The sequence below is a fragment of the Streptomyces sp. NPDC058796 genome, assembly GCF_042745235.1.
In the GTDB taxonomy this organism is placed as follows: Bacteria; Actinomycetota; Actinomycetes; order Streptomycetales; family Streptomycetaceae; genus Streptomyces.
Map to the genome: position 1 here is coordinate 670288 of NZ_JBHYOP010000002.1, position 57671 is coordinate 727958.

The following is a 57671-nucleotide window of genomic DNA, read 5'->3' on the forward strand; positions in this document are numbered from 1 at the left end:
TGCCCGGTCGAGGCGATCTTCTACGAGGACGACACTCCGGAGGAGTGGAAGGACTACTACAAGGCGAACGTCGAGTTCTTCGACGAGCTGGGCTCGCCCGGCGGTGCCAGCAAGCTGGGGCTGATCGAGCGGGACCACCCCTTCGTCGCCGCGCTGCCGCCGCAGGCGTAAGCACCCGCGCCGCCTCGGTCCCGTACGGCCCGGTCACCCGATCGGCGCCGTACGGGGCCGAGGCGTTCGCCGTACCAGGAAAGTGAGCCAGTAACCGTGTCCGCAGTCTCCGACCGCCTTCCCGCCTTCCCGTGGGACAAGCTGGAGCCGTACAAGAAGACGGCCGCAGCGCACCCGGACGGCATCGTCGACCTCTCTGTCGGCACGCCGGTCGACCCCGTCCCCGACCTGATCCAGAAGGCCCTGGTCGACGCGGCGGACTCCCCGGGCTATCCCACCGTCTGGGGCACCCCGGCACTGCGCCACGCGATCACCGGCTGGGTCGAGCGCCGCCTCGGCGCCCGCGACGTCACCCACCGCCACGTCCTGCCCATCGTCGGCTCCAAGGAACTCGTCGCCTGGCTCCCGACCCAGCTGGGCCTCGGCCCGGGCGACAAGGTGGCCTTCCCGCGCCTGGCCTACCCGACGTACGAGGTCGGCGCGCGCCTGGCCCGCGCCGAGTACGAGGCGTACGACGACCCCACGGACCTGGACCCGGCCGGCCTGAAGCTCCTCTGGCTCAACTCCCCGTCGAACCCGACCGGCAAGGTCCTGTCCAAGGCCGACCTGACCCGGATCGTGGCCTGGGCCCGCGAGCACGGCGTCCTGGTCGTCTCCGACGAGTGCTACCTGGAGCTGGGCTGGGAGGCCGAACCGGTCTCCGTCCTGCACCCGGACGTCAACGGCGGCTCGTACGACGGCCTGGTCGCCGTCCACTCGCTCTCCAAGCGCTCCAACCTGGCCGGCTACCGCGCGGCCTTCCTGGCGGGCGACCCGGGCGTCCTGGGGCCCCTCCTGGAGATCCGCAAGCACGGCGGCATGATGACGTCCGCGCCGACGCAGGCGGCGGTCGTGGCGGCCCTCGGCGACGACGAGCACGTCCGCGTCCAGCGCGAGCGCTACGCCGCCCGCCGCACGGCCCTGCGCGAGGCGCTCCTCGGCCACGGCTTCCGCATCGAACACAGCGAGGCCAGCCTCTACCTCTGGGCCACTCGCGACGAGTCCTGCTGGGACACGGTGGCCCACCTGGCCGACCGCGGCATCCTGGTCGCCCCCGGCGACTTCTACGGCCCCGCGGGCGCGAACCACGTCCGTGTGGCCTTCACGGCCACGGACGAACGCGTGCAGGCGGCGGTGTCCCGCCTGACGGCCTGACGGCCTGGCCGGGCTGTGCCCACCCGTTCCGCGGGGCGGAACGGGTGGGCACAGCCACCAACGCCGGGCACCCCGCCAGGAAGCGCCCACCGCACCGGCGTGGGCACACACGACGACGGGGCCTGGGAAACCCCAGACCCCGTAGCCGTACAAGCCCGGTGCTAGCCGATCGGCAGACCCTGCACCGGCAGTCCGCCCTTGCCCAGCGCGTCCGTCGGCAGCCCGCTCTCCGTGGCCGACTTCGCCGTGTCACCCACGACGTCCCCGGCGGAGCCCGCCGCGTCACCGGCGGCCTTCTGCGCCACCGGCGTGGTCTTCTTGACGAGCGAGCCGCCGGTCTTGCCCGCGGCCGGCACCGTCTTCTTGACGGCCTTGGTGCCGGTGTCGCCCGCGGTCTCGGTGACGTTCTGGGCCGCGGCGTCGACGGTGTTGCCGACGTTCGCCCCGTCCAGCGCGGTCAGTCCCCCGAGGTTCGGGGTGGCGGGCAGTTCGGGAGCCGCGCTGGCGGAGCCGGCCGCACCGACCCCGGCGGCCGCTCCCGCAGCGACGAGCAGCGCGGCACGGGCGATCCGGCGGGTCAGGGGGAGGGACATGATGCTCCTTCGACGGAAGTCAACGATGAGTAATCCGACCGTGCCCGGCGAGTGATCGACGGGCTCGGACGCAGTGACTACCGCTCGAAGGCGGCGAAGGTTGCGGACGCACAACGTAAAGAGTTGGTAATGCGTCGCATTATCGGGTGCCCATAAAAACGGGCAAAAGGGAGCTGGTCGGAAAGTGTGCTGAATCCTTACAGCCCTTGATTTTCCTGGCCTCCGACGGATCGGACGGTGAGGCTCCGAAAACGCGGGCGCCGCGTCGACACGGCGCCACCACGAGTAACCCCCAGGGGTGACGGATCGTACGGGTGGGCGCTAGCGCGCGGTGGTGATCCGGACCGAGCCCGCACCCCGCTCGGCGCCCTGCGCGCCGCCCTCGCCCGTCGGGTTCCACTTGCTGTCGGTGTTCCCCGCCGTCCACTGCCGGCCCGCGTAGGAGACCCGCTCGATGTGCAGCGAGGAGGCGTTCGCCACCGCCCAGTGCGCCAGCTGCCACCCGCGCCTCTCCGGGTTCGCCTCCGTGCCCGAACCGGCCGCGTCGACCGGCAGCGTCACCGTCCGGCCGGCGTCGGCGGAGCCGCCGGCGGCGGACGGGGACGCGGCCCCCGGGGTGGCCGCGTCGCTGCCGCCCGCCTCCGCCCCGGCCGGCTGGAGCACATCGTGACCGAAGTCCCGCACGAGCGCCGCGCGGACCGCGTCGGGGCCCTTGTCCCGGGTGGCGCCCGGACGGCCCTGGCAGGTCAGCGTCGCCGCGGACCGTCCGGTCAGTGCGGCGGCCAGGAGCGCGGCGTCCGGTTCGTGCTTGGCGTACGCGTCCGGGAAGCCGCTGCGCTGCACGCGCTGGGCGGCGACGGTCAGCGGGAGACGGGTGTAGTTGGGCACCTCGACCAGATGGTCGTAGAACATGCCCGCCGAGTACGCCGGGTCCATGATCTCCTGCGGCGTGCCCCAGCCCTGTGAGGGGCGCTGCTGGAACAGGCCGAGCGAGTCGCGGTCGCCGTGGTCGATGTTGCGCAGCGTCGACTCCTGGAGCGCGGTCGCCAGCGCGATCGTCACCGCCCGCTCGGGCAGGTCGCGCGCGGTGCCCACCGCGGTGATCGTCGCCGCGTTCACCGCCTGCTCCGGCGTGAACTCGTAGCTTTGGCCGTCCTCGGAGGAGACCACCTTGCAGCCCGGAGCGCCCGCGCCTCCGGTGACGTACTGCACCGCCACGTAACCGGCGACCGAGAGCAGGACCACGAAGGCCGCTCCCGAACGGAGAAGGCGGCCACGGCGTTTGCGGGCGGGTGACGGCTGAAGCACGCGTACAAGGTACTGGAGGGTAGCCAGTGGTGTCCGCCGGGTACGGGCAATGCCCGAAAGGGCGGTGGCGTTAGGGTCGGAGCCATGGCCGATACCCCGCTTGACCTCACGCTGGACGCCGCGGAGCTTACCGCGCGGCTCGTCGATTTCCCCTCCGAGAGCGGCACCGAGGAGCCGCTGGCGGACGCGATCGAGAGCGCTCTGCGCGCCCTGCCGCACCTGTCGGTCGAGCGGTACGGCAACAACGTGGTGGCCCGCACGGACCTGGGGCGGGCGGAACGCGTGATCCTGGCGGGCCACATCGACACCGTCCCGATCGCCGGCAACGTGCCGTCCCGGCTGGACGAGGACGGCGTGCTGTGGGGCTGCGGCACCTGCGACATGAAGGCGGGCGTCGCCGTGCAGCTGCGCATCGCCGCCACCGTCCCGGCCCCCAACCGCGACCTGACCTTCGTCTTCTACGACAACGAGGAGGTCGCCGCCGAGCTGAACGGGCTGAAGCACGTCGCCGAGGCGCACCCGGAGTGGCTGGAGGGCGACTTCGCGGTGCTCCTCGAGCCGTCCGACGGCCAGGTGGAGGGCGGCTGCCAGGGCACGCTGCGGGTGCTGCTGAAGACGACGGGTGAGCGGGCGCACTCGGCGCGCTCCTGGATGGGCTCCAACGCCGTCCACGCCGCCGCCCCGATCCTCGCCCGCCTTGCGGCCTACGAGCCGCGCTACCCGGTGATCGACGGCCTGGAGTACCGCGAGGGCCTGAACGCGGTCGGCATCACGGGCGGGGTCGCGGGCAACGTCATCCCCGACGAGTGCGTGGTCACGGTCAATTTCCGTTACGCCCCCGACCGCAGCCCCGAGGACGCCCTCGCCCACGTGCGGGAGGTCTTCGCGGACTGCGGGGTGTCGGAGTTCGTCGTCGACGACCACAGCGGCGCGGCCCTGCCCGGCCTGTCCCACCCGGCCGCGGCGGCCTTCATCGAGGCGGTGGGCGGCTCCCCGCAGCCCAAGTACGGCTGGACGGACGTCTCCCGCTTCTCGGCGCTCGGCGTCCCGGCCGTCAACTACGGCCCCGGCAATCCGCACTTGGCGCACAAGCGGGACGAACGGGTGGAGACGGCGAAGATCCTCGCGGGGGAGGAGCGCCTGCGGTCCTGGCTGACGGCCTGATCCGAGCCGGGTTTACGCCGCCGCGTGGCGGACATGCTCAGGTCCCTCGTACGTAACCCGCGTAGATCTACGCTGAGGTGGAAGAACCTGCAACTGGAGGGAGCGCGTATGGCTACCGGCAACCCCGAGGGCAAGAGGCGGCCACCGGAGGAGCGGCGCCTGGGCCCGGTCCTCCGGCGGCGGGGTCAGGTCCAGCAGAGCACCACGGACCAGCGCCTGCTGGACGAGCGCGCTCCCACGGACTGGGTGCACACCGACCCGTGGCGCGTCCTGCGTATCCAGTCCGAGTTCATCGAGGGCTTCGGTACGCTCGCCGAACTCCCGCCCGCGATCAGCGTCTTCGGCTCCGCCCGCACACCGGTGGACTCACCGGAGTACGAAGCCGGCGTCCGGCTGGGCCGGGGCCTGGTCGAGGCGGGCTTCGCGGTCATCACCGGCGGCGGACCCGGTGCCATGGAGGCGGCGAACAAGGGCGCGCTGGAGGCGAAGGGCACGTCGGTCGGTCTCGGCATCGAGCTGCCTTTCGAGCAGGGACTCAACCCGTACGTCGACATCGGCCTGAACTTCCGCTACTTCTTCGTCCGCAAGATGATGTTCGTCAAGTACGCCCAGGGCTTCGTGGTCCTGCCCGGCGGCCTCGGGACCCTCGACGAACTCTTCGAGGCCCTCACCCTGGTCCAGACCCAGAAGGTCACCCGCTTCCCCATCGTCCTCTTCGGCTCCGAGTACTGGGGCGGCCTGGTCGACTGGCTGCGCGGCACCCTGGTGGCCCAGGGCAAGGCCGCGGAGAAGGACCTCATGCTCTTCCACGTCACGGACGACGTGGACGAGGCGGTGGCCCTGGTCTCCAAGGAGGCGGGGCGCTAGACACGGGCGGGCTCGAGGCGGGGCCGAAGGGGCGAAGTCCCTGGGGAGGGGAACGGGCAAGGGCGGCGGGGGGCGAGTTACCCCTCTCGGCCGCCCGCCCTCCCGCCCAGCCCCGCCACCCCGGCGCTACGCCAGCCCCCTCCGAGCCACCGCCGGCTCCCGGTGCCCCGCGATCGTCGCCACCATGTCCAGGACCTGCCGCGTCTCCGCCACCTCGTGCACCCGGTACACCCGCGCGCCCAGCCACGCCGACACCGCCGTCGTCGCCAGCGTCCCCAGCACCCGCTCCTTCACGGGCCGGTCCAGCGTCTCCCCGACGAAGTCCTTGTTCGACAGGGACACCAGCACCGGCCACCCCGTCTCCACCATCTCCCCGAGCCGCCGCGTCGCCTCCAGGCTGTGCCGCGTGTTCTTCCCGAAGTCGTGCCCGGGATCGATCATCACCGACTCCCGCGGCACCCCGAGCGCCACCGCCCGCTCGGCCAGCCCCACCGTCACCTTCAGGATGTCGGCCATGACGTCGTCGTACGTCACCCGGTGCGGCCGGGTCCGCGGCTGAGCGCCGCCGGCGTGCGTGCACACCAGCCCCACCCCGTACCGCGCGGCGACCTCCGCGAGCTTGGGGTCGACCCCGCCCCACGCGTCGTTCAGCAGGTCCGCCCCGGCCTCGCACACGGCCTCGCCGACCTCGTGCCGCCAGGTGTCCACACTGATCACGACGTCCGGGAACCGCCGCCGGACCTCCGCGACGAACCCCACCGTCCGCCGCGCCTCCTCCTCGGCCGACACCTCGTCGCCCGGCCCGGCCTTCACCCCGCCGATGTCGATGATCGCGGCGCCCTCGGCCACCGCCTGCTCCACGCGCGCGAGGGCGGGCTCGTCGCGGAAGGTCGCCCCCTGGTCGTAGAAGGAATCCGGGGTCCGGTTCACGATCGCCATGATCACCGGCTCGTGCGCCGCGAATTCACGCCTGCCCAGTCTGAGCATCCCCTGTGACATCTCCTCGTCCACATCCCTCTCACGTCCACTGAACCGAGCGCGGCGAATCGAGCCGGACACCCGGCCTCGGACCGCCTGCGGCCCCGACTGTCAGACTCGCATGGCACGATCGGACCCGGCACAACCGACTCCGGCTTCGAGTCCACTCGGACCCGCACCGGACCGGGACCCGATCCGACTACCCGACCGTGGGGGCCCAGCGATGGTCATGTTCCTGTTCCTCGTCCTCGCGCTGGCCGTCGTGGTCGCCGCGGTGACGCTCGCCGTGGTGAGCGGCGGCGACAGCGGGCCGCTGCCCGACGCCGCGCCCGAGCGGCTGCGGGACTCCCTGCCCCCGGACCGCCCGGTCGGCCGCGCGGACGTGGAGCGGCTCCGCTTCCCGCTCGTCGCCCGCGGCTACCGCATGGCGGACGTCGACGACGCCCTCGGCCGCCTCGGCGCGGAACTGGCCGAGCGCGACGCCCGCATCGCCGACCTGGAGTCCGCACTGGCCGGTGCCCGGGCCGCCGTCGCGCACCAGCACGTCTCCATGGAGAAGCCGGGCCCCGAGGAGCAGCGGTGAGCGCCGGGGAGGCGATCGCCGGACCCGACGGGGCGCTCCGCTGCCCCTGGGCCCTGTCCACCACGGACTACGTGGCGTACCACGACGAGGAGTGGGGCCGCCCGGTCCACGGCGACGACGCCCTCTTCGAACGCCTCAGCCTGGAGGCCTTCCAGTCCGGCCTGTCCTGGATCACGATCCTGCGCCGCCGCCCCGGCTTCCGCGCCGCCTTCGCCGGCTTCGAGATCGCCGAGGTTGCGGCCTTCACCGACGAGGACCGCGACCGCCTGCTCGCCGACGCCGGCATCATCCGCAACCGAGCCAAGATCGACGCGACCCTCGCCAACGCGCGCGTGCTGGCCGAATGGGCCCCCGGCGAGCTGGACGAGCTGATCTGGTCCCACGCCCCGGACCCCGCCGACCGCCCGGTCCCGAAGACCCTTGCCGACGTGCCGGCCGTCACCCCTCGGTCCACGGCGCTGTCCAAGGCCCTGAAGAAGCGGGGCCTGCGCTTCGTCGGCCCGACGACGGCGTACGCGCTGATGCAGGCGTGCGGGTTGGTGGACGACCACCTGGAGACGTGCGTGGCGCGCGGCAAGCCGTCCGGGGGCGTGCGGTAGCCCTCCGGGGGCTACCGCACGCCCCCGGCTGTCACCGGGTCACTTGCCCAGGTAGCGCGGCGTCTCCTTGTTCACGAAGGCCCGCACGGCGATCGCGTGGTCCTCGGAGGACCCGGCCCGGGACTGCAGCTCCTCTTCCTTGTCCAGGGCCTCGTCCAGCGAGTGCGTCAGGCCGAACGCCACCGACTCCTTCAGCGCCGCGTAGGCGACGGTCGGCCCCTCGGCCAGCGTCCGTGCCACCTTCTCCGCCTCGGCGCGCAGGTCGGCCGCGGGGACGACCCGGTTGGCGATCCCCAGCTCGTACGCCTCCTGCGCCTTGATGCTGCGCGGGAAGAGCAGCAGGTCGGCGGCGCGCCCGGGGCCGACGACGCGAGGCAGCGTCCAGGAGATCCCCGAGTCGGCGGTGAGCGCGACGCCGGCGAAGGACGTGTTGAACGCCGCCGTGTCCGCGACGATCCGGTAGTCCGCCGCGAGCGCGAAGCCGAAGCCGGCCCCGGCCGCCACGCCGTTCACGGCGGCGACCACCGGCTTCCGCGCGCCCGCCAGCGCCCGCACGATCGGGTTGTAGTGCTCGCGCACCGTGCTCATGGTCTGGCCCGAGCCCGTGTCCCGGTCGGCGGCCAGCAGCCCGATGTGCTCCTTGAGGTCCTGCCCGACGCAGAACGCCCGCTCCCCGGCCGCCGTCAGCAGCACCGCCCGTACGGCCTCGTCGGCCGCCGCGGTACGCGCCGCGTCCCGGAGCGCGACCTTGGTCTCGATGTTCAGCGCGTTCATCGCCTCGGGGCGGTTCAGCGTGATCGTCGCGAGCCCGTCGCTCACCTCGTAGAGCACGGTGTCGGCCATGGGTTCCCCTCCGCGTCGTAGACGGTCGCACGTGTGTGTCCGCAACTCAGCATGACGGAGATCACCGGAAGTGGATCGCTCCGCGGATGTGACCTGCGTCAAAGGATTCCGGTCCGTATCCATTCGGCGGAAGTGGGCGGGGGCGCGGAGTATCGCAGTCACATCGCCGAATTGAGTGGTTTTGCTCGCGTGCGTTGCCCAAGCGATGCCGACCGATGTTGGTCATCGGGTCGTGGGATGCGGGATAATGGCTGGGAAGCAATGTGTTCGATGCCGGTGTCGCGCGTCCGGGCCGGATTGCGCGTGCCCTCACGGGCCGTCGGCGGTGACGGTGAGCTGGTATCAGGAAGGGGAACGAGCATGGCGGCCATGAAGCCGCGGACGGGCGATGGCCCGCTCGAGGTGACCAAGGAGGGGCGGGGCATCGTCATGCGCGTTCCGCTCGAAGGCGGCGGGCGGCTCGTCGTCGAGCTGACCCCCGATGAGGCCGACGCGCTCGGCGACGCCCTCAAGCAGGTCGTCGGCTGACGCGCGAGCGACCATACCCGTTCAGTCGCCCCGGTGCCGCACGCGGTGCCGGGGCGACTGCTTTCCGCTTTCCCCGGGCCGTTCCCATGGGCCGTACGGGCGGTGATTCACCTTTTGACGGCGCACAGCAGACCGTCGCCCACCGGCAGCAGTGACGGCACCAGTTCCTGACTCTCCCGGACCGCGCGCAGGAGTTCCCGCAGCCGCAGCACCTCGGTGGGCTGCGGTCCGGAGTCGATCGTCCGACCGGTGCCGAAGACGCCCTCGAAGGCGACGAGGCCTCCGGGGCGCAGCAGGCGCAACGATTCAGCGAGGTAGTCGAGGTACTCCAGACGGTCGCCGTCGCAGAAGACGAGGTCGTAGCCGGCGTCCGCGAGCCGGGGCAGGACGTCCAGGGCGCGGCCCGGGATGAACCGGGCCCGGTTGCTGGCGAAGCCCGCGGCGCGGAAGGCCTGACGGGCGAACTGCTGGTGTTCCGGTTCCGGGTCGACCGTGGTCAGTACGCCGTCCGGCCGCATTCCGTGCAACAGATGGATACCGGAAACGCCGCAGCCGGTGCCGATCTCCGCGACCGCCTTGGCGTCCACGGCGGCGGCGAGCAGTCCCAGCGCGGAGCCCGTGCCCGGGGTCACCGAGCGCAGGCCCGCCTCGCGGGCCCGGTCGCGTGCCCAGAGCAGCGCGTCGTCCTCGGCGACATAGGCGTCGGCGAACGCCCAGCTCGTCTGCCGGTTGCCGGTAATGACCCTCTCCTGTCCCCGTCGTTGCCTCGGCGTGACTGTATCCGTTGGCGTCGGGAACCCGCAGATGGGACCGGTCGTTTAAGGGGAGAGCAAAGAGGGACGACTGGACGGCCGGACGCGACGGGGGCAGCGAAGTGGGCCAGTGTGCCGAGCAAGTGCTGACGCAGCCGTACGAGCCGTGTCAGCCCAGATCAAATTTTCGTAAAACCGCTTATCCGGAGCTAACGGGCGAGGTGGCTATGGTAGGGGCTCCACTGGACACCACCAGAGCCGACAGGGGAGGTGCGGCCGCACCCGCGGATCGGGGAGGAGTGCTGCGGCGCTTCCTCGGATCGGCAGGCAGGCCGAAATCCGTGAACGACACCGCTGCTGACCACAGCCACGCCGACCGTCCCGGCACGGGACACGCCCAGACCGCGACCTTCACCAGCGACGCGGACGGGCAGGCGTGGACTCCGCCCACCTGGGAGGAGATCGTCAGCACCCACAGCGGCCGGGTCTACCGCCTCGCGTACCGCCTCACGGGCAACCAGCACGACGCCGAGGACCTCACCCAGGAGGTCTTCGTCCGCGTCTTCCGGTCCCTGTCGACCTACACGCCGGGCACCTTCGAGGGCTGGCTGCACCGGATCACCACCAACCTCTTCCTGGACATGGTCCGCCGCAAGCAGCGCATCCGTTTCGACGCCCTCGGCGACGACGCGGCCGAGCGGCTGCCCAGCAAGGAGCCCACCCCGCAGCAGCTCTTCCACGACGCCCACTTCGACGCGGACGTCCAGCAGGCCCTGGACACCCTCGCGCCCGAGTTCCGCGCGGCCGTCGTCCTGTGCGACATCGAGGGGCTGTCGTACGAGGAGATCGCCGCGACCCTGGGCGTCAAGCTCGGCACGGTCCGCTCCCGGATCCACCGCGGCCGCTCCCAGCTGCGCAAGGCACTCGCGCACCGCTCTCCCGAGGCGCGTGCCGGGCGTCGCTCCTTCGCGGCCCGTGTTCCCGCTCTGGGAGGAGGGGGCACGAGCGCGTGAGTGGGTCACGGCCTGAATCCGAGGGACACCTCGCGGAACAGCATCTGGGAGACCGACTCTCCGCCCTGGTGGACGGAGAGCTCGGTCATGACGCGCGTGAGCGCGTACTGGCACACGTGGCGACCTGCCCGAAATGCAAGGCGGAGGTCGACGCGCAGCGCCGGCTGAAGAACGTCTTCGCCGAAGCGGCACCACCGGCTCCGTCCGAAAGCTTCCTGGCCCGCCTCCAGGGGCTGCCCGGCGGAGGGGGCACGGACGGCGGCGGTTCGCCACTGGACGGACCGGGATTCTCCACGGGGTTCGACGGCGTCTTCGGGACGAAGCGGGGCGAGCGGTTCGAGTTCGGCTACGTCCCCGCCCGGCCGCACTCCCCCCTGCCGGCGCCGCCCTCCCTGGGGCGCGGCTTCCGCATCCACGACGTGAGCAGGCACGAGGCCGAGCGGTCGTCGTCGCGCGGTCTGCGGTTCGCGTTCGCCGCCGCCGGAGCGGTGTCGCTGGCCGCGATCGCGCTGGGCGGTGTCACCGTCGGCACGCCCGACACCACCACGGAGGCCCGCGGCTCCGGCAGCGGCAGCAATGTGACCCCGGCGCGCACCCAGGGCGTCGGCGCGGCCACGACCTCGGAGAGCCAGCGCCGCCGCTCGGGCACGCCGCTGCTCGCGCAGGGCCAGGGACAGGGGGCGCTCGGCGACACCCCCGTCGCCCCCACCGGGGTCTCCGCGCCGCTGCTGCCCGGACTCCCGGCCCCCGCGGGAGCCGATCCCCGGGAGCAGACCGTGCGCGCGCTGACCACGCCGGTGACGGCCGGTGCCGCCGCCGTGTCCCCGCTGATACGTCCGCTCGAGGCGGTTCCGCCGCTCGCCCTGGCCTCCTGGGCCACCGCCGCCGACGTCAGGCCGCCCGGTCTGCTCGCCGCACCCGTCCCCGACCCGCTCGCGTCCCCCTACCCCGGGGCGACCCCTGCCGCCTCCCACCGTCCGGCTCCCTGACCGGGATCTGCGCGCCGGCCCGGGAACCTGATTGAATCCCCGGACGGCACCAGAGCCCTTGGAGCCGACGATCTGCGGCCAGCTGTGGGGGAGAAGATGAACGAGGGGAAGCCCACGAAAGCGAAGTGGTGGAGCCGTCCCCGCTCGTCCGACGACGCGACCGACGGCGACTTCGAGCTGCAACGCCCTCGCACGGCGCCCGCCACCGTCACCGGTGACGAGGCGGCCGACGGGGGCGACTTCGAGCTCGAACGCCCGGCGGCACCCACTGCGGGCGACTACGGACTGGACCGGCCGACGGCCGTGACGGACGGCTCCGCCGATGCGAGCCCGCGCGCGGCCACGGCCCCGCACGCCGACCCGCGCCGGACCGACACCGAGGACACGGGCACCCGCGCTGCCAACGACGCGGGCACGACCGCCGGTGGAGGCCCGCGGGCCTCCACCACGCCCACCGGCGCTGCCGCGCTCGGCGCGGTGCCGGGTGACGCGGCCGCACCCGGAGCCGCAGCGGGCGAAGCGGCCGCGCACACCGCCGCCACCGCGCACGCGGCGGCGGAGCGCGCCGACGCCCCCGCGTCCACGACCGCGCCCGCCGACGCGTCAGCCCGCAGCGACGCGAACGGCGAGGGCGCCCGGCCCGCCGGCACCGAAGGCGGCGCCGGAGTGGCCCGCGGCCTCACCGGTGCCGCATCGGTGGCCGAGCGCTCCCGGCCGCTGCACGACCCCGACCCGTACAGCACCCCTCCGTACGGCGAGCCGGGCCCCTGGGCCCCCGCACCGCCGGTGCAGCATCCGGCGACCACGCCGGCGCACGGCACGGTCGCGGCGGCGTCCCACGCCACCGCCGGCTCCGTGGCACCGCCCCCCGGTGCGCTGCCCGACCCGGCCTTCGCGGACGCCCCGCCGCCCGTCCCGCAGGCGTCCGACGCCTCCGCCGCGCCCCCGCCCCCCGCGGTGCCGTCTGGGTCCCAGCCCCCGGGCGCGGCGCCCGACTGGGCGTTCGCCGACGCCCCGCCGGCCGAACCTGCCGGTCCCCACGCCCCCGCGGTGCCGTCCCCGGCCCAGCCCCCGGACGCGCTGTCCGCCCCGGCGGGAGCAGGGAGCGGCGGGGACGGAACGGACTCCGGTCCCTGGGGGCGTTACGACCCCTGGGCCGCCTCGGCCGCCGCCTCCCTCCAGCAGAACGGCGCGGCCGTGCCCACGCGGGACCAGCGGCGCAGGCGGGCCAGGAAGGTGATCGTCGGCGGGGCGCTGGTCATCGCGCTCGTGTCCGGCGGCATCGGCGGCGTCGTGGGCGCCTACCTCGAACGCAACGGCGGCGTGGGGACGGTGGAGCTCCCGCAGGCCGGAAGGGAGGCGGCCGAGCGGGCGCCGGACAGCGTGGCCGGGATCGCCGCCCGCGCCCTGCCCAGCGTGGTGACCCTGCACGTCAGCGGCAGCGACGCCGCCGGCACCGGCACCGGCTTCGTCCTCGACGACCGCGGCCACATCCTCACCAACAACCACGTCGTGGAGCCCGCCGGCTCCGGCGGCGAGATCACCGTCACCTTCAACAGCGGCGACACCGCCGAAGCCACGGTCGTCGGCCGGGACGGCGGATACGACCTCGCCGTGGTGAAGGTGAAGGGCGTCAGCGGCCTCACTCCCATGCCCCTCGGCAACTCCGACAACGTCCAGGTCGGCGACCCCGTGGTCGCCATCGGCGCCCCCTTCGACCTGGCCGGCACCGTCACCTCCGGCATCATCAGCGCCAAGGAGCGGCCGATCACCGCGGGCGGCGAGGAGGGCGACGGCAGCGACGTGTCGTACGTCGACGCCCTGCAGACCGACGCGCCGATCAACCCCGGCAACTCCGGCGGCCCCCTCCTGGACGCCCAGGGCCGGGCCATCGGCATCAACTCCGCCATCCGGTCCGCCGACGGCGGCGGCGCCGAACCGGACGGCGGCCAGGCCGGCTCGATAGGGCTCGGCTTCGCCATCCCCGTCAACCAGGGCAAGCGCGTGGCCGAGGAGCTGATCAACACCGGCGAGGCCACCCACCCGGTCATCGGCATCACCCTCGACATGGCCTACGCGGGCGACGGCGCCCGGGTGGCCGCCAAGGGCGGCGACGGCGGCCCTCCGGTCACCGTGGGCGGACCGGGCGACAAGGCCGGAATCAGGGCCGGGGACGTGATCACCGCCGTCGACGGAAGGCGCGTGCACTCGGGCGAGGAGCTCATCGTCAAGACCCGCGCCCACCGCCCCGGCGACCGCCTGGAACTGACGCTGGAACGCGACGGCAAGGAGACGCACGTCTCACTGGTCCTCGGCTCCTCCGGCGGTGACTGACCGCCTCGCGGTCCCGACAAGGGACCAGGAAGGCAAACAATTCGGAAAGCGCCCGCATACACCCACTCGGGGCTCACGGGACGGTACCGGCCGGACGGGATCGGCGGGTACCGTGGTGGCGGCCCGGACATCCCAAGGAGCTTCAGGTGTTCAATGACATAGGCGCACTCGAGCTGGTGACACTCGTCGTCCTCGCCGTGCTCGTGTTCGGCCCGGACAAGCTCCCCAAGGTCATCCAGGACGTGTCCCGCACCATCCGGAAGATCCGGGAGTTCTCGGACAGCGCCAAGCAGGACATCCGGCAGGAGCTGGGCCCCGAGTTCAAGGACTTCGAGTTCGAGGACCTCAACCCCAAGACGTTCATCCGCAAGCAGCTGGACAACGACGAACTGGGGCTCAAGGAGATCCGCAACGGCTTCGACCTGAAGAAGGAGATGGCCGAGGTCGCCGACTCGGTGCACGGCCGTGAGTCGGAGCCGTCGTCCGGCTCCTCCTCGTCCGGCTCCACGGGTGGCCGTGTCGACATGTCGAAGAAGCCCGAGGCCCCTGCCCGCGACGACCGCCCGCCCTTCGACGCCGACGCCACCTGAGCCGACTCCCGCACCACACACCCCGTACGTGACGCGTATCACATGCCGGGCGGGGCGTGCGGGACCCGAAGACGACGCCCGCGCGACCCACGCGCCGGGCGGTTTCCCGGTTGCCGCCGGTGAGGTGGCTATGCTGCCCGAGTTGTTGTGCGGACCGGACGAGTGCGCCCGAAGGGGGGCGGGCCGTTCCGGACCGACGAGAGCGAGGAGGCGTCCGGGCACATGGAGACGACGAGTCAGGCGGTCGCGCAGACGCCGGGCGCGGAGGATGGACAAGAAGTCCCCTCCGCCCGGCGGACGATCGACGGCTACCTGCGTGCGCCCTTCCCGTGGTACGGCCTCGACGAGGCCTTCACGGGGCGGCGCTGGCTGATGCAGGTCGGCGCGGCGGCCGACGGAACCGTGGAGCACGGCTCGATCGGGCACGGCGACGAACCGTCGGTGCGCAACGAGCACGTGTCCGGTGACGACCAGGACGCCAGGGAGAAGTTCGCGGTCGTCGTGACCGTCGCGGCCAACCCCGACCGGCGCAGTGCCGACGGCACCGGACTGCTGGAGGCCACCTCGGTGTCCTCCGCGGCCTGGCTGGCCGGGGTGGGACTGCTGTCCTTCACCTGGCCCGGCCAGATGGACCACGCGCTGCGTGACGACTGGCTGGAGCAGCAGACGGAGACCGCGTGGGTCCTCGCGGACGACCTCGACGGGGCCGACTGGACGACGCTCTCCCTCCCCGTGGACGGCGTGCCCACGTCCTTCCACTACCGGGAGTCCGAGTTCGGCTGGGTGCTGGCCGGCTCCACCGAGCAGGGCGTCCACCTCGGGGCGTACGGGCGCGGGATGAGCGCCTACGGGCTGGCCTTCGCCGTGGTGAAGGACATCGCGGACTACGCCTGAGCCCGGACGCGCGACGGGGCGCCGTCCACCCGGACAGCGCCCCGTCTTCGTACGGAGTCGTACGGAGCGTCAGAACTTGTTCTTCGGCGTGATCCCCAGCGACAGCCCCGAGAGGCCACGCTGACGTCCGCCCAGCTTCCCCGCGATCGAGCGCAGCGCCGTGCCCGCCGGGGAGTCCGGGTCGGACAGCACGACGGGCCTGCCCTCGTCGCCGCCCTCGCGCAGCCGGACGTCGATCGGGATGGAGCCGAGGACCGGGACCGAGGCGCCGGTCGTGCGGGTCAGGCCGTCGGCGACCACCTGGCCGCCGCCCGTGCCGAACACGTCGACCATCTCGCCGCAGTGCGGGCAGGGCAGACCGGACATGTTCTCGACCACGCCGACGATCTTCTGGTGGGTCTGGACGGCGATGGCGCCCGCCCGCTCCGCCACCTCGGCGGCGGCCTGCTGAGGGGTCGTCACGACCAGGATCTCGGCGTTCGGCACCAGCTGCGCGACGGAGATCGCGATGTCACCGGTGCCGGGCGGCAGGTCGAGCAGCAGGACGTCCAGGTCGCCCCAGTACACGTCGGCCAGGAACTGCTGGAGCGCGCGGTGCAGCATCGGGCCGCGCCAGACGACCGGCGCGTTTCCCGGCGTGAACATGCCGATGGAGATGACCTTCACGCCGTTGGCCGAAGGCGGCATGATCATGTTCTCGACCTGGGTGGGCCGTCCGTCGGCGCCCAGCATGCGCGGCACGGAGTGGCCGTAGATGTCGGCGTCCACGACACCGACCTTGAGGCCGTCCGCCGCCATCGACGCCGCCAGGTTCACCGTCACCGAGGACTTGCCGACGCCGCCCTTGCCGGAGGCGACCGCGTAGACGCGGGTGAGGCTGCCGGGCTTGGCGAAGGGCACCTCGCGCTCGGTCTGGCCGCCGCGCAGGGCGTTCGCCAGCTCCTTGCGCTGCTCGTCGCTCATCACGTCCAGCTCGACGTCGACGCGGGTGACGCCCTCGACCCCCGAGACCGCGTCCGTGACGCGCTGCGTGATCGTGTCCCGCATGGGACAGCCGGAGACCGTCAGGTACACGGCGACCGCGACCGCTCCGTCCGCGCCGATCTCCACCGACTTGACCATCCCGAGCTCGGTGATGGGACGGTTGATCTCGGGGTCGTTCACCGTCGCCAGTGCTTCGCGCACCGCGTCTTCCGTAGCCATAGGGTCGATGGTACGGCGCCGCCCACGGGGCACGGAAAGCCCCGTCAGCGGTCGCGTACGTCACGCCCCGCGGACCGATCCGCCGGGAATACCCCACGGTCGGGGTGATGGCCGTTCTGGCGCTCCTCCAGGTCCTTGAGCGCGTCCTGGAGCTCCGAGCGGATCCAGTCCCGCGTCGCGACCTCGCCCAGCCCGATGCGCAGGGCGGCGATCTCCCGGGTCAGGTACTCGGTGTCGGCGATCGACCGCTCGTTCTGCTTGCGGTCCTGCTCCAGGTTGACCCGGTCCCGGTCGTCCTGCCGGTTCTGCGCGAGCAGGATCAGCGGGGCGGCGTAGGAGGCCTGGAGCGACAGCATCAGGGTCAGGAAGATGAACGGGTACTCGTCGAAGCGCAGGCCGCTGGGCGCGGACACGTTCCACACCACCCAGACGATGATGACGACCGTCATCCAGACGATGAACCGTCCGGTGCCCAGGAACCGCGCGACGCGCTCCGACAGCCGGCCGAAGGACTCCGGGTCCCACTCCGGCAGCAGCCGCCGGCGCGGCGGACGGGGCTGGTCCAGCCGGGCCCGCACACGGGAGGACGCGGTCGCTCCCGACGCGGCACGCTCACGGGTCGTCGTCTCGCGCTCAGGCACCATCGACACCCACCTCCCCCGCCGTCTCCTCCAAGTGGTACTCGGTCTCCCGCCAGTCGTCGGGCAGCATGTGATCCAGCACGTCGTCCACCGTGATCGCGCCCAGCAGCGCCCCCGAGTCGTCGACGACCGGCGCCGCCACCATGTCGTACGTGGCGAAGAACCCGGCGACCACGGGCAGCGCGGCGTCCGGGTCCAGGGGTTGCAGGTCGTCGTCGATGATCGAGCCGACCAGGGTGTACGGGGGGTCGCGCAGCAGGCGCTGGAAGTGGACCGTGCCCAGGTACTTGCCGGTCGGGGTCTCCTCGGGCGGGCGGCAGACGTAGACCTGGGCGGCGTGCGCCGGGGACAGGTCGGGGTTGCGGATCCGGGCCAGGGCGTCGGCGACGGTGGCGTCGGGCCGCAGCACGATCGGCTCGGTCGTCATCAGACCGCCGGCCGTGTGCTCCTCGTACGCCATCAGCCGCCGCATGTCGGCCGCGTCGGAGGGCTGCATCAGGCTCAGCAGCCGTTCCTTGTCCGCCTCGGGCAGCTCACCGAGCAGGTCGGCCGCGTCGTCGGGGTCCATCGCCTCCAGGACGTCCGCGGCCCGCTCCTCCTTGAGCTTGCCGAGGATCTCGATCTGGTCGTCCTCCGGCAGCTCCTCCAGCACGTCGGCCAGGCGGTCGTCGTCGAGCGCGGCGGCGACCTCGGCGCGGCGCTTGGCCGACAGGTGGTGCAGGACGTTGGCGAGGTCGGCGGGGTGCAGCTGCTCGAAGGTGGCGAGGAGGTTCTCGGCGCCCTGTCCCTGCTCCTCCACGGAGAAGCCGGTGACGCCGGACCACTCCACGGTGAGCGTCTCCCCCTTGTGGCGCCGGAAGGCGCCGCCCTTCTTCCCCTTGCGGACGAAGACCTTGTCGATCTCCCAGTCCCGGCGGGCCGGCAGCTGCTGCACGGCCAGGTCGAGGACGGTGACCTCCTCGCCCGTCTCGGTGAGGCTGACCCGCCGGTCGAGCAGTTCACCGAAGACCAGGCGCTCGGTGGGGCGCTGCTCGAAGCGCCGGACGTTCAGCACCCCGGTGGTGATGACCTGGCCGGACTCGATGCCGGTGACCCGGGTCATGGGCAGGAAGATGCGGCGGCGGGTGGTGAGTTCGACGACCAGGCCCAGCACCCGAGGGGGTTTGCGGCCGACGCGGAGCATGACGACCAGATCGCGGACACGCCCCACCTGGTCGCCGGCCGGGTCGAAGACGGCGATGCCGGAGAGGTGGGAGACGAAGATCCGGGGGGCGCCCGCTGCCATGGCCGCGGCTCCTTTTCCTAAGCGTGGCTCACCACGGGTGAGAGCTGAACCCACTCTGTGTGAGAGCTGTTTCGTACGGTGTCTCTTTTCCGAATTGCCCGCTCGGACGGGCTTCAGGCTAGCCCGTCCCGAACGGCTCCGCCCTGGCGGCCGGTCCGGACGGACTGGCTCCGTTCACCGTCCGGGGTCCCGGTACGCTGCGGTACGCCGCCAGGGCCTGTGCCACAGCTCCCGGGTGCCCGGCCGGCTCCTTGTCCGCCCGTGTCAGAAAGGCAGCCCCTCCTGTGTTCGTGACTCCCCGGCGCCGATTCCGCAGGGCCGCACTGATCGGCGCCGTGTGCGCCCTGACGGTGGCGGGAGCGGGGCTGACGGGATGCGGCGGTGAGGATCCCGACGCGGGTACCAACGGCCTCGGGAAGCTCTCCGCCGACAAGATCCACGCGAAGGCCCGCTCGGCCGCCGGGGCCGCCGAGGCGGTGCGCCTGCACGGGTCCGTGGAAGCGGGCGGGAGCACGTACACCCTCGACATGCGGCTGAAGTCCGACGGCGGGACCGGGTCGGTGGCCGCCGAGGGGGCGACGTTCGGGCTGCTGCGCGTGGGCGACCAGCTCTTCCTCAAGGCCGACGCCGGCTTCTGGAGCCACGACGGCGGGGACGCCAAGGCCGCCGAGAAGCTGGCGGGCAAGTACGTGAAGGTGCCCGAGAGCGACCCCGTGTACAAGAAGTTCAGCGGGTTCACGGACAAGGACGTCCTCCTGGGCGGTCTGCTGGCCCTGCACGGCACGGTGGAGACCGACGGCCGCCACGAGCAGGCGGGCGTGCGCACCATCCGCATCACCGGCGACGAGGGCGCCGGCGGCTCGCTGGACGTCTCCCTGGAGGGCACCCCGTACCCGCTGCGCCTGGTCCGCGCGGGCAGCGCCGGCACGATCGGTTTCTCGGACTGGAACAAGGACTTCGCCCTCGAGGAGCCGGCGAAGGACGACACCCTGGACTACGGCAAGCAGCTGCCGACGTCGTGAGGCCCTGCTAGCGCCGCTTGCGCCGCTTCAGCAGCAGCCGCGGCAGCCCTTCCGGGACCGGCCCGCGCGTCGTCGCCGGGCTCGGCAGCGGGGCCTCGGCCAGTGAACCGTCGGGCAGCGTCGCCGTGGCCCCCGTCGGCTCCAGGCGCAGGACCCGGCACTCACGGGCCCAGCGGTCGGTCATCGCCTCGCCGTCCGGGGCGTTCAGCCGCTTGCCCTTGAGGTCGGCGACCGCCGCCTGCCACGCCTCGGACCCGGAGGGCAGCTCCACCACCCGTGCCGTCCAGGAGACCAGCCGGCCCCCCTTGTCCTTGCTGCGCACGGTCACCTCGGCCGCGGCCCCGTCGGCCAGTCCCGGCAGCGGCTGCTCGCCGGGACCGTCGCCGACGACGAGCGCCGCGCCCTCGTGCCAGACGTGCCACAGCGCGCGGGCGGGCACCCCCGGCCCCTTGACCCAGATGAGGCCGGATTTCTTCGTGGCCTCCTCGACGAGGGCCTGGTCGAGCAGCTCGCTTGTCATGCGCTCAGCCTATCCACGGGTGCCGTGGCCGGCTCAGAGCCAGCCGTTGCGCTTCAGGGTGCGGTGGATGCCCAGACAGATGGCCACGGTGATGCCGATGACCATGGGATATCCGTACTTCCAGTGGGTCTCCGGCATGTGGTCGAAGTTCATGCCGTACACCCCGCACACCATCGTCGGTACGGCGATGATCGCCGCCCACGAGGTGATCTTGCGCATGTCCTCGTTCTGCGCGACGGACGCCTGTGCGAGGTTGGCCTGGAGGATGGAGTTCAGCAGTTCGTCGAAGCCGACGACCTGCTCCTGCACCCGGGCCACGTGGTCGGCGACGTCCCGGAAGTACTTCTGGATCTCCGGGTCGATCAGCCGCATCGGCCGCTCGCTGAGCAGCTGCATGGGGCGCAGCAGCGGGGAGACGGCGCGCTTGAACTCCAGTACCTCGCGCTTGAGTTGGTAGATCCGGCCGGCGTCGGTGCCGCGCGGACTGCCCTTGCGGCCCGGCGAGAACACCTCCGTCTCGACCTCGTCGATGTCGTCCTGCACCGCGTCGGCGACCGCGATGTAGCCGTCGACGACGTGGTCGGCGATGGCGTGCAGCACCGCGGAGGGGCCCTTGAGCAGCAGCTCGGGGTCTTCCTGGAGCCGGTGCCGCAGTGCGCGCAGCGAGCCCTTCCCGCCGTGCCGGACGGTGATGAAGAAGTCCCGGCCGGTGAAGCACATGACCTCGCCGCTCTCGACGACCTCGCTGTTGGCGGTCAGTTCGTCGTGGTCGACGTAGTGGATGGTCTTGAAGACGGTGAACAGGGAGTCGTCGTAGCGCTCCAGCTTGGGCCGCTGGTGGGCCTGGACGGCGTCCTCCACGGCCAGCGGGTGCAGCCCGAACTCGCGGGCGATACCGGCGAATTCGTCCTCGGTCGGCTCGTGCAGGCCGATCCACACGAACCCGCCGTCGCGGCGCACCTGACGCATCGCCTGGTGCGGGCTCAGCGGAGCTTCGGTCTCGACGCGGGCGCCGTCGCGGTAGACGGCGCAGTCGACCACGGCGGTGGCGGTCGCCGGGTCACGGGTGGTGTCGTAGGCGCCGTTGTCCTTGCGCAGCGAGACGCGGGACGGGCGGACCGCGGCGCGCAGGTCACGGATCATCGACATGGCAGGCTCCTTCGCGACGGGCAGCGAGCGGGGCCGGTGGCGGGTGGAACCACCCGGAATGAGGACGTCCTGGCCGTACGTGCTCGGCACGTCCACAAAGCGGGGAGCACCGCACCGTCGCGGTGGCCGGCTTCGCTGCTGATTCAGCGGCTGACCCGGATCGGTCGACGTCGTCGGCGAGGCCGACGGACCGGATCAGGCAAAACGAGACGAAGTGCTCTTCCGTGTGCGGGCGCGCTGGAGACGGGAAGCCGCGGGGGCGGTGAGCCGGGGCGGCTGCGTCAGCGGCCGGAAGAGCGGGTGGTACTGCACGGTCGACTTCGGTCCATGCCGCCCACCTCCTCCGGCCGGTCCCTCGTGAGGGACGATCGATACCCTCGTTTGGGAGGGTTCCCCGTAGGGAAGTCTTCAGGCGTCGGGGTCTTGATCGCGGCGCTTCTGCGCGCTGCCCCGAGCCGCTGGCCCAGAGTATCAGTCACCCGACGTGTCAAGGCGCCGCTTTGCCTTGTGCTGACGAGTTCTATGCTCGCCGCATGGCTGATGTTCTTCCTCTGGTCGAGGCCCGGTTGCTCAGCGCACTGGGCGAACCGGACGCGCGCGCGGCGGTCACCTTCCTCGGCACCGACCGCATCGAGGTCCTGCGCTTCCCGGGCGGCGGCCAGGAGGGCGACATCGTCCGCTACGCCACCCTGGGCATGTCCGCGCAGCCCATGGCCGACCCCACGGCCGTGCTCGCCGACCCGGTCAAGGGGCCGCGCGCCGAGCTGGTCCTCTCGGTGCGCTCCGGTCTCGCCGACACCGACAAGGTGCTCCGTCCGCTCGCCGTACTGGCGGCTTCCCCGCAGGTCGAGGGGGTCGTCGTCGCGCCCGGTGCGTCACTGGACGTCGGCGAGCCGCTGTGGCCCGGGGCGCCCTTCACCTCGGTCCTGGTCGCCGAGCCGGGCGGCCTGGTGGAAGACCTGGAGCTGGACGCCCCGCTGGATGCCGTACGGTTCCTGCCGCTGCTGCCGATGACGCCGAACGAGGCCGCGTGGAAGCGCGTGCACGGCGCCCAGGCCCTCCAGGAACGCTGGCTCACCCAGGGAACGGACCTGCGGGATCCGTCCCGCAGGTCCGTCCCGCTGGAGTGACGTGACTCACCGGCTTCCGTCGGTCAGTCGGCGAAGACGGTGACCCCGTCCTCCGTCGCGTGCTTCGGCTCCAGTTCCTGCGCCTCGTGCGTGAGCGCGCGGCGCCGTACGAGGACCACGACCGCGCCCAGCACGGCGGTGACCGCCGCCACCACGAACGGGATGTGGATGTCGGTCCACTCCTCGATCTTCGGCGCGAAGTAGGGCGCCGCGGCGGCCGCGAACCAGCGCACGAAGTTGTAGCCCGCGCTCGCCACCGGACGCGGCGCGTCCGACACCCCGAGGGCCAGCTCGGTGTAGACGGTGTTGTTCACGCCGATGAACGCGCCGGACAGGATCGTGCAGACGATCGCGGTGGTGTGGTTGCCGTAGCCGAGGACCAGTACGTCGGCGGCGAGGAGCACCAGCGAGCCGCCCAGCACCTTCAGTGAGCCGAACCGCTTCTGCATCCGCGGCGCCACGAGGACCGAGAAGACGGCGAGCAGCACGCCCCACGCGAAGAACACCGCGCCCGACTTGTACGGCGTCATGTTCAGCACGAACGGGGTGAAGGCCAGCACCGTGAAGAACGTGTAGTTGTAGAAGAACGCCGAGACCGCGGCGGAGGCCAGGCCGCCGTGGCCCAGCGCCTTGACCGGGTCCAGCAGTGAGGTCTTGCGGGCCGGCTTCGGCTGTTCCTTCAGGAACACCGTGATGCACAGGAAACCGATGGCCATCAGGAAGGCCGTGCCGAAGAACGGGTAGCGCCAGCTCGCGTCGCCCAGCAGCGCGCCCAGCAGCGGGCCGCAGGCCATGCCGAGGCCGAGGGCCGACTCGTACAGCAGGATCGCCGCGGCGCTTCCGCCGGCCGCGGCGCCGACGATCACCGCGAGGGCCGTCGAGACGAACAGCGCGTTGCCCAGGCCCCAGCCGGCCCGGTAGCCGACGAGCTGGCCGACCGTGCCGGAGGTGCCCGCCAGGCCCGCGAAGACCACGACGAAGGCGAGCCCGAGCAGCAGCGTCTTGCGTCCGCCGATGCGGCTGGAGACGAAGCCGGTGACCAGCATCGCGAGGGCGGTGATGAGGAAGTAGGAGGTGAACAGGAGGGAGACCTGGCTGGCGCTCGCGTCCAGGCCCTTGGCGATGGACGGCAGGATCGGGTCGACGAGCCCGATGCCCATGAAGGCCACGACGGACGCGCCGGCGGTCGCCCACACCGCCTTGGGCTGCCGCAGGATGCCGCCCGCACCCGCGTCGAAGGGGTCCATGCAGTGCTCCAGATGCCGACGATCAGTTGGTGTTTGCACATAGTAAGTTAGCCATGCTAATTAATGCAAGTTACATCTAGTTTTCCCCGGTCAGCCCTGCCGCCCGGATGGGTGATCGTCCTTGACGTGGGGGAGCGAGGGTAGGACCGTGGGGCTCTATGAGGGGCGAACCCAGTTGCCCGAAGTGTGGTGGCCGGGTCAGGGCTCCCGGCCTCTTCGCCGATTCCTGGCAGTGCGACCTGCACGGCACGGTGCACCCGCTGCAGCCCGTGCTCCCGCCCAGCGTCGAGGCGCTCGGCGTCGTGGTGCACCGCACGCAGGTGCCGGTGTGGATGCCGTGGCCGCTGCCGGTCGGCTGGCTGTTCACCGGTGTGGCCTGCGCGGGTGACGACCGCAGCGGCGGCCGGGCGACCGCCGTGGCCTGTTCCGGCCCCGGTCCGCTCGGCGGAGTCGGTGAGCTGATCCTGGTCGCCGAGGAGCTCGGCGTCGGCCTCGGCGCGCGGTACGCGGGCCTCGACGCCCCGGACCCGGGTCCGTACATGAACGTCGAGAAGCCGCCCCAGGCGAAGGTGCTCGCCGCCGGCCGCCCCACCCCCCTCTGGCACGTCTCCGGTGCCCCCGTCGACCGCGCGGTCTTCGCCGGGGAGGCCCTCGGGATGTGGCTGTGGGCCGTCGCCTGGCCGGAGCAGGCCGCACTGCTGATGTACGAGGAGCTCGTGCTGACCGACCTGCGGGACGCGGGTGCCGAGGTGGACCTGGTGCCTTGCGGGGCGCTGTCGCCGCGACTGCTCCAGCCGTAGCCCTCGGAACCGGTGGACCCGTAGGCGGGCGGGAGCCGATGTGTAGTGGGCGCCGGCCCGGTTCGGGTGTGACAGTGGCGGCTCGAGTTCCGGTTATCCTTGAGCGTCCCCCTCCGTCCCGTCACCGCTTGGAGTCAGCGTCGTGCGCATCGATCTGCACACCCACTCCACCGCGTCCGACGGCACGGACACCCCGGCCCAGCTGGTCCGCAAGGCGGCCACGGCCGGGCTGGACGTCATCGCGCTGACCGACCACGACACCACCCGCGGTCACGCCGAGGCCGTCGCCGCGCTGCCCGAGGGGCTGACCCTCGTCACCGGCGCCGAGCTCTCCTGCCGCGTCGACGGCATCAGCATGCACATGCTGGCCTACCTCTTCGACCCCGAGGAGCCCACCCTGCTCGCCGAGCGCGAGCTGGTCCGGGACGACCGGGTGCCGCGGGCCAAGGCCATGGTCGCCAAACTGAACGCGCTGGGCGTGCCGGTCACCTGGGAGCAGGTCGCGCGCATCGCGGGCGACGGTTCGGTGGGACGGCCGCACGTGGCCACCGCCCTCGTCGAACTCGGTGTCGTACCCACCGTGGGCGACGCCTTCACCGAGGACTGGCTGGCCGACGGCGGCCGGGCCTTCGTCGAGAAGCACGAGACCGACCCCTTCGACGCGCTGCGGCTGATCAAGGCGGCCGGTGGTGTGGCCGTGTTCGCACACCCGGCCGCCGCCAAGCGCGGGCGCACGGTGCCGGAGGCCACGATCGCCGACCTGGCCGCCGCCGGTCTCGACGGCATCGAGGTCGATCACATGGACCACGACGCGGACGCGCGGGCGCGGCTGCGGGGGCTCGCCAAGGAGCTGGGGCTCCTGGTGACCGGGTCCAGCGACTACCACGGCAGCCGGAAGACCTGTCTGCTCGGCGAGTACACGACGGATCCCGAGGTGTACGGGGAGATCACGCGGCGGGCGTTCGGGGCCTTCCCGGTGCCGGGAGCCGGCGGAGTCTGAGCCGCACTCCCCGCCCGCCCTCCTTCACTTCTCCCGCAAGGCCAGTAGCTCACCCATGTTCGACATCGCCGTCTTCGGCTCCCTCTTCCTGACCCTTTTTGTCATCATGGATCCCCCCGGGATCACCCCGATCTTCCTCGCGCTGACCTCCGGCCGGCCCGCCAAGGTGCAGAAGCGGATGGCCTTCCAGGCCGTCTGCGTCGCCGGTGGCGTGATCACGGTGTTCGGTCTCCTCGGGCACCAGATCCTCGACTACCTGCACGTGTCCGTGCCCGCACTGATGATCGCGGGCGGGCTGCTGCTCCTGCTGATCGCGCTCGACCTGCTCACCGGCAAGACGGACGAGCCGAAGCAGACCAAGGACGTCAACGTCGCACTCGTACCGCTCGGCATGCCGCTGCTCGCCGGGCCCGGCGCGATCGTGTCGGTCATCCTGGCAGTGGAGAAGGCCGACAGCGTCACCACGCAGGTGTCGGTGTGGACGGCGATCCTCGCGATCCACGTGGTGCTGTGGTTGGTGATGCGGTACTCGCTGCTGATCATCCGCGTCATCAAGGACGGCGGCGTCGTCCTGGTGACCCGCCTCGCGGGCATGATGCTCTCCGCGATCGCCGTGCAGCAGATCATCAACGGGGTCACCCAGGTCGTCCAGGGCGCGTGACGCGACGCGAGGGCCCCCGCACGGCTTGTGTGCGGGGGCCCTGGTGCGTACGTGCGGTCGTCCGCGCTACAACGCCGAGGTGTCGGCGGGGCGGATCCACAGGCGCTGCCCGATGGCGGCGGCCTGCTGGACGATGCGGTTCACGGAGGCGGCGTCCACGACGGTCGTGTCCACGGGGGTTCCGTCGACGTCGTCGAGTCGCATGACTTCAAAGCGCATGGCCTCTCCCTTGATCTGGTCATCCTCCTGAGGAGAACTACTGGTGTGGCTCCCGGGTCGTCGGTGCCCAGGGAGTCGTTCATTGTCAACGGGGTGCCCGCTGCAAACATTCCCTACGCTAAGGAAATTTTTCGAACTGCTAATTACTGACAGGTAAGCCGATCGTTACGGCGTCGCCGGATGCCGGAACCAGACTGACCGGGACCGGTTGTGTTCGCAGCGTGACCGCCGGGAGAATGGGAGGCGATGAACGACGACCTCGCGTCCCTGAGCGCCCGCATCGATCGCACCAACGAGCTGCTGCAGCGCATGCTCGCCGAGGTGGCGAAGACGCCCTCGACCCACGCGATCTTCGTCGACGCCGGGTACCTCTACGCGGCGGCGGGTCGTCTGGTGGCGGGGACCGAGGACCGCCGGGCGTTCGACCTGGACGCGGAAGGCCTGATCGAGGCCCTCATCGACAAGGCGCGCACGATCTTCGCGGACAGCCGCCTCCTGCGGGTGTACTGGTACGACGGTGCCCGGCGCCGCATCCACACCGCCGAGCAGCAGTCCATCGCCGAGCTCCCGGACGTGAAGGTCCGCCTGGGCAACCTCAACGCCAACAACCAGCAGAAGGGCGTCGACTCCCTCATCCGCTCGGACCTGGAGTCCCTCGCCCGGCACCGCGCGATCAGCGACGCGGCCCTGCTCGGCGGCGACGAGGACCTGGTGTCGGCGGTCGAGGCCGCCCAGGGCTACGGCGCACGCGTCCACCTGTGGGGCGTCGAGGCGCCCGAGGGCCGCAATCAGGCCGATCCGCTGCTCTGGGAGGTCGACAGCCAGCGCACCTTCGACCTGGACTTCTTCAAGCCGTACGTCTCCCGGCGCACGGCCCAGGCCTACGAGGTGACGGACGCCGCCGCCCGCCCCGCCCGCGAGGACGTCCGCTTCGTCGGCGCGCAGATCGCGGCCAAGTGGCTGGCCTCCCGGGGCCGCGAGTCACTGGTGGAACTCCTCCCCGGCCACCCCTACCTCCCCGGCTCGGTCGACCAGGACCTGCTGGTGGAGGCCGAGGGGCTGCTGCAGTACTCGCTGCGCGGCCAGGCCGACCTGCGGCGGGCGCTGCGGGACGGGTTCTGGGAGCACCTGCGGGCGCAGTACTAGCCGACGGCCGGCTGACTAGGGCGCGTCCGGTCGTGACCGCCGGGCGACGTCGTCCCAGAAACCGGCGAGGGCGCGGGCGGTCGGCAGGGGCTGGTCGGTGTTGGGGGAGTGCTCGGCGCCGTCGATGACGGTCCGGCGCGCGTCCAGCCGTACGGCCATCTCGTCCAGCAGGGGGACCGGCCAGGTGTCGTCGTAGGAGCCCGACAGCACGTGGCACGGCAGTGGCGTGGCGGCGAGTTCGGCGACCCGGTCCGGCTCGGTGCACAGCTGCCGCCCGGTGGCGAGCAGCTGCGCGGGTCTGGTGCCCAGCCAACGGTCGCGCAGCCGCTCCGGGTCTTCCGGACCGTGGGCGGGGGCGGGGGCACCGACCTCCTCGGGCGGTCCCATCGCCTGGATCACCTGCCAGACCTCGGCCATCGTCATCGTGTCGAGCGCGTCACGCAGCAGTTTCACCCGCTGCTGCTGGGAGGCGGAGATCCGCGCCGGGCCCGAGGACACCAGCGTGAGGGACACGAAGGGGGTGTGGTCGAGGAGGACGGCCGACCGGGCGATCTGCCCGCCGAGGGAGTGCCCGAGGAGATGCACCCGCGTCCCGAGGGCGCCGACCTGCGCGAGCACGTCCCGGGCCAGCTCGTCCCGCGCGTAGGCCGCCTCGTCGTGCTCGGGCCCGTCGGACTCGTACTGCCCCCGCCCGTCCACGGCGACCGTCCGGTACCCGCGCCTCCCGAGCGGCTCGTGCAGCAGGGTGAAGTCCTCCTTGCTTCCCGTGAACCCGGGCAGCATCAGCACCGTTCCCCTCGGCTCCACCCCGTCGGCCACGGGCGAGTCGACGACGGCGAACTCACCGCGTCCGGTACGCAGCCGGTACGTGCGGGCGTCGGAGGGCGGAGTGAAGGCGGCGTTCCTGCTCACGGGCAGAGGCTATCGGGCGGAGCGGGGCGGGGGTGGAGCCGGTGCGGGCAAGCGGGGCGGGGGAGGAGTTCCGAGGAGGCCCCCTCGGTACGGGGGACGCCGTCGGCCCGGCCCCGCGAATGTCGCGGGGCCGGGCCGACGGCAGGGTGAAGCGGCGCCGGTCAGCTCTCGCCGGACTCCGGGGAATCGGCGGGACGCGTGGTGGCCGCGGCCGTCTTCCGGGTGCGCCGGGCCTTCGGCTTGGCCTCGGCCGTGTCGGCGGCCTCCGTGGGCGCCTCCACCGTGGTCGCGGCCTTACGGGTCCGGCGCCGCGGCGCGGCTTCCGGCTCCTGTGCCGACTGGGTGGGGATCTCGGCGGTGGCCTCGGTGGCCGCCGCGGTCTTGCGGGTGCGGCGGGCCTTCGGCTTGGCCTCGGTGGCCTCGGCCGTGTCGGCGGCGGTCTCCGCCTTGGTGGCGGCCGTCTTCCGGGTGCGGCGGGGCTTGGCCTCGGCGGCTTCCGTTGCCTCGGCGCCCTCGGTGGCCGCCGCGGTCTTGCGGGTGCGGCGGACCTTCGGCTTGGCGTCGGTCGCCTCGGCCGTGTCCGTGGCCGCCTCCGCCTCGGACGCGGCTGCCTTGCGGGTGCGGCGGGCCTTCGGCTTGGCCTCGGCGGCCTCGGCCGTGTCGGCAGCGGTCTCCGCCTTGGTGGCGGCCGTCTTCCGGGTGCGGCGGGGCTTGGCCTCGGCGGCTTCCGGCTCCTGTGCCGACTGGGTGGGGATCTCGGCGGTGGCCTCGGTGGCCGCCGCGGTCTTGCGGGTGCGGCGGGCCTTCGGCTTGGCCTCGGTGGCTTCGGCCGTGTCGGCAGTGGTCTCCGCCTTGGTGGCGGCCGTCTTCCGGGCGCGGCGCGGCTTGGCCTCCGTCGGCTCGGACGCGGACTCGGTCGCCGCCTCCGCCGTGTCGACCACCGTCTCGGCGGTGGTCGCGGCCTTGCGGGTGCGGCGGCGCGGCTTCTCCGCCGGGGCCTCGGCCACCGGAGCGGCGTCGGCGACCGGAGACTCGACCACCGGAGACTCGACCACCGGGGTGGTCTCGACAGCCGTGACCTGCGTCTCGGTCGTCCTCCGGGTGCGGCGGCGGCGCGGCTTCGCCGGAGCCTCCGCCGCTTCCGCGGCTTCCGGCATCGCGGGCGCGGTGTCCACCACGGCCGGTGCGGCAGGCGCGTCAGCCGTCGTCGGCGTCACCGGCTGCTGGGCCGGCTCTCCACCGCGCGTACGGCGTCGGCGGCGCAGCGTGCGGGGACCCTGGGGGGCGTCCTGGCCTGCGTCGGCGGCGCTGTCCGCGCCGCCGGTCACGGCCTCGGGCGCGGTGGTCGCGGCGGCGTCGGCGTCCACCGGCGCACCGCCGCGCATCCGGCGGCGGCGCCGCGGCGTACGGGGCGCACGCTCGCGGTCGGCGGAACGGGACTCGTCCCGACCGACCCGGCCACCCCGGTCGCCGCGCGTGCGGCCACCACGGCCGCCCGGCTCGCCCAGGTCCTCCACCTCCTCCGCGTCGAGCCCGGCACGGGTGCGCTCCGAGCGCGGCAGCACACCCTTGGTGCCCTCGGGGATGCCGAGGTCGGCGTACAGGTGCGGAGAGGTGGAGTACGTCTCCGGCGGGTCGTTGAAGTCCAGCTGGAGCGCCTTGTTGATCAGCTGCCAGCGGGGGATGTCGTCCCAGTCGACGAGGGTGATCGCCGTACCCTTGGCGCCCGCGCGGCCGGTGCGGCCGATGCGGTGCAGGTACGTCTTCTCCTCCTCCGGCGACTGGTAGTTGATGACGTGCGTCACGCCCTCGACGTCGATGCCGCGGGCCGCCACGTCGGTGCAGACGAGCACGTCCACCTTGCCGTTGCGGAAGGCGCGCAGCGCCTGCTCGCGGGCGCCCTGGCCGAGGTCGCCGTGGACCGCGCCGGAGGCGAAGCCGCGCTGCTTGAGCTGGTCGGCCAGGTCGGCCGCCGTGCGCTTGGTGCGGCAGAAGACCATGGCCAGGCCCCGGCCCTCGGCCTGCAGTATGCGCGCCACCATTTCGGGCTTGTCCATGTTGTGCGCGCGGTAGATGAACTGCTTCGTGTTCGCGACCGTCGCGCCCGCGTCGTCCGGCGAGGTGGCCGAGATGTGCGTCGGCTGCGACATGTAACGGCGGGCCAGTCCGATGACCGCACCCGGCATGGTGGCCGAGAACAGCATCGTCTGACGCCTGGCCGGCAGCATGTTGATGATCTTCTCGACGTCGGGCAGGAAGCCCAGGTCGAGCATCTCGTCGGCCTCGTCGAGGACCAGGCTCTTGATGTGCTTCAGGCTCAGCTTCTTCTGGCCCGCGAGGTCCAGCAGCCGGCCCGGGGTGCCGACGATCACGTCGACGCCCTTCTTCAGGGCCTCCACCTGCGGCTCGTACGCCCGGCCGCCGTAGATCGCGAGAACGCGCACGTTGCGCACCTTGCCGGCGGTCAGGAGGTCGTTGGTGACCTGCTGGCACAGCTCGCGCGTCGGGACGACGACGAGGGCCTGCGGGGCGTCGGTCAGGGCCTCGGGAGCGGCGCGGCCCGCCTCGACGTCGGCGGGGACGGTGACGCGCTCGAGGAGCGGGAGGCCGAAGCCCAGCGTCTTGCCGGTACCGGTCTTGGCCTGGCCGATGACGTCCTTGCCCGACAGGGCCACGGGGAGCGTCATCTCCTGGATGGGGAAGGGAGTGATGATGCCGACGGCCTCGAGGGCTTCGGCGGTCTCGGGGAGGATCCCGAGGGATCGAAACGTCGTAGTCAGGGTGCTGCCTCTTCTGTGTACGTGGTGCGAGGCGAGCGCGCGGGTCGTGCCGGACCGTGTCGGGGACGTCGGCTGCCTTACGGGTGAGCCGTAGGACACGGGACCTCTGTCGACGCTCCAGCGCTCGTACCACTGAGGGTCCCCCTCCGGATTCCGTACGCAGCGTGGCGTACGGCAGGGAGGGCTGTCGGGTCGGAGCCGATCGGGCCACCGACCGGGCATCCTCATGCGTGCGGCCCGACGACGATGTCACGTACCCGTACGTCACATACTCGGCAGGCGCATTACCACCATACCCCGGATTCGCGCACACGCGATGGCCGATTTGGACACGTAGTCGTCGTCACACTGTCCGCCCGGGTGCGGCCGGGGGTCACCGGGGGCCTTCCGGCACGCGGCGGGCGAGCTATTGTGCGCTGCATGACGAGCTCTGACAAGCCTGGCAACGCCGCAGACGCCACCGCCGAACCCACTTCGGTCGCCGCCCGGGACTGGGCGACGGCCGCCGCCGACCCGCAGTACCGCGCCGCTGTCGTGGATCTGCTCGGCGCACTCGCGTACGGCGAGCTGGCGGCGTTCGAGCGGCTCGCGGAGGACGCCAAGCTGGCGCCGACGCTGGCGGACAAGGCGGAGCTGGCGAAGATGGCGTCGGCGGAGTTCCACCACTTCGAGCGGTTGCGCGACCGGCTCGCCGAGATCGGCGAGGAGCCGACGGCGGCGATGGAGCCGTTCGTGGCCGCCTACGACGGCTTCCACAAGCAGACGGACCCCTCCGACTGGCTGGAGGGGCTGGTCAAGGCCTACGTCGGCGACTCCATCGCCAGTGACTTCTACCGCGAGGTCGCGGCCCGTCTCGACTCCGACACCCGCGAACTGGTGCTGGCGGTGCTCGACGACACCGGGCACGCCGGTTTCGCCGTGGAGAAGGTGCGCGCGGCGATCGACGCGGACCCGCGCGTGGGCGGGCGGCTCGCGCTGTGGGCGCGGCGGCTGATGGGCGAGGCCCTGTCCCAGTCCCAGCGTGTGGTCGCCGACCGGGACGCGCTGTCGACGATGCTGGTGGGCGGTGTCGCGGACGGCTTCGACCTCGCCGAGGTCGGCAAGATGTTCTCCCGGATCACCGAGGCCCACACCAAGCGGATGGCGGCCCTGGGGCTGGCGGCCTGACCGAGGCGGGCCCGGGCGCCGGGGCGTGCGCGGGGTGACGGGGCGGTACGTCGCGGCGAGCGATGGCCGTGCGCGGTGACCCCGTGTGCGGCCTTCGACGGACGGCCGGGCGGTCGCTCAGGCGGTGGCCGAGCGCTGGCGCAGTCTCGCCGCGGGACGCAGCAGCAGCGACAGCGAGGCCGCGGAGAGAGCCGCCGAGCCCAGCAGGACCAGCACGAGACCGCCGGCGCCCAGCGCGGTGTGCGTGACGAACGCCCCGAAGAGCGCCCCGGCGATGCCCGTCGGCAGCACCAGGACGGGGGCCGGGAGCCGGTGCGGCAGACGGTGGGCGGCGGCCCATGCCAGGGCGAGGCCGAGGATCGCTGCGCTGAGCGCTTCTAAGAGCATGTCGGGGTCCCTCCCACGCGGCCGGCCTGCCCGAAACGGTCACAGCCGTCTTACCCCTGACCTGCGGAACACAACCCTCCCCGAGGGGTGAACCGTGCTCCACTCGTGCGCGGACATGCGGGAGGGGCCCGGCGGTGACTAACCGCCGGGCCCCTCCCGTGCTTCGTCCGTAGTCCCGCGTCCGTCGGCTACAGCGCGCCGAAGCCCACCTTGCGCGGGGACGGCTCGCCGATCTCGACGTAGGCGAGACGGTCGGCCGGCACCAGGATCTTGCGGCCGTGTTCGTCCACGAGGCTCAGCAGCTGCGACTTGCCGGCCAGTGCCTCGGCGACCACGCGCTCGACCTCCTCGGCACTCTGACCGCTCTCCAGAACGATCTCGCGGGGCGCGTGCTGCACGCCGATCTTGACCTCCACGGCTATGTCCCTCCGACGGTCAGTGAAGTGCGCGATCTTCCGCGCCGTACCCAGCACACATTAGCCCGGTGAGGGGACGTACACGCTTCGCCGGAGAACGCCAGGAGCGAACAGAGTCCCGCCAGTCCCGCGGACGAGCCGGTCAGTGCTGTTCGGTGCCGTGCAGCGGGAAACCGGCGATGCCCCGCCAGGCGAGCGAGGTCAGCAGCTGCACCGCCTGGTCGCGGGGCACGCTGCGGTCGCTGTGCAGCCACGAGCGGGCCACCACCTGAGCGAGGCCGCCCAGACCGGAGGCCAGCAGCATCGACTCCGCGCGCGAGAGGCCGGTGTCCTCGGCGATGACGTCGCAGATCGCCTCGGCGCACTCGTTGGTGACCTTGTCGACGCGCTCGCGCACGGCGGGCTCGTTGGTCAGGTCCGACTCGAAGACCAGGCGGAAGGCGCCGCCGTCGTCCTCGACGTACGCGAAGTAGGCGTCCATCGTCGCCCGGACGCGCTGCTTGTTGTCGGTCGTCGACGCGAGCGCGTGGCGGACCGACTGGATCAGGGCCTCGCAGTGCTGGTCCAGCAGGGCGAGGTACAGGTCGAGCTTGCCCGGGAAGTGCTGGTAGAGCACCGGCTTGCTGACACCGGCCCGCTCGGCGATGTCGTCCATCGCGGCCGCGTGGTAGCCCTGGGCCACGAACACTTCCTGTGCGGCGCCCAGCAGCTGGTTGCGTCGGGCTCGGCGGGGAAGGCGTGTGCCCCGCGGGCGTACCGCCTCTGTCTGCTCGATGGCTGTCACGCCGCCTCCCATAGTCGTCCTCGTGCGGTGTGCGCCGCGTCGCCATCGTACTTTTCGGTAACCGTGGTGTGTGCGGTGCGAGCGCAGAATTTCACGGACCGGACGGCGGCGAAAGCCGCACAAAAGGTTTCAAAAGGGCCCAGGCCGGGCAAGAGGCGTCTTCCTTCCTGCGCGGCGAGCCTTTTCAGCGGTAGTCGTCCTCGTCGTGGGAGACGACCCTGGCCTGTTCCGCCAGGTCGGCCTCGTTGGCGCGGTCCGGGTCGTGGCCGGTGAGCGGATCGTCGCGCTCCGGCGCGATGTCCGCCCTCTGCTCGGCGGCGTCGGCGTCCGGTGCCTCGACGTCGGACTCCTCCGTTTCCTGTACCTCGTCCTCGAAGGTCTCCGGGTCGGTCGGGTCGACGGTCATGCTGGGCTCCCTTCCTACGAACGTCCCTGAAGGCGCAGGGGCCACATGCGGGTGCCCACTCCAAGAGCGTAGGAGACACCCGATCCGGACGCCATGCGTCGTCAGTGGCCGTCCGTGCGGCGCGGGCGCACTCACCCCTGTGATGGCGAACACACGATCTACTGCGTGATCGTCTCGTAATATTGCCGTATGTCTTCGACCGAGCCGCCGTCCGCCTCGCCCGCCAACGTGCTGCCGAAGGTCGCGGCCGTCAAGGTCGCGGACGGTGAGCGTCTCAGGTCGGTCCACCTGCCCGGCATCACCCTGACGGTGCGCTCGCGCCCGCCCGCGCGCGCGGGCCTGCCACCGGCCCTCCACGTCCACGGCCTCGGCGGCTCTTCGCAGAACTGGTCGGCGCTGATGCCGCTGCTGGACGGCGTCGTCGACAACGAGGCCGTCGATCTGCCGGGCTTCGGCGACTCCCCGCCACCGGACGACGGCGACTACTCGATCACGGGGCACGCGCGCGCGGTCATCCGCTACCTCGACGCATCCGGGCGAGGTCCCGTGCACCTCGTCGGCAACTCGCTCGGCGGCGCCGTCGTCACCCGTGTCGCCGCGGTGCGGCCCGACCTGGTGCGGACGCTGACCCTCGTGTCGCCCGCGCTGCCGGAGATCCGCGTGCAGCGCAGCGTCGTGCCGACGGGACTCCTGGCGGTGCCGGGGGTGGCGGCACTCTTCACCCGGCTCACCCGGGAGTGGACCGCGGAGCAGCGGGTGCGCGGTGTGACGGCGCTCTGCTACGGCGACCCCGGGAGGGTGAGCGAGGAGGGCTTCCGCAACGCCGTCGAGGAGATGGAGCGGCGGCTGCAACTGCCGTACTTCTGGGACGCGATGGCGCGCTCCGCGCGTGGCATCGTCAACGCGTACACGCTGGGCGGTCAGCACGCGCTGTGGCGACAGGCCGAACGGGTTCTCGCACCCACGCTCCTGGTCTACGGTGGACGGGACCAACTCGTCAGCTACCGCATGGCCCAGCGGGCCGCCCGTGCCTTCCGTGACTCCCGGCTGCTCACCCTGCCGGACGCGGGTCACGTGGCGATGATGGAGTATCCGGAGACGGTTGCCACCGCGTTCCGCGAACTCCTCGCGGACACCGGGGAGCCGGCGGCCGACGAGCGGACCGACGGGGTCGTCGAGGACGAGACCGCCGACCAGAGCACAGGAGGCTGAGGCGCGACGTGGGACGCCACAGCCGACGCGGACCCGCCCCCAAACCCGTCGGCACGGACACCCCCGCGGGGGAGAGCCGGTCCGGCCTGCTGGGCCGGCGCCGGGCAGCCGGTCCTCCGGCCGGGGGCCAGACCCGGCCACCGGTGAGCGGAGCCCCCGGCACCGCTTCTCCTGGAGCACCGGGCGGCCTCTGGGAGGGCGACGGCGGGCGTCAGGATTACGCGGGACCGAGGTCGGGGGAGGGTATTCCGGCGCACGGGTTCCCTTCTGTCTCCGGTGAGGCGCCGGGGCGGGGCTTTCCGCGGGACACGGAAGGGACGCCCGCGCATGGCTCTCCTCGGGTCTCGGACGGCACGCCCGCGCGCGGTGTGCCCAGGTTTCCCGACGGGACGCCCGGGCACGGCGTGCCGCGGGTTCGGGGTGGGCACCCCGAGCAGCGTGAAGCCGGTGGTGGCTGGGGCGATTTGAGCGGGCCGACCGGTGCCGGCGCCGGGTACGGCACACCGACGGCGCCGCCCGGCGGCGCGCGCACGCGCCCGGGGCCTCCCGGCGGGCCCGGCGCGCCCTTCCCGCGACAGCGGCAGGCTCCGCCGGGCGGGCCGCGGCAGGAATACCTGGACGCCTTCGACGGCGACGGCGACGTCTTCGCGCCCCGTGCCCAGCGTCGTACCCCCGTCCCCGCGCAGCCTGCCGGCCCCTACGCCTCCGCCACTGACTGGAGCGCCGGCGACGGACCCGGCGGCCCGGGCCCCGACGCCGATGCCCACGCCGACGACCCGCCGCCCACGGGCGAACCCGCCACGGCCAAGGGCAGCAAGGGCAGGACCTTCACCGGTATCGCCGCGGCCGCCGTCACCACCGTGCTGGCGGTCGTCGTGGCCGGACAGGTCGCCGACGGCTCGGACGGCGAGGGTGTGCGGTCGCAGTCCGCCACCGATCAGGCCCGCGGCGCCCACGACTCGGCGTCGCGGGACGACGACCGGCCGACGCCCTCCGCGCCCGAGTCCGCGAAGCCGCTGACGTACGAGCAGAAGATGGGCAAGACCTACCCGCTCGACGCCACGCTCAAGGGCTCCGGGGAGTTCGAGGCCATCGCCGGCATCGCCCAGGGTCCGGAGAAGGGGAAGCGGCACACCTATCGCGTGGACGTGGAGCGCGGGCTGGGTCTCGACGGCGAACTCTTCGCCGAGGCCATCCACAAGACGCTCAACGACGACCGCAGCTGGGCCCACAACGGCGCCCACACCTTCACGCGCATCTACTCCGGCGACCCCGAATTCGTGATCACGCTGGCCAGTCCAGGCACCACCGCCGAGTGGTGCGCCAAGTCCGGCCTGGACACGACCGTGGACAACGTGTCCTGCGATTCGGCCGCCACCAAGCGCGTGATGATCAACGCCTACCGGTGGGCGCAGGGCGCCGAGCCGTACGGCGACGACATCCACGGCTACCGGCAGATGCTGATCAACCACGAGGTCGGCCACCGCATCGGCCACAACCACGTCACCTGCGACAAGGACGGTGAACTCGCCCCCGTCATGCAGCAGCAGACGAAGTTCATCGACCACGACGGAATCGACTGCCGACCCAACCCTTGGGCCTACCCGAACAGTTGACCGGCGACCGGTGAGGTGCGGCCATCGCGTCACGTTTCGTGACCGCTTGATCCCTTAGCGCGACCGAACGCATTCCGCACGGGAAAGTTACGACCGTTCACCCCTTTTGGTGGCGCGATGGACAACCGTCCATCGCGCCACCGCCTTGTCCGCATACGTTCGTCCCGCTGCGAGCCGCCGGGCCAACGGCGGCTCCCCAAACGGGAGATCGGGGGTGCGCGCGTGCGCATCGGACTGCTTACGGAGGGTGGCTATCCGTATGTGAACGGTGAGCCCGGACTCTGGTGCGACCGGCTCGTGCGCGGGCTCGAGCAGCACGAGTTCGACGTCTACGCGCTCACCCGCAGTGAGCGCCAGGAGGCCGAGGGCTGGGTTCCGCTGCCGCCACAGGTCGGCCGGGTGCGTACCGCGTCGCTGTGGGACGCCGAGGACGACGGGGTCGTGTACGGACGGCGCACGCGCCGGCGCTTTGCCGAGTACTACGGCGAGCTGGCCGCGATCCTCTGCGCGACCGTCCCCGAAGAAGCCTCCGGTCGGGCCGGTACTGCGGCGTCGCGAGCGGACGGCACGGGCATCCACGACCGGTTCGCCCATGAGGCGGACCGTTTCGCCAACGCGTTGTACGGCCTCGCCGAACTCGCCCGCGACGAGGGCGGGCTGCCCCGCGCACTGCGCTCGGAGACCGCCGTACGCGCCCTGGAAAGCGCCTGTCGCGCGCCCGGCGCCCACCGCTCCGCGCGCGAGGCGCGCGTTCCCGATCTGCTCACCGTCGTCGCGCGCCTCGAACGCGCCCTGCGCCCCCTGTCGCTCGACTGGTACGAGGACGACGGACTGGGCGCCGTCGATCTGTGCCACGCGGCTTCCGGCGGCACCGCCGCCCTGCCGGGCCTGCTCGCCCGGCACTTCTGCGGGGTGCCCCTGCTGGTGACCGAGTACGGGGTGCGGCTGCGGGCGCACTACCTCGCAGAACCCGACTCCTCGCCCTCCATACGGTCCCTGCTGGCCGCCTTCCACGGCCGGCTGGCCGCCGAGACCTACCGGCGCGCGGCCCTGATCACGCCCGGCAACACGCATGCCCGACGCTGGCAGGAGCGCTGCGGAGCCGACCGCGCCAAGCTCCGCACGGTCCACCCGGGCATGGACGCGACCCCCTTCGCCGAGGCGGGGGAGTCCCCGGAAAGCGCCGATCCGCAGACCCTGGTCTGGGTCGGACGGGTCGAGCCGGCCAAGGACCTCGTCTCACTGCTGCACGCCTTCGCGGAAATCCGCAAGGACGAGCCCAAGGCCCGCCTCAGGATCGTGGGCGGCCCCTCCGGGGCCGAGGGTGCGGCCTACCTCGCCCACTGCAAGGGCCTGGCCGCGCAGCTCTTCCCCGACGAGGCCGACGGACCGCACGCCGTCGGCAGCAACCCGGTGTCCTTCGAGGAGATCGGGGGGCCGGAACTCCCCTCCCGCGCCGACGCGTACGCCTCGGGGGCCCTGGTGGTCCTCTCCAGCGTCGTCGAGGGGTTCCCGGCGGGCCTGGTCGAGGCCATGTTCTGTGGCCGGGCGACGGTGTCCACGGACGTCGGCGCGGTGGTGGAGGCCATCGGCGGCACCGGACTCATCGTGCCTCCGCGCAACCCCCGGGCGCTCGCCGAGGCGTGCGTCGCCCTGCTGCGTGATCCCGAGCGCCGTGCGCGCCTGGGCGCCGCCGCGCGCGCCCGCGCGCTGGAACTGTTCACCGTCGAGCAGAACATCGCGGCATTTCAAGGCATTTACCTTGACATCCTCTCGCGTACACCCGCGCGCCGCGTCGTCCTCGACGACACCGGTGAGCCCCTTCCGTTCTCCGTACCCGCCGAGGCGCACGTTCCCGGCCGCTGGACGGACACCACGACCCGTGCCGTGGCCCGAGGCGGCCCGGCCTGGGCGACGGACACTCCCGTCCGGGCCACGACCCGGACCCCGGACACGGACGCCACGCGCGGAGCCGGGACTTCGCCGTCGGCGACCGGGGGAAGCCGGGCTGCGGTTCCGGTGCCGACGGTCGAGGGGGTCCGATGAGCGGCCTCCACGAACTGGACCGCGACCGGGCCGCTGCCGGGCCGGAGAAGGCCGGCACGCGTTCGCCGTCCGCCGCTCGCCGCGTCGCTGCGGACCCGGTGAAGGCCCTGATGCACCGCCACCGCGAGCTGTGCGCACGCGCCGTGGACCCGCTGGAGATCGCGGCCGGGCTGGAGGCGTACGGCGTCACCGACCGGACCGCCGCACGCTTCCGTCACCGGGACGTCTTCTCCCTCGCGGAGGAGATGTACGCCCGCGTCCCGCGCGACGCCGACACGCCCCCGCGCCCCGCGGACCAGCCGGCCCCCCGGGCACCGCTCGTCTGGATCGCGTTCGCCGTGCTGCCCGGCGCCCTGTGCGCCGCCGCCGTGGCCGCCCTGCGCCTCACCGACGGCCGGCCACGCCTGGTCGCGGTCACCGTCGGGGCGCTCGCGGTGGCCCTCGCCCTGCGCGCGGTACTGCGCCGAGGGCCGTTGAGCGCCGGCACGCGGACCTCCGGTACCTGGACCTGGTGGCTCGTCGGCTACTTGGTCCTCGGCGACGGCCTGCTCCGCGCCGCTCTCTCCGGCGGCCCGGACCACCTGCCCGACGGGACCGCCGACGGACCGTGGCCCGTCACCGCGGCCCCCGTGCTGGCCCTCGCCCTGGCCTGTGCGCCCGCTGCCGGGTGCGCCCGCCTCTTCGCGGTGCGCGCCCGTCGCAAGCTGACGGCCAGCCGGGGCCTGGCGGACTTCTCCGCCTCCGTACGCCCCCTGCTGCTCGGCACGTTCGCCCTGTTCATGGCCGCGCTCACAGCGCTGGCGGCGCTGACCGGCGCGGTACTGAGGGAACCCGCCGCCCACCCGCAGGTGCTCACCCTCGGTGCCCTCCTCCTGCTCGCCCGCCTGCTCACCGTGCACGGCCACACGCACGCCCCCGCGCTGATTCTCACCGCCGCGGCCGTGGCGGAGGCGGGGGCGTTGGCCACGGTCTTCGCCGCCCGCCTCCCCGGCTGCGGCTTCCTGGCCACCCCCGTGGAGGCACTGGTCGCCGCCTGCGGCCCGGCCGTCGTCCCGACGGCGGCCTGCGGCACCGGAGCCCTGATCCTCCTGGTCCACGCGACCCGCCGCCTGACCAAGGCATCCGCTCACGCGGCGCGGGAGCACCCGTGCTGACCACGCCCCCGGACACCCCCCACACGTCCGCACCACCCCCTGAAGGAGCCCCCAGATGACCACCTCCCGACCCGACGCCTCGGCACCGGGAGCCGCCCGATGAGAGTCCTGCTGATCGGAGCCAACGGCTACATCGGCCGCTTCGTCGCCGAACGCCTGCTCGCCGACCCGGCCGTCCAGCTCACCGCGCTGGGCCGCGGCGACGACGCCGACGTCCGTTTCGACCTCGCCAGCGGCAGCCCCGGTGCCCTCACCCGTTTCCTCGACGCCGTCCACCCAGGTGTCGTCGTCAACTGCGCGGGCACCACCCGGGGCGGCGCCCGTGACCTCACCCGGCACAACACCGTCGCCGTCGCCACCGTCTGCGAGGCCCTGCGCCGCAGCGGCTGCGGCGCCCGGCTGGTGCAGGTCGGCTGCAGCGCCGAGTACGGGCCCAGCCAGCCCGGCTCCTCCACCGCGGAGGACGCCGTGCCCCGCCCCGGCGGCCCCTACGGCGTCAGCAAACTCGCCGCCACCGAACTCGTCCTCGGCTCCGGCCTGGACGCCGTCGTCCTTCGCGTCTTCTCACCCGCCGGCCCCGGCACACCCGCGGGCTCCCCGCTGGGCCGCCTCGCCGAGGCCATGCGCCGCGCGATGCAGTCCGGCGACGGCGAGCTGAGGCTCGGCGGCCTCGGTGCGCAGCGGGACTTCATCGACGTCCGCGACGTCGCCCGCGCCGTGCACGCCGCCTCGCTCTCCGCGGCGCAGGGCGTCATCAACATCGGTTCGGGCCGTGCCGTACGCCTGCGCGACGCCGCCGCGACCCTCGCCCGCGTGGCCGGCTACGGCGGCGCCCTGCACGAACTCGACAGCCCGCCCGGCGGGCTCCGGCCGGTCATCGGCCACCCGCGCACCGAATCCGCCGGCCACCGTGTCGACGCCCTCGGCCACCACCGCGCCGACGCCCTCGGCCATCACCGCCCCGAGCCCCTCGGGCACCGCGGCGAGCGCGCCGACGCCGAGCACGCGGCCCCGGTGGCCTACCCCTACCCGGACGGCTGCGGCAGCTGGCAGCAGGCCGATGTGCGCACCGCACGCGACCGGCTCGGCTGGCGGCCCAGGATCGCCCTCGAAGAGTCCCTCGCCGACATCTGGATGGAGGCGGCATGCCGTATCTGACCAGCACCGCAGCGGGCGCCGCGAGCACCGACGTCCGTACCGGCCTCGGCATTCCGGGGCTGGCCCACCCCCTCGTCGCCCCCGGCGAGTGGGCGGACCTGGCCTGGCCCGGTACGCCCCTGCACTGGGTCGTGCTCAATGTCGCCGACGGCCCCGGCGCGCACCCCGACCCGCACTGCCTGGAGGCCGCCGGCCGGCTGCGCAACGCGGGGGTCCGCGTCCTCGGCCACCTCGACGCCGCGTACGGAACCCGGGGCTTCGGCGAGCTGATCTCCGACGCGCACCGCCACCTGGACTGGTACCGGGTCGACGGCTTCCTCCTCGACCGCTGCCCCTCCGAACGGGCCGCGCTCTCCGAAATCCGCCGCACGATCAGCACCCTGCGGGTGATCCGTGACGGCGCCCACATCGTCCTCGGCCACGGCACCCACCCCTACCCCGGCTATGCGGAGAACGCCGACCAACTGGTGACCTTCTCGGGCGCCTGGAGCGACTACCGCTGGTCGCAGGCGGCCGAGTGGAGCGCCGACTACCCGCCCGAGCGCTTCTGCCACTTCGTCCACGGAGTGCCCCGCGGACACCTGGAGGAAGCGCTGCGCATCGCCCGCTGGCAGGGCGCCGCGACGATCTACTTCACCGACCGCACCGACCGGGGCGGCCGAGTGGATCCCTGGGAGACGATGCCCGGCTACTGGGACGACATCGTCTCGCGTGTCGGGACGGGTGTCTCGGAATGAAAAAGGCCGTGGCAGTGTTGCGAGGAGAACAACCGTAATTACTGACCGACAAACGGAGTCCCCGTGTCGCTGCCACCCCTGGTCGAGCCGGCCGCCGAGCTCACCGTAGACGAGGTCCGCAGGTACTCCCGCCACCTGATCATCCCCGACGTGGGGATGGACGGGCAGAAGCGGCTGAAGAACGCGAAGGTGCTCGCCGTGGGCGCGGGCGGCCTCGGCTCGCCGACCCTGATGTACCTGGCGGCAGCCGGTGTCGGCACGCTCGGCATCATCGAGTTCGACGAGGTCGACGAGTCCAACCTGCAGCGTCAGGTCATCCACAGCCAGGCCGACATCGGCCGTCCCAAGGCCGAGTCCGCCCGCGACACGATCAAGGGCATCAACCCGTACGTGGACGTGATCCTTCACCAGGAGCGGCTCGAGGCCGACAACGTGATGGACATCTTCGCCCAGTACGACCTGATCGTCGACGGCACGGACAACTTCGCGACCCGCTACCTGGTCAACGACGCCTGCGTGCTGCTCAACAAGCCCTACGTCTGGGGCTCGATCTACCGCTTCGACGGCCAGGCCTCCGTCTTCTGGTCCGAGCACGGCCCCTGCTACCGCTGCCTCTACCCGGAGCCCCCGCCCCCCGGCATGGTCCCCTCCTGCGCCGAGGGCGGCGTCCTGGGCGTGCTCTGCGCGTCCATCGGCTCCATCCAGACGAACGAGGCGATCAAGCTCCTCGCGGGCATCGGGGAGCCGCTGGTCGGCCGCCTGATGATCTACGACGCCCTGGAGATGCAGTACCGCCAGGTCAAGGTCCGCAAGGACCCCGACTGCGCGGTCTGCGGCGAGAACCCGACCGTCACCGAGCTCATCGACTACGAGGCCTTCTGCGGCGTCGTCTCCGAAGAGGCCCAGGCGGCGGCCGCCGACTCCACGATCACTCCCAAGCAGCTCAAGGAGTGGATCGACGACGGCGAGAGCATCGAGCTCATCGACGTCCGCGAGCCGAACGAGTTCGAGATCGTCTCCATCCCGGGCGCCCGGCTGATCCCCAAGAACGAGTTCCTCATGGGCTCCGCCCTGGAGAGCCTCCCGCAGGACAAGAAGATCGTCTTGAACTGCAAGACGGGTGTCCGCAGTGCGGAAGTTCTCGCGGTCCTCAAGTCCGCCGGCTTCTCCGACGCCGTCCACGTCGGCGGCGGCGTGATCGGCTGGGTCAACCAGATCGAGCCCGAGAAGCCCGTCTACTGACCGGACCCCGGCAGGCCGGGCAACGGTCACGCCTCCCGTACGGCGGGGGTTCCGAGCACCGCAGGTGCCCGGAGCCCCCGCCGTCGTCACGAGCAGACCTTGCCGTCCTCCGGCACCGTGCCCTTCAGCAGGTAGGCGTCCACGGCGGAGTCGACGCAGTCGCTCCCGCTCCCGTACGCCCCGTGCCCCTCGCCCTTCCAGGTGAGCACCACACCCACGTCCTCGCCCAGCTCGTCCGCCATCCTGCGGGCACCCTCGTAGGGAGTGGCCGGGTCGCCGGTGTTGCCGACCACCAGGACCGGAGCGGCACCGGGCGCGCTCACTTCCGGGGTTTCGTGCTGACCGGGCACCGGCCAGTCGTGGCACCAGCCCGCCGTGTCCCAGCCGAGGAAGGTCCCGAAGACGGGGGAGATCTTCTCGAACTCCGGCAGCAGCTTCTTCGTCTCCTCCAGGGTCGGCCGCTGCTTGTCGTCCAGGCACGATATGACCCGCTGCGAGTGGGTCGTCGTGCCGTAGTGCCCCGACGGGTCGCGCTCGTTGTATCCGTCGGCGAGGGCCAGCAGTTCCGAGCCGTCGCCCTCCTCGGCAGCCGCCAGGGCACTGGTCAGGGTCGGCCAGCCGGACTTGCTGTAGAGGGGGAGCACGATGCCCGTGAGGGCGAGGCTCTGCGTCAGCTCGCGTCCCGGCGACGACGTCGGCAGCGGCTCGGTGTCGAGCCGCTCCAGCAGGTCGGCGATCTCCCGCGACCCCTGCTTCGGGTCCTGCCCGGTGGACTCCAGGTAGTCGTCCAGGGCCCGCTGGAAGCCCCGGGCCTGGTTCTCGGCGTGGCCGATCGTGTCGGCGGTCGGGTCCACGACCGCGTCGAGGGTCATGCGACCCACGCGCTTCGGGAACAGGTGGGCGTAGACGCCGCCGAGTTCGGTGCCGTAGGAGATGCCGAAGTAGTGCGTCTTCGCGTCGCCCAGGACATGCCGCATCAGGTCCATGTCGCGGGCGGTGTCCGTGGTCGACACGTGTGACATCAGTTCGCCGGCGGCCTTCTGGCAGCCCTTGCCGAAGTCGGCGGCGTCCTTCAGATACGCCTGTTCCTCGGCGGTGGTGTCGGGTGTGGAGTCCACCGACTCGGCGTCCTCGATCGCTTCGTCGCCGCGGCAGCGGATGCCCTCGCTGGCGGCCACCCCGCGCGGGTCCCAGCTCACCAGGTCGTACCGTTCGTGCAGGGAGGAGACGGTGTCGGCGTAGGACGGCATCATGGAGACGCCCGAGCCGCCGGGCCCTCCGAAGTTGAACAGCAGGGAGCCGATGCGCTCGCCGCCGGTGGCCTTCGCCCGGATCAACGCCAGGTCGATCGTGTCGCCGTCCGGCTCGGCCCAGTCCAGCGGCGCCTTGAGCGTGGCGCACTGCCAGTCGCCGTCAGGGGCGGGGGAGTCCGCGGTGCCCTTGCAACGGCCCCAGTCGAGTTCCTGGGAGGCCAGCGACTCGGGCACTCCTGACGGCGCCGCCGCCGAAGGCCGGGGGCCGCCCGTTCCTCCGTCGCCCTCGTCCTTTCCGGACGAGCCGCCGCTGCAGCCCGCCGTCAGCAGTGCCGCGGCGGCCGTCAGAGCCGTCCATCGTACGAGACGCGTCATCGCTCTCCCCCCTCGCGAGCCGTCCGCGCCGTGCGGCGGATGGCGGTCATGCCATGGTAGGCGGAGTGCGCTGAGCCTTCCGCACCCTGTGGATAACTCTCTGACCTGCGAGTTCGGTCGACTTTGTCGGTCCTCGGGTGCGGACTCCTGGGTGGGGCGAGGTCAGGAGCAGACCGTGCCGGCGGCCGGGACCTCGCCGTCCAGCAGGTAGCCGTGGACAGCGTCCTGCACGCACTTGTTCTTGCTGTCGTAGGCACCGTGTCCCTGGCCCTTGTAGGTCAGTTCCACGCCGACGCCCTTGCCCAGTGCCTCCACCATTCTCCCGGCACCCTGGTAGGGAGTCGCTGGATCGCCGGTGTTGCCGATCACCAGGATCGGAGCCGCACCGGGCGCGCTGACGTCGGGGTGGTCGGCGGCGCCGGGCACCGGCCAGTCGGTGCAGCTGAGCATGGACCAGGCGAGGTAGTCGCCGAACACCGGCGAGGCCTTCCGGAACTCGGGCAGTTTGCTCTCCACGTACGCGGGGTCGTACCGCGGCTTGTCGTCGGCGCAGTTGATGGCGACGTTGGCGGCAGTGATGTTGCTGTACTCGCCGTTCTCGTTGCGCCCGTTCAGCGAGTCCGACAGGGCCATGAGGATCGTGCCGTCACCGTCGTACGCCTGCACCAGGCCCTCGGTGAGGTACTCCCAGAAGTCCTTCGAGTAGAGCGACTGCGCGATGCCACCGGTCGCGGCGGTCTGGGTGAGTTCGCGGGGGAAGATGCCGGGGATCGGCTTGCTGTCGAGGTCCTCCAACAGCCGGGCGATGCGGTCCTTGACGTCCTGGGCGCTGTCCCCGACGGGGCATTCCTCGGTCTTCGAGACGCAGTCGTCGGCGAAGTTGTCGAGGGCGAGCTGGAAGCCCTCGGCCTGCCCCAGCGAGCCCTGCTCCGGAGTCTGCGTCGGGTCGACGACCGCGTCGAAGACGGCGCGCCCCACGTGCTTCGGGAACAGGTGGGCGTAGACGCCGCCGAGTTCGGTGCCGTAGGAGATGCCGAAGTAGTGCAGCTTGTCGTCGCCGAGGACCTGGCGCATCAGGTCCATGTCGCGGGCCGCGTCGGTCGTGGCCACGTGCGGCAGCACCCTCTTGGAGTTCTTCTCGCAGGCGGCGTTGAAGTCCTCCGTGCTGTCCACCAGTTCCCGGCGCTCGGCGGCGTCGTCAGGGGTGGCGTCCTGCTGGAAGTAGGCGTCGAGCTGCTTGTCGTTCAGGCATTCCACGGGGGCGCTGCGGCCGACGCCGCGCGGGTCGAAGCTGACCAGGTCGTAGCGGGTGCGCAGCTTCGCGTAGTCCTGGCCGAAGGCGGGCAGCGTGGTGACGCCCGAGCCGCCCGGGCCGCCGAAGTTGAAGACGAGGGAACCGATCCGCCGGTCGGCAGGGCCACTGGACTCGGCCCGGATCAGCGCGAGGCCGATCGTGTCGCCCCGGGGGTCGTCCCAGTCGAGCGGCGCCTTCATGGTGGCGCACTGCCACTCGGTCCCGTCCGGCAGCGGGGAGGGCGCGGCACCGCCGCCCTCGGCCTCGGAAGGGGCCGGACAGTCCTTCCAGTCGAGCTTCTGGGCCGCCAGGCCGTCGCTTTCATCGGAGCCGCTCCCGGAGTCGTCGCTGCAGCCGGACAGGAGGGCGGTGCACATGACCACGGAGGCGGCGGAGGCCAGGGCGGCGGCGCGCAGCCGGGAAGGATTCGGCATGCGTCCATCGTGCGGGCGCGCGGGGCCGCACGCTCGGGGCACGAGCCGTAAGAGGGAGGCCCACGCTCACCGGAGCCTGCCGTGTGCCGCGCACGGAGCGCTCACCGGGGCACTACAGCGCCTCTTTCCGTGTCAGGTGGTTGAAGAACAGCCAGCCCGGGAGCACCGGCAGCCACAGCGTGAGCAGCCGGTACAGCAGTACGGCGGGTGCGGCGACCTCCTTGGGCAGGCCCATGGCGATCAGGCCGACCGTCAGCGTCGCCTCCACCGCGCCCACACCGCCGGGCGTCGGTGCCGCGGACCCCAGTGCGTTGCCCGCCAGGAAGACGACCGCGACGCTCACCAGGCTGATCGACGCCGACTCGTCGCCGAAGGCCCGGATGGAGGCGTCCAGGCACATCACGAAGCAGGCGGTGAGCAGCAGCATGCCGCCGATGCCGGTGATCAGCTTCTGCGGCCGCTGCAGCACGTCCAGCATGCGCGGCACGACGCCCGCGAAAAGCGACCGCACGCGCGTGACGACGAATTTCCGCAGGAACGGCACGGAGGTCACCACGAGCACGAGCACCGCCACCGTCAGCAGACCCGCGATGACCGTCCGGGAAGGCGTCAGCGACGGGGTCTTCTCGGTGCCGGTCAGATAGCCGAAGGCCAGCAGCATCAGGATGTGGCAGCCCAGGCCGAACAGCTGTGACGCGCCGACACTCGCCACCGCGAGCCCGGGCCGCACACCCGCGCGCTGCAGGAACCGGGTGTTCAGCGCGACACCGCCGACCGCCGCGGGCGCGACGATCTTCACGAACGACCCGGCGACCTGCGCGGCCACGGTCCGCAGGAACGGCACCCGCTCGGGTACGAAGCCCAGCAGCGCCATGGCCGCCGCGATGTAGCTCGCCGCCGAGAACAGCACGGCCGCCGCGACCCAGCCCCACTGGGCGTTCGCGATCAGCGGACCGAACTCGATGTGCGTGAGCTGCGTCAGCAGGAAGTAGGCACCGATGGCCCCGGCGATGAAGCTGATCAGCGTGCGTGGCCGCACCCGCTCCAGCCGGGCCGGCTCGACGGGGGCCTGCGGCCGGATGCGCAGTACGGCGTGCCGGATCTGCGTGAGCAGGTCCTCCTCGCGTGCCTCCTCCAGCGCCTCGTCCACGGCCCGCTTCTCCGCCCGCTGCTCGGCACGCGCGGCCTTCTTCTCGGACTTCTCGGGTTTGGCGGACTTGGCGGGGCCACCGGGCTGCTCGTGCACCCGGTGCGCGTCGTCGCCGTCGGCCGCCTCCGCGCGGGCGAGCTTCGCCTGCCGGGACGACTCCAGGACGGCCTCACGTTCGCGCTGGGCGCGCTCCCGGCCGAGCCTGCGCAGGGTCGCGCGGGTGGAGCGGCTGAGCGCGATGGGCTGGAGCATCGGCAGGCAGTCCGCCACGGCGTCGGGGCCGAGCACGGCCACCGCCGAGGCGACCGCGCGTTCGGCGCCCACCCGCAGGCCGAGCGTCACCAGGAGCTGGGAGACGTCCATGCGCAGCAGCAGGTCACCGGCGGCGATCTCGCCGATGCGCAGGTCGGTGAGGATGACCGTGCCGGAACGATCCACCAGGATGGCGTCGCCCACCAGCCTGCGGTGCGCGATACGGCGGGACTGCAGGGCTCGTACCTGTTCCCAGGCGCCGCGCAGCAGGCCGTCGGTGATCTCCTCGTCGGGCAGCGAGTCGAGAGTGCGCCCGCCGGTGTGCTCGTAGACGAGCATCACCGCGTCGGGCCCCAGCTCGGAGGTCGCGATCAGCTTGGGCGCGTTGGCACCGGCCGCGATCGCCGCGTAGGCGAGCAGCGCTTCCTGCTCCAGTGCCTGGCGCAGCGACGGGAGGCTGCTGCGGGTGGCGAAGCCGCGCAGCGTGAGATTGCGCCACGCGCGGTAGAAGAAGCCCTGGGCCTGCTGCTCCCGGTCCACCACCGTCACGTCCAGGGGCCGGCCGTCCTCCAGGGTGACGAAGTAGCGCCGTCCGCGGTCACCGGTCTCCGCGGTGTCCGACGCCACTTCCTCGCGGGCGGCGGTCACGGGGTGGAAGCCGACGGTCCGCAGACCCGCCATCAGCGTCCGGCCGGTGGGGCGGACGTTGGGGGAGCCGACCGAGTACAGCGTGCCGTAGGCGACGGTCCAGCCGATGAGGACGGTGAGGATGATCGAGAACGGTGTCGTGTAGCCCGTGACGAGCATGGAGAAGGCGTCCAGGAGGAGCACGATCCACAGCACCGCGCGCCACCGGGGTCTGCGTGACATGCCGACGGCCGTCATGTACGCGATGACTGGCGCCAGGTAGCCGTGCACGGGGTCGGTCAGCGCGTGGATGTCGCCCGGCGACGGCTGGGTGAGCGCCTCCTGGATGGAGCCCGGAGCCGCCTTGGCGACCCACAGGTCCGTGGCGAGCGTCACCCCGTGCGCGAGGACCGCCGCCAGCACACCGTCGGCGATCCGCAGCCCGTCCCGCTTGATCAGCCGCTCGATCGCGAACGCGACCGGTACCAGGAGGATCGCGATGCTGGAGGCCAGTCCCGCGATCTTGATCAGCAGGTCGGGTGCCTGTCCGGTGCCCTTGTTGATGTCCTGTTCGAGACCCGAGGTGGTGCCGTGCGCGAAGGCGGCGACGGCCAGCAGTACGGCGACGGCGAGCACACCCACCAGGAGCCGCATCAGGTCGGAAGGACGGTGCACGCGCGCGGGGAGCAGCGGTTCGTCGCCCTCCACCTCGTCGATGTGGGCCACGTCGTCGGGGTCGGCTGCCGTCGCCGACCGGCCCCGGACCGGGGCGTCCGGGTGCGACGAGGAGTCATCCGGACGCGACGAAGAGTCAGAGGTGCCCTCGGCGTCCTCGGGGTGCACACCCTGCTGTTTCATCGCCTCTTCTTGCTCTCGTATCACTGGTCACCGACCGCACGATGGTGGCATGCCGCGTCGGCCCCGGCAGGCATCAGGGTGTCCGTGCGGGCCGCACAGTCTGCCGGAAGCGCCGCTCGCGGGCGAGGGACGCGCACCGTCGGGACGGCGTCCCGTTGTCGGTGCGGTGGGGCAGGATGGGACGGATGAGCGAGCAGAACTTTGCGGACGACGCCCGCCCGGCGTACGCGGACGCGCTGCCCGAGTACGCCGAGCGGGTCCTCGAGGTGACCGAGATGATCCCGCCGGGCCGCGTCATGACGTACGGGGACGTCGCCGAGTACCTGGAGGAGGGCGGCCCCCGGCAGGTCGGCCGGGTGATGTCCCTCTACGGCGGAGGCGTGCCGTGGTGGCGCGTCGTCCGCGCGGACGGCGTTCTGCTCGCGGGGCAGGAGCTGGAGGCCCTCGACCGCTACCGGGAGGAGGGCACGCCCCTGAAGGAGGCGAGCAGAGCCGCGGAGGGCCATGTGCCGCGCCTCGACCTGAGGCGGGCGCGATGGGACGGCGGCGAACGCGCGCAGGGTCACACTTGAAAGCTTCCGCCATCGGACCCGTCGGCGTGTGACCTGTGATCCGTATGAGGGAAACGGGGCACTTCGGGCATGTCGATGGCATGGCGTACGTTCGTGGGGCGGGGGACACGCGCGCCCAGAGTGAGCCGACGGGCAAGAGTGACCCGCGGGACCTGGCGGTCCCGGGGTGGTTGAGGGGCCCGAGGGAAGGAGCGGAAGCGCTGCTTCCGCCTCACTCGTCGGCGTAGCGTCTGCCGCACGCGTCCCCCTCGTCCCGCGGCCACCGCCGCGCCCGCGGCGCGGGCAGTCCATCAGCACACCCACCAGGACCGGCGAACCACGTGAGCTCCTCTTCCTCCACCCGTCACCCGTCGCACCCCCAGGTGCGACGGGGGAGCCGTGGCGCTTACCGACTGGTGCGTACCCCGCCGACGCGCATGGACCCCCCTCGTCTGGACGCCGCCCAGCGCTCCGTGGTTGACCACCGGAGCGGGCCGCTGCTCGTGCTCGCGGGTCCGGGCACCGGGAAGACCACCACTCTGGTGGAGTCCGTGGCGGACCGGATCGCCCGCGGCGGCGACCCCGAGCGGATCCTGGTGCTGACCTTCAGCCGCAAGGCGGCCGTCGAGCTGCGGGACCGGATGGCACTGCGCATCGGCGCCGCACGGGCTCCCAGGGCGACCACCTTCCACTCCTTCGGTTACGCCCTGGTCCGCGCCCACCAGGACAGCGACCTGTTCGTGGAGCCGCTGCGGCTGCTGTCCGGCCCGGAGCAGGACGTGACCGTGCGCGAGCTGCTCGCCGGGCAGGTGGACCTGGAACGGGCCGGCCTGGCCCACGTGCGCTGGCCCGACGAACTGCGGGCCTGCCTGACGACCCGCGGCTTCGCCGACGAGGTCCGCGCGGTGCTCGCCCGCACCCGCGAGCTGGGCCTCGGCCCGCAGGCGCTGAAGGCGTTCGCAGGGCGCATCGGCCGCCCCGACTGGGGGGCCGCCGCCGTCTTCCTCGCCGAGTACCTCGACGTGCTCGACCTGCAGGGCGTGGTCGACTACGCCGAACTCGTCCACCGCGCGGTGCTCCTCGCGCGCCGCCCCGAGGTCGCCGCGCGGCTGGCCGCCCAGTACGACGCCGTGTACGTCGACGAGTACCAGGACACCGACCCGGCCCAGGTACGGCTGCTGCAGGCCCTGGCCGGTGGTGGACGCACCCTCGTCGCCTTCGGTGACCCCGACCAGTCGATCTACGCCTTCCGGGGCGCGGACGTGAACGGCATCCTCGACTTCCCGGCCGCCTTCCCGCGTGCGGACGGCCGCCCGGCGCCGGTCGAGGTGCTGCGGACCTCACGCCGCTCCGGGGCCGCCCTGCTGGCCGCGACCCGGCTGCTGACCCAGCGCATGCCGCTGACCCGTCTCCCCGCCGGCAAGGTGCGCGCCCACCGGGAACTCGCTCCTGTCCGGGACGGCGGGCGCGTCGAGGCGTACACGTACCCGACGTCCGGCACGGAACTGGACAACGTCGCCGACATCCTGCGGCGGGCCCACTTGGAGGACGGCGTCCCCTGGGGCGAGATGGCCGTCCTCGTGCGCGCCGGCGCCCGCACCATCCCCACGGTGCGGCGTGCCCTCACCGCGGCCGGCGTACCCCTGGACATCGACGGCGACGACCTCCCCCTGCGGCACGAACCGGCGGTGGCGCCCCTGCTGACGGCCCTGCGGGCCGTGGCGGAGGCGGAGACGGGAGGAAGGACCCGGGTGGGCGTCGACGAGGCGGGGGACGCGACGCCGGGCGGGGGAGCCGACGGGGCGGCGGTCACGACATCGAGCGGTGGCGCCGGTCACGCCGGGGGTCCCGCGCCCGAGGAAGGCGGCGACGAGGCCGGGGACGTACGGGGCGCGGTCGGCCCCCAGGACGCGGCCGAACCGGGGCGCGTACCCGGCGGCGGAGCCGTGGCGCAGACCGGACCCGAGCCCGACGCGGCCGTGGACGCCGTGCCGGAGACCGAGGCGACGGAAGCCGCGCCCGGGCCCGGAGCGGAGACGGACACCGACACAGCGGCCGAGGCCGTGCCTGACGGTGACGCGGACACCGCGGCGGCCGCCACGCGCGGTGAACCCGACCACCGCGCGGAGGAACCGTGCTGGCTGCCCACCGATACCGCCCTCACCCTGCTCACCTCTCCCCTCGCCGGGATGGACGCCGCCGACCTGCGCCGCCTCGGCCGCGCCCTGCGCGAGGAGGAGCGTGCCGCCGGCAACCCACTGCCGCCGCCCTCGGACGAACTCCTCGCACGGGCGCTGGCCGAGCCCGAACGGCTGGCCGTGCACGACCCCGCGTACGCGCGGGGTGCCCAGCGCCTCGGCGCGCTGCTCCGCACGGCCCGCGAGCGTCTGGCGGGTGGCGGCAGCGCCGAGGAGGCGCTGTGGGATTTGTGGGAGGGGACTCCGTGGCCCACCCGCCTGGAGCGCTCCGCCCGGCGTGGCGGCGCCGCCGGCCGCAACGCCGACCGCGACCTCGACGCGGTGTGCGCGCTCTTCGCGACGGCGGCCCGCGCGGAGGAACGCACCGGTGGCAGGGGCGCCCTGAACTTCCTGGAGGAGATCGACGCCGAGGACATCGCCGCCGACACCCTCACCCGGCGTGCCGTCCGCCCCGACGCCGTCCGCCTGATGACCGCCCACCGCGCGAAAGGACTGGAGTGGCGGCTGGTCGTCGTCGCGGGCGTCCAGGAGGGGCTGTGGCCGGACCTGCGTCGCCGCGGCTCCCTGCTGGAGGCCGACCGCATCGGCCGCGACGGCCTCGCCGAACCGCTGACGCCCGGCGCGCTGCTCGCCGAGGAACGCCGCCTGTTCTACGTGGCCGCCACGCGCGCGAAGGAACGGCTCGTCGTGACCGCCGTCAAGGCACCGGCCGACGACGGCGACCAGCCCTCCCGGTTCCTGACCGAACTCGGCGTCGAACCCGTCGACGTCACGGGCCGCCCCCGCCGCCCCCTCGCCGTCGCGGCGCTCGTCGCCGAGCTGCGCGCCACCACGGTCGACCCTCGCGTCTCCGAACCGCTGAGGCAGGCCGCGGCACGCCGTCTGGCCCGCCTCGCCGCCCTCGCCGACGAGGACGGCCGCCCCCTGGTGCCGTCCGCCCACCCCTACCGCTGGTGGGGCATGTGGGACCCGACGGAGAGCAAGGTCCCGCTGCGCGACCGCGACAAGCCCGTCACGCTCTCCGGCAGCGCCCTGGACCAGCTGGCCAACACCTGCGCGCTGCAGTGGTTCCTGGGCCGGGAGGTGAAGGCCGACGCTCCCGCGACCGCGGCACAGGGTTTCGGCAACGTGGTGCACGTCCTCGCCGACGAGGTGGCCTCCGGGCACACCCCGGCCGACCTCGCCGTCCTCATGGAGCGCCTGGACTCCGTGTGGAACGCGCTCGCCTTCGACGCGCCGTGGAAGTCGGCGCAGGAGAAGGCCAACGCGCGCGTGGCGCTCGAACGCTTCCTGAAGTGGCACGTGATGGACCGCGCCGGACGCACGCCGGTCGCCAGCGAGCACGACTTCGACGTGACCCTGGAGGCGGGCGACTACGAGGTGCGCATCCGCGGCCAGATGGACCGCGTGGAGACCGACGGCGACGGCCGCGCCTATGTCGTCGACTTCAAGACCGGCAAACAGGCTCCGACCTCCGCCGAGGTCGCCCACCACCCCCAGCTCGCCGTCTACCAGCTCGCCGTCCGCGAGGGTGCCGTCGACGAGGCCTTCGACGGCACCCGTCCCGCACCTGGCGGGGCCGAACTCGTCCAGCTGCGCCAGGGTGCGCCCAAGCGGGACGGCGGGGAGACCCTGCCCAAGGTGCAGGCGCAGGAGTCCCTGGAGGGACCGGACGGCGAGTGGGTCGGGGACCTGCTGGCCACGGCCGCGGGCAAGGTCCTCGACGAACGGTTCACCCCGACCGCGGGGCAGCACTGCACGCACTGCGCCTTCCGCGCGTCGTGCAGCGCGCGGCCGGAGGGGCGCCACGTCGTGGAGTGAGCTGCCGCAGCCCACGCCCGAGACCGGTGTGACAAGTCGCACCACGCCTGCTGACCTGCGCTTCCCCGTGACTCCGTCGGCGCTCGCGCACCCGGTGTCAGTGCCCGCGGCTAGCCTCTTGGACGTGCCCGCCCATCTCACCGATCCCGAGCAGCTCAAGGAGCTCCTCGGCATCCCCTTCACCCCGGAGCAGACGGCCTGCATCATCGCGCCGCCCGCCCCGCAGGTGATCGTGGCCGGCGCCGGGTCGGGCAAGACCACGGTGATGGCCGCACGCGTGGTGTGGCTGGTCGGCACCGGCCAGGTCGCCCCGGAGCAGGTGCTCGGCCTCACCTTCACCAACAAGGCGGCCGGTGAACTCGCCGAACGCGTGCGCACCGCGCTCATCAGGGCCGGGGTCACCGACCCGGACGTGATCGACCCGGACGATCCGCCCGGCGAACCGGAGATCTCGACGTACCACGCCTTCGCGGGGCGTCTCCTGACCGACCACGGACTGCGCCTCGGACTGGAGCCGACCTCCCGGCTGCTCGCCGACGCCACCCGCTACCAGCTCGCCGCGCGGGTCCTGCGCGAAGCGCCGGGCCCTTATCCGGCGCTCACCCGCTCCTTCCCCGACCTGGTCGCGGACCTCCTCGCCCTCGACGCGGAACTCTCCGAGCACCTCGTCGCGCCCGAGGCACTGCGCACCTGGGACGCAGGTCTCCTCGGCTCCCTCCAGAGCGTCAAGCTCACCAACGCCGACCTGCGCAAGGTCCCGGAGGCCGCCGCCGCGCGCCGCGAACTCGCCGACCTGGTGACCCGCTACCGCGCCGCCAAGCGCGAACGGGACCTGCTCGACTTCGGCGACCAGATCGCCCTGTCCGCACAGCTGGCCGGGCTCCCGGAAGTGGGCCGCCTCCTGCGCGACGAGTTCCGGGTCGTACTGCTCGACGAGTACCAGGACACCTCGGTGGCCCAGCGCATGCTGCTGGCCGGTCTGTTCGGCGCCGGCACCGGACACCCGGTGACCGCCGTGGGCGACCCCTGCCAGGCGATCTACGGCTGGCGCGGCGCCTCCGTCGCCAACCTCGACGACTTCCCCGAGCACTTCACGCACGCCGACGGCCGCCCCGCCGCCCGGCAGGCGCTCAGTGAGAACCGCCGCAGCGGCGGACGACTCCTCGACCTCGCCAACGGTCTGGCCGAGCCCCTGCGCGCCATGCACGCGGGCGTGGAAGCCCTGCGCCCCGCCCCCGGCGCCGAACGCGACGGCACGGTCCGCTGCGCCCTGCTGCCCACCCACGCGGAGGAGATCGACTGGATCGCCGACTCCATCGCCCACCTGGTGCGCACCGGCACGGCGCCCGGTGAGATCGCCGTCCTGTGCCGTACGGCGACCGACTTCGCCGAGATCCAGGGCGCCCTGGTGACCCGCGACGTCCCCGTCGAGGTCGTGGGCCTGTCCGGGCTGCTGCACCTGCCCGAGGTGGCCGACCTGGTCGCCGTCTGCGAAGTCCTCCAGGACCCCGGCGCCAACGCCTCCCTGGTCCGCCTGCTCACCGGCCCGCGCTGGCGCATCGGCCCACGGGACCTCGCCCTGCTGGGGCGCCGCGCCCGGCTCCTGGTGAGCCACGCGCGCGTGGACGGCGACGACGACCCCGACCGGCGGCTCGCCGCGGCCGTCGAGGGCGTCGACCCGTCCGAGGTGATATCGCTCGCGGACGCCCTCGACACCTTCCTGGAGACGCCGCTGGACGGCAGCGGGGACGACGACGGCCTGCCGTTCTCGCCCGACGCGCGCGTGCGGTTCGCGCGGCTCGCCACCGAACTGCGCGACCTGCGCCGAGCCCTCGCCGACCCGCTCATGGACGTACTGCACCGCGTACTCGCCGTCACCGGTCTGGAGGTCGAGCTGTCGGCGTCCCCGCACGCCCTTGCCGCCCGACGCCGCGAAACCCTGTCCAACTTCCTGGACGTAGCCGCGTCCTTCGCCGCGAGTGACGGTGAGGCCACCCTGCTCGCCTTCCTGGGCTTCCTGCGCACCGCCGCCCAGTACGAGAAGGGCCTCGACAACGCCCTGCCGGGCGGCGAGAACACCGTCAAGGTGCTCACCGCGCACAGGTCCAAGGGCCTGGAGTGGGACGTCGTCGCCGTACCGGGCCTGGTCACCGGCACCTTCCCCAGCGGCCAGGGCCGCGAGAAGTGGACCGCCCAGGGCAAGGTGCTGCCGCACGGCCTGCGCGGTGACGCCGACACCCTGCCCGACGTCGAATCCTGGGACGCACGGGGCCTGAAGGCCTTCCACGAGGCCATGAAGGAACACCAGCACACCGAGGAGCTGCGCCTCGGGTACGTCACCTTCACCCGTCCCCGCTCCCTGCTGCTGGGCTCCGGCCACTGGTGGGGGCCCAGCCAGAAGAAGCGCCGCGGACCGTCCGACTTCCTCATGGCCCTGTACGAGCACTGCGCGGCCGGACACGGCGAGATCGAGGCGTGGGCGGACGAACCCGCCGAGAACGAGGAGAACCCGGCCCTGCACCGGGCCGCCGCCGACCACGCCTGGCCCCTGCCCCTCGACGCCGACGCCCTGGCCCGCCGCAGGGCCGCCGCCGAGACGGTCCTCGCCCACCTGGACGACCTCGCCGCGCAAGAGGACGACCACCCCGCCGCCATCCACGCCCCGAACACCTGCGGCGATCCCGACTGGCCGCCGCCCCCGGGCTCCGAAGCACTCCTGGACGAAGACGATCCGCTCGACCCCGGCTGGACGGAGGAGGACCCCGCCGACTGGGACTCCTGGACCACGGACCGCCTCGCCACACCACCACCCCCCACGGCGCCGCCGGCCCGCCCTGCCGTCCCGCACCAGGCGCCACCTCCGGACCGGCCCGCCGCCCCCGCCGGCCTCACCCCGGAGGAAGCCCGCACCGTCGCCTCCTGGGACCGCGACCTCGACGCCCTCACCGGCGAGCTCCTGCGCGCCCGGGAAAGCGTCACCGAGGTCCCGCTCCCGGCGTCGCTGACCGCCTCCCAACTGCTGAGCCTGGCCGCCGACCCGGACGGCTTCGCACAGGAGCTGGCCAGGCCCATGCCCCGTCCGCCCCAGCCCGCCGCCCGCCGCGGCACCCGCTTCCACGCCTGGGTCGAGGCACGCTTCGAACCGCTGACGCTGCCCCTGCTCGAGCCGGAGGAGCTGCCGGGCAGCGATGCCGAGATCGCCGACGAACGCGACCTGGAGTTCCTGAAGGACGCCTTCGAACGCACCGAGTACGCCCGCCGCATCCCCTACCGCGTGGAGGCGCCGTTCCAGCTCTCGCTCGCGGGACGTGTCGTACGCGGCCGCATCGACGCCGTGTACAAGGAGGGCGACGGCGAGACGGCCACGTACGAGATCGTCGACTGGAAGACGAGCCGGGCCGGGACCGCCGACCCGCTC

50 protein-coding genes (2 of these 50 only partly in view) are annotated in these 57671 nt (G+C 72.6%); 29 read left to right on the plus strand and 21 right to left on the minus strand.

Going from position 1 to position 57671, the window contains the following annotated elements:
- On the plus strand, nt 1-171 hold the 3' portion of the coding sequence (gene fdxA / locus ACFW47_RS08370; RefSeq protein WP_005480604.1) for a ferredoxin. 147 nt of this gene lie to the left of the window's left edge; only the last 171 of its 318 coding nucleotides appear in the window; its start codon lies off the left edge, out of view; the stop codon is at nt 169-171.
- A gap of 96 nt (nt 172-267) precedes the next feature.
- Nucleotides 268-1365, plus strand: a complete 1098-nt coding sequence (locus ACFW47_RS08375) for a bifunctional succinyldiaminopimelate transaminase/glutamate-prephenate aminotransferase (RefSeq protein WP_386305212.1) — start codon at nt 268-270, stop codon at nt 1363-1365.
- A 161-nt stretch (nt 1366-1526) separates the two neighbouring features.
- On the opposite strand, the gene ACFW47_RS08380 is transcribed toward ACFW47_RS08375, so the two are convergent.
- The gene (locus ACFW47_RS08380; protein WP_386305214.1) at nt 1527-1958 is read right to left on the minus strand and encodes an ATP-binding protein; all 432 of its coding nucleotides are present in this window, start codon (nt 1956-1958) and stop codon (nt 1527-1529) included.
- Nucleotides 1959-2279: 321 nt separating this feature from the next.
- Nucleotides 2280-3203 carry a heavy metal transporter gene (locus tag ACFW47_RS08385; RefSeq protein WP_386305246.1) on the minus strand — a complete coding sequence of 308 codons (924 nt, stop codon included), beginning with the start codon at nt 3201-3203 and terminating at the stop codon, nt 2280-2282.
- A gap of 147 nt (nt 3204-3350) precedes the next feature.
- Between ACFW47_RS08385 and dapE the strand changes: the two genes are divergently transcribed.
- Complete coding sequence (dapE, locus tag ACFW47_RS08390; RefSeq protein WP_386287885.1) at nt 3351-4430, plus strand: succinyl-diaminopimelate desuccinylase; 1080 nt, start codon at nt 3351-3353, stop codon at nt 4428-4430.
- Nucleotides 4431-4538: 108 nt separating this feature from the next.
- Entirely contained in the window at nt 4539-5297 is a 759-nt protein-coding gene (locus ACFW47_RS08395) for a TIGR00730 family Rossman fold protein (protein WP_386305216.1), read from the plus strand.
- 126 nt (nt 5298-5423) lie between these two features.
- Here the strand turns inward: ACFW47_RS08395 and folP are convergent, their stop codons facing one another.
- The gene (gene folP / locus ACFW47_RS08400) at nt 5424-6284 is read right to left on the minus strand and encodes a dihydropteroate synthase (RefSeq protein ID WP_386305217.1); all 861 of its coding nucleotides are present in this window, start codon (nt 6282-6284) and stop codon (nt 5424-5426) included.
- A 214-nt stretch (nt 6285-6498) separates the two neighbouring features.
- Here folP and ACFW47_RS08405 point away from each other — a divergent pair, with 214 nt between their 5' ends.
- Both ACFW47_RS08405 and ACFW47_RS08410 read left to right on the plus strand, forming a co-directional pair.
- Nucleotides 6499-6858: a DivIVA domain-containing protein gene (locus ACFW47_RS08405; RefSeq protein WP_386287890.1), complete on the plus strand. Its 360-nt coding sequence runs from the start codon at nt 6499-6501 to the stop codon at nt 6856-6858.
- Nucleotides 6855-7457 carry a DNA-3-methyladenine glycosylase I gene (locus ACFW47_RS08410; RefSeq protein WP_386287893.1) on the plus strand — a complete coding sequence of 201 codons (603 nt, stop codon included), beginning with the start codon at nt 6855-6857 and terminating at the stop codon, nt 7455-7457. Before ACFW47_RS08405 ends, ACFW47_RS08410 begins: the two co-directional genes overlap by 4 nt.
- 39 nt (nt 7458-7496) lie before the next feature.
- Here the strand turns inward: ACFW47_RS08410 and ACFW47_RS08415 are convergent, their stop codons facing one another.
- Nucleotides 7497-8300, minus strand: a complete 804-nt coding sequence (locus ACFW47_RS08415; RefSeq protein WP_386287894.1) for an enoyl-CoA hydratase/isomerase family protein — start codon at nt 8298-8300, stop codon at nt 7497-7499.
- Nucleotides 8301-8660: 360 nt separating this feature from the next.
- On the opposite strand from ACFW47_RS08415, the gene ACFW47_RS08420 reads away from it, so the two are divergent.
- On the plus strand, nt 8661-8828 hold the full coding sequence (locus ACFW47_RS08420; RefSeq protein WP_018105485.1) for a DUF3117 domain-containing protein: 168 nt from the start codon (nt 8661-8663) through the stop codon (nt 8826-8828).
- Nucleotides 8829-8935: 107 nt separating this feature from the next.
- Here ACFW47_RS08420 and ACFW47_RS08425 read toward each other — a convergent pair whose 3' ends face one another.
- Nucleotides 8936-9634 carry an O-methyltransferase gene (locus tag ACFW47_RS08425; protein WP_386287936.1) on the minus strand — a complete coding sequence of 233 codons (699 nt, stop codon included), beginning with the start codon at nt 9632-9634 and terminating at the stop codon, nt 8936-8938.
- Nucleotides 9635-9921: 287 nt separating this feature from the next.
- Between ACFW47_RS08425 and sigE the strand changes: the two genes are divergently transcribed.
- From sigE to ACFW47_RS08450, 5 genes are all read left to right on the plus strand, one after another.
- The gene (gene sigE, locus ACFW47_RS08430) at nt 9922-10593 is read left to right on the plus strand and encodes an RNA polymerase sigma factor SigE (RefSeq protein WP_386287897.1); all 672 of its coding nucleotides are present in this window, start codon (nt 9922-9924) and stop codon (nt 10591-10593) included.
- On the plus strand, nt 10590-11582 hold the full coding sequence (locus tag ACFW47_RS08435) for a zf-HC2 domain-containing protein (RefSeq protein WP_386287899.1): 993 nt from the start codon (nt 10590-10592) through the stop codon (nt 11580-11582). Before sigE ends, ACFW47_RS08435 begins: the two co-directional genes overlap by 4 nt.
- A 666-nt stretch (nt 11583-12248) precedes the next feature.
- Nucleotides 12249-13916 carry a trypsin-like peptidase domain-containing protein gene (locus ACFW47_RS08440; RefSeq protein ID WP_386305247.1) on the plus strand — a complete coding sequence of 556 codons (1668 nt, stop codon included), beginning with the start codon at nt 12249-12251 and terminating at the stop codon, nt 13914-13916.
- A 146-nt stretch (nt 13917-14062) separates the two neighbouring features.
- Nucleotides 14063-14506, plus strand: a complete 444-nt coding sequence (locus tag ACFW47_RS08445; RefSeq protein ID WP_386287902.1) for a sec-independent translocase — start codon at nt 14063-14065, stop codon at nt 14504-14506.
- A 222-nt stretch (nt 14507-14728) separates the two neighbouring features.
- Complete coding sequence (locus ACFW47_RS08450) at nt 14729-15400, plus strand: hypothetical protein (RefSeq protein WP_386287904.1); 672 nt, start codon at nt 14729-14731, stop codon at nt 15398-15400.
- A gap of 69 nt (nt 15401-15469) precedes the next feature.
- On the opposite strand, the gene ACFW47_RS08455 is transcribed toward ACFW47_RS08450, so the two are convergent.
- Genes ACFW47_RS08455 through ACFW47_RS08465 form a run of 3 tightly spaced genes read right to left on the minus strand, consistent with a single transcriptional unit; the run spans nt 15470 to nt 18529 of the window.
- Nucleotides 15470-16603: an Mrp/NBP35 family ATP-binding protein gene (locus ACFW47_RS08455; RefSeq protein WP_386287906.1), complete on the minus strand. Its 1134-nt coding sequence runs from the start codon at nt 16601-16603 to the stop codon at nt 15470-15472.
- Between the two features lie 44 nt (nt 16604-16647).
- Nucleotides 16648-17247, minus strand: a complete 600-nt coding sequence (locus tag ACFW47_RS08460; RefSeq protein ID WP_386287908.1) for a DUF1003 domain-containing protein — start codon at nt 17245-17247, stop codon at nt 16648-16650.
- Nucleotides 17237-18529: a magnesium transporter MgtE N-terminal domain-containing protein gene (locus ACFW47_RS08465; RefSeq protein ID WP_386287910.1), complete on the minus strand. Its 1293-nt coding sequence runs from the start codon at nt 18527-18529 to the stop codon at nt 17237-17239. The genes ACFW47_RS08460 and ACFW47_RS08465 overlap by 11 nt, the downstream gene beginning before the upstream one ends.
- A gap of 284 nt (nt 18530-18813) precedes the next feature.
- Between ACFW47_RS08465 and ACFW47_RS08470 the strand changes: the two genes are divergently transcribed.
- Nucleotides 18814-19551, plus strand: a complete 738-nt coding sequence (locus ACFW47_RS08470) for a hypothetical protein (protein WP_386287912.1) — start codon at nt 18814-18816, stop codon at nt 19549-19551.
- Nucleotides 19552-19558: 7 nt separating this feature from the next.
- Here the strand turns inward: ACFW47_RS08470 and ACFW47_RS08475 are convergent, their stop codons facing one another.
- The gene (locus tag ACFW47_RS08475; RefSeq protein WP_386287914.1) at nt 19559-20071 is read right to left on the minus strand and encodes a hypothetical protein; all 513 of its coding nucleotides are present in this window, start codon (nt 20069-20071) and stop codon (nt 19559-19561) included.
- Between the two features lie 33 nt (nt 20072-20104).
- Entirely contained in the window at nt 20105-21220 is a 1116-nt protein-coding gene (locus ACFW47_RS08480; protein WP_386287916.1) for a magnesium and cobalt transport protein CorA, read from the minus strand.
- Nucleotides 21221-21753: 533 nt separating this feature from the next.
- Here ACFW47_RS08480 and ACFW47_RS08485 point away from each other — a divergent pair.
- On the plus strand, nt 21754-22350 hold the full coding sequence (locus ACFW47_RS08485; RefSeq protein ID WP_386287918.1) for a suppressor of fused domain protein: 597 nt from the start codon (nt 21754-21756) through the stop codon (nt 22348-22350).
- A gap of 23 nt (nt 22351-22373) precedes the next feature.
- Here ACFW47_RS08485 and ACFW47_RS08490 read toward each other — a convergent pair whose 3' ends face one another.
- Entirely contained in the window at nt 22374-23597 is a 1224-nt protein-coding gene (locus ACFW47_RS08490; protein WP_386287920.1) for an MFS transporter, read from the minus strand.
- A 158-nt stretch (nt 23598-23755) separates the two neighbouring features.
- Here ACFW47_RS08490 and ACFW47_RS08495 point away from each other — a divergent pair, with 158 nt between their 5' ends.
- The 3 genes from ACFW47_RS08495 (at nt 23756) to ACFW47_RS08505 (ending at nt 26058) form a co-directional block, all read left to right on the plus strand.
- Nucleotides 23756-24397 (plus strand): DUF6758 family protein, encoded by a 642-nt coding sequence (locus ACFW47_RS08495; RefSeq protein WP_386287922.1) that lies wholly within the window; start codon nt 23756-23758, stop codon nt 24395-24397.
- A gap of 142 nt (nt 24398-24539) precedes the next feature.
- Nucleotides 24540-25397 (plus strand): PHP domain-containing protein, encoded by an 858-nt coding sequence (locus tag ACFW47_RS08500; protein WP_386287924.1) that lies wholly within the window; start codon nt 24540-24542, stop codon nt 25395-25397.
- Between the two features lie 55 nt (nt 25398-25452).
- Entirely contained in the window at nt 25453-26058 is a 606-nt protein-coding gene (locus ACFW47_RS08505; RefSeq protein ID WP_386287926.1) for a MarC family protein, read from the plus strand.
- A 66-nt stretch (nt 26059-26124) separates the two neighbouring features.
- Here ACFW47_RS08505 and ACFW47_RS08510 read toward each other — a convergent pair whose 3' ends face one another.
- A complete protein-coding gene (locus tag ACFW47_RS08510) occupies nt 26125-26277 on the minus strand; it encodes a hypothetical protein (RefSeq protein ID WP_007444413.1) in 153 nt (50 codons plus the stop codon).
- A 246-nt stretch (nt 26278-26523) separates the two neighbouring features.
- Between ACFW47_RS08510 and ACFW47_RS08515 the strand changes: the two genes are divergently transcribed.
- Complete coding sequence (locus ACFW47_RS08515; RefSeq protein ID WP_386287928.1) at nt 26524-27423, plus strand: NYN domain-containing protein; 900 nt, start codon at nt 26524-26526, stop codon at nt 27421-27423.
- 15 nt (nt 27424-27438) lie between these two features.
- Here ACFW47_RS08515 and ACFW47_RS08520 read toward each other — a convergent pair whose 3' ends face one another.
- Entirely contained in the window at nt 27439-28335 is an 897-nt protein-coding gene (locus tag ACFW47_RS08520; protein WP_386287930.1) for an alpha/beta fold hydrolase, read from the minus strand.
- Nucleotides 28336-28496: 161 nt separating this feature from the next.
- Complete coding sequence (locus ACFW47_RS08525; protein ID WP_386305218.1) at nt 28497-31022, minus strand: DEAD/DEAH box helicase; 2526 nt, start codon at nt 31020-31022, stop codon at nt 28497-28499.
- Nucleotides 31023-31535: 513 nt separating this feature from the next.
- Here ACFW47_RS08525 and ACFW47_RS08530 point away from each other — a divergent pair.
- Entirely contained in the window at nt 31536-32282 is a 747-nt protein-coding gene (locus ACFW47_RS08530) for a ferritin-like domain-containing protein (protein ID WP_272587485.1), read from the plus strand.
- Nucleotides 32283-32399: 117 nt separating this feature from the next.
- On the opposite strand, the gene ACFW47_RS08535 is transcribed toward ACFW47_RS08530, so the two are convergent.
- From ACFW47_RS08535 to ACFW47_RS08550, 4 genes are all read right to left on the minus strand, one after another.
- A complete protein-coding gene (locus ACFW47_RS08535) occupies nt 32400-32669 on the minus strand; it encodes a hypothetical protein (protein WP_386286646.1) in 270 nt (89 codons plus the stop codon).
- Between the two features lie 188 nt (nt 32670-32857).
- Nucleotides 32858-33085: a DUF3107 domain-containing protein gene (locus ACFW47_RS08540; protein ID WP_073724418.1), complete on the minus strand. Its 228-nt coding sequence runs from the start codon at nt 33083-33085 to the stop codon at nt 32858-32860.
- Nucleotides 33086-33227: 142 nt separating this feature from the next.
- Nucleotides 33228-33869 carry a TetR/AcrR family transcriptional regulator gene (locus tag ACFW47_RS08545; protein ID WP_043383261.1) on the minus strand — a complete coding sequence of 214 codons (642 nt, stop codon included), beginning with the start codon at nt 33867-33869 and terminating at the stop codon, nt 33228-33230.
- A 184-nt stretch (nt 33870-34053) separates the two neighbouring features.
- Nucleotides 34054-34275, minus strand: a complete 222-nt coding sequence (locus ACFW47_RS08550; protein WP_386286649.1) for a hypothetical protein — start codon at nt 34273-34275, stop codon at nt 34054-34056.
- 189 nt (nt 34276-34464) lie between these two features.
- Here ACFW47_RS08550 and ACFW47_RS08555 point away from each other — a divergent pair, with 189 nt between their 5' ends.
- The 7 genes from ACFW47_RS08555 to moeZ all read left to right on the plus strand — a co-directional run bounded on the left by ACFW47_RS08555 (nt 34465) and on the right by moeZ (nt 43440).
- Complete coding sequence (locus tag ACFW47_RS08555) at nt 34465-35487, plus strand: alpha/beta fold hydrolase (RefSeq protein ID WP_386286651.1); 1023 nt, start codon at nt 34465-34467, stop codon at nt 35485-35487.
- Nucleotides 35488-35495: 8 nt separating this feature from the next.
- Complete coding sequence (locus ACFW47_RS08560; RefSeq protein ID WP_386305219.1) at nt 35496-37103, plus strand: DUF3152 domain-containing protein; 1608 nt, start codon at nt 35496-35498, stop codon at nt 37101-37103.
- 222 nt (nt 37104-37325) lie between these two features.
- Complete coding sequence (locus ACFW47_RS08565) at nt 37326-39149, plus strand: DUF3492 domain-containing protein (RefSeq protein ID WP_386305221.1); 1824 nt, start codon at nt 37326-37328, stop codon at nt 39147-39149.
- Nucleotides 39146-40303, plus strand: coding sequence for a hypothetical protein (locus ACFW47_RS08570; protein WP_386286657.1), 1158 nt, complete (start codon nt 39146-39148; stop codon nt 40301-40303). Before ACFW47_RS08565 ends, ACFW47_RS08570 begins: the two co-directional genes overlap by 4 nt.
- Nucleotides 40304-40402: 99 nt before the next feature.
- Nucleotides 40403-41461 (plus strand): NAD-dependent epimerase/dehydratase family protein, encoded by a 1059-nt coding sequence (locus tag ACFW47_RS08575; protein WP_386286659.1) that lies wholly within the window; start codon nt 40403-40405, stop codon nt 41459-41461.
- Nucleotides 41449-42198, plus strand: coding sequence for a spherulation-specific family 4 protein (locus ACFW47_RS08580; RefSeq protein WP_386286661.1), 750 nt, complete (start codon nt 41449-41451; stop codon nt 42196-42198). The genes ACFW47_RS08575 and ACFW47_RS08580 overlap by 13 nt, the downstream gene beginning before the upstream one ends.
- A 63-nt stretch (nt 42199-42261) precedes the next feature.
- On the plus strand, nt 42262-43440 hold the full coding sequence (gene moeZ / locus ACFW47_RS08585; protein ID WP_073724405.1) for an adenylyltransferase/sulfurtransferase MoeZ: 1179 nt from the start codon (nt 42262-42264) through the stop codon (nt 43438-43440).
- Between the two features lie 86 nt (nt 43441-43526).
- Here the strand turns inward: moeZ and ACFW47_RS08590 are convergent, their stop codons facing one another.
- From ACFW47_RS08590 to ACFW47_RS08600, 3 genes are all read right to left on the minus strand, one after another.
- A complete protein-coding gene (locus ACFW47_RS08590) occupies nt 43527-45068 on the minus strand; it encodes an alpha/beta hydrolase (RefSeq protein WP_386286663.1) in 1542 nt (513 codons plus the stop codon).
- Between the two features lie 162 nt (nt 45069-45230).
- Nucleotides 45231-46796, minus strand: a complete 1566-nt coding sequence (locus ACFW47_RS08595) for an alpha/beta hydrolase (protein WP_386286665.1) — start codon at nt 46794-46796, stop codon at nt 45231-45233.
- Between the two features lie 112 nt (nt 46797-46908).
- On the minus strand, nt 46909-49683 hold the full coding sequence (locus tag ACFW47_RS08600; RefSeq protein ID WP_386286667.1) for a lysylphosphatidylglycerol synthase domain-containing protein: 2775 nt from the start codon (nt 49681-49683) through the stop codon (nt 46909-46911).
- A 185-nt stretch (nt 49684-49868) separates the two neighbouring features.
- Here ACFW47_RS08600 and ACFW47_RS08605 point away from each other — a divergent pair, with 185 nt between their 5' ends.
- The 3 genes from ACFW47_RS08605 to ACFW47_RS08615 form a co-directional block, all read left to right on the plus strand.
- Nucleotides 49869-50255 (plus strand): MGMT family protein, encoded by a 387-nt coding sequence (locus ACFW47_RS08605; protein WP_386286669.1) that lies wholly within the window; start codon nt 49869-49871, stop codon nt 50253-50255.
- Between the two features lie 320 nt (nt 50256-50575).
- Complete coding sequence (locus ACFW47_RS08610) at nt 50576-54253, plus strand: ATP-dependent helicase (protein WP_386305222.1); 3678 nt, start codon at nt 50576-50578, stop codon at nt 54251-54253.
- A gap of 124 nt (nt 54254-54377) precedes the next feature.
- On the plus strand, nt 54378-57671 hold the 5' portion of the coding sequence (locus ACFW47_RS08615; RefSeq protein WP_386305224.1) for a UvrD-helicase domain-containing protein. The gene runs 201 nt beyond the window's last position; the window shows 3294 of its 3495 coding nt (coding positions 1-3294); it begins with the start codon at nt 54378-54380; its stop codon lies off the right edge, out of view.

Coding starts and splice junctions, on each gene's coding strand:
- ACFW47_RS08380 (WP_386305214.1), bottom strand. CDS start 1,958: ATGTCCCTCCCCCTGACCCGCCGGATCGCCCGTGCCGCGCTGCTCGTC.
- dapE (WP_386287885.1), top strand. CDS start 3,351: ATGGCCGATACCCCGCTTGACCTCACGCTGGACGCCGCGGAGCTTACC.
- ACFW47_RS08395 (WP_386305216.1), top strand. CDS start 4,539: ATGGCTACCGGCAACCCCGAGGGCAAGAGGCGGCCACCGGAGGAGCGG.
- folP (WP_386305217.1), bottom strand. CDS start 6,284: ATGCTCAGACTGGGCAGGCGTGAATTCGCGGCGCACGAGCCGGTGATC.
- ACFW47_RS08405 (WP_386287890.1), top strand. CDS start 6,499: ATGGTCATGTTCCTGTTCCTCGTCCTCGCGCTGGCCGTCGTGGTCGCC.
- ACFW47_RS08415 (WP_386287894.1), bottom strand. CDS start 8,300: ATGGCCGACACCGTGCTCTACGAGGTGAGCGACGGGCTCGCGACGATC.
- ACFW47_RS08420 (WP_018105485.1), top strand. CDS start 8,661: ATGGCGGCCATGAAGCCGCGGACGGGCGATGGCCCGCTCGAGGTGACC.
- ACFW47_RS08450 (WP_386287904.1), top strand. CDS start 14,729: ATGGAGACGACGAGTCAGGCGGTCGCGCAGACGCCGGGCGCGGAGGAT.
- ACFW47_RS08455 (WP_386287906.1), bottom strand. CDS start 16,603: ATGGCTACGGAAGACGCGGTGCGCGAAGCACTGGCGACGGTGAACGAC.
- ACFW47_RS08460 (WP_386287908.1), bottom strand. CDS start 17,247: ATGGTGCCTGAGCGCGAGACGACGACCCGTGAGCGTGCCGCGTCGGGA.
- ACFW47_RS08465 (WP_386287910.1), bottom strand. CDS start 18,529: ATGGCAGCGGGCGCCCCCCGGATCTTCGTCTCCCACCTCTCCGGCATC.
- ACFW47_RS08475 (WP_386287914.1), bottom strand. CDS start 20,071: ATGACAAGCGAGCTGCTCGACCAGGCCCTCGTCGAGGAGGCCACGAAG.
- ACFW47_RS08480 (WP_386287916.1), bottom strand. CDS start 21,220: ATGTCGATGATCCGTGACCTGCGCGCCGCGGTCCGCCCGTCCCGCGTC.
- ACFW47_RS08485 (WP_386287918.1), top strand. CDS start 21,754: ATGGCTGATGTTCTTCCTCTGGTCGAGGCCCGGTTGCTCAGCGCACTG.
- ACFW47_RS08490 (WP_386287920.1), bottom strand. CDS start 23,597: ATGGACCCCTTCGACGCGGGTGCGGGCGGCATCCTGCGGCAGCCCAAG.
- ACFW47_RS08495 (WP_386287922.1), top strand. CDS start 23,756: ATGAGGGGCGAACCCAGTTGCCCGAAGTGTGGTGGCCGGGTCAGGGCT.
- ACFW47_RS08505 (WP_386287926.1), top strand. CDS start 25,453: ATGTTCGACATCGCCGTCTTCGGCTCCCTCTTCCTGACCCTTTTTGTC.
- ACFW47_RS08510 (WP_007444413.1), bottom strand. CDS start 26,277: ATGCGCTTTGAAGTCATGCGACTCGACGACGTCGACGGAACCCCCGTG.
- ACFW47_RS08515 (WP_386287928.1), top strand. CDS start 26,524: ATGAACGACGACCTCGCGTCCCTGAGCGCCCGCATCGATCGCACCAAC.
- ACFW47_RS08525 (WP_386305218.1), bottom strand. CDS start 31,022: ATGACGCTCCCCGTGGCCCTGTCGGGCAAGGACGTCATCGGCCAGGCC.
- ACFW47_RS08530 (WP_272587485.1), top strand. CDS start 31,536: ATGACGAGCTCTGACAAGCCTGGCAACGCCGCAGACGCCACCGCCGAA.
- ACFW47_RS08535 (WP_386286646.1), bottom strand. CDS start 32,669: ATGCTCTTAGAAGCGCTCAGCGCAGCGATCCTCGGCCTCGCCCTGGCA.
- ACFW47_RS08550 (WP_386286649.1), bottom strand. CDS start 34,275: ATGACCGTCGACCCGACCGACCCGGAGACCTTCGAGGACGAGGTACAG.
- ACFW47_RS08555 (WP_386286651.1), top strand. CDS start 34,465: ATGTCTTCGACCGAGCCGCCGTCCGCCTCGCCCGCCAACGTGCTGCCG.
- ACFW47_RS08570 (WP_386286657.1), top strand. CDS start 39,146: ATGAGCGGCCTCCACGAACTGGACCGCGACCGGGCCGCTGCCGGGCCG.
- ACFW47_RS08575 (WP_386286659.1), top strand. CDS start 40,403: ATGAGAGTCCTGCTGATCGGAGCCAACGGCTACATCGGCCGCTTCGTC.
- ACFW47_RS08580 (WP_386286661.1), top strand. CDS start 41,449: ATGCCGTATCTGACCAGCACCGCAGCGGGCGCCGCGAGCACCGACGTC.
- ACFW47_RS08590 (WP_386286663.1), bottom strand. CDS start 45,068: ATGACGCGTCTCGTACGATGGACGGCTCTGACGGCCGCCGCGGCACTG.
- ACFW47_RS08595 (WP_386286665.1), bottom strand. CDS start 46,796: ATGCCGAATCCTTCCCGGCTGCGCGCCGCCGCCCTGGCCTCCGCCGCC.
- ACFW47_RS08600 (WP_386286667.1), bottom strand. CDS start 49,683: ATGAAACAGCAGGGTGTGCACCCCGAGGACGCCGAGGGCACCTCTGAC.
- ACFW47_RS08605 (WP_386286669.1), top strand. CDS start 49,869: ATGAGCGAGCAGAACTTTGCGGACGACGCCCGCCCGGCGTACGCGGAC.